The 57,671-nt window shown below is 47.2% G+C and carries 48 protein-coding genes and 2 rRNA genes (1 of these 50 only partly in view); 11 read left to right on the top strand and 39 right to left on the bottom strand.

The genetic code is table 11. The features are described from left to right. The first annotated feature begins 162 nt into the window (after nt 1–162). On the top strand, nt 163–2,226 hold the full coding sequence (locus tag ACNI29_RS14135; protein WP_419779007.1) for a ribonuclease catalytic domain-containing protein: 2,064 nt from the start codon (nt 163–165) through the stop codon (nt 2,224–2,226). 199 nt (nt 2,227–2,425) lie between these two features. Continuing rightward, on the top strand, nt 2,426–3,013 hold the full coding sequence (gene plsY, locus ACNI29_RS14130) for a glycerol-3-phosphate 1-O-acyltransferase PlsY (protein ID WP_419779006.1): 588 nt from the start codon (nt 2,426–2,428) through the stop codon (nt 3,011–3,013). A gap of 52 nt (nt 3,014–3,065) precedes the next feature. On the opposite strand, the gene ACNI29_RS14125 is transcribed toward plsY, so the two are convergent. Both ACNI29_RS14125 and ACNI29_RS14120 read right to left on the bottom strand, forming a co-directional pair. After that, entirely contained in the window at nt 3,066–4,574 is a 1,509-nt protein-coding gene (locus tag ACNI29_RS14125; protein ID WP_419779005.1) for a DUF3369 domain-containing protein, read from the bottom strand. Between the two features lie 83 nt (nt 4,575–4,657). Beyond that, nucleotides 4,658–5,812 carry an ATP-binding response regulator gene (locus tag ACNI29_RS14120; RefSeq protein WP_419779004.1) on the bottom strand — a complete coding sequence of 385 codons (1,155 nt, stop codon included), beginning with the start codon at nt 5,810–5,812 and terminating at the stop codon, nt 4,658–4,660. A gap of 221 nt (nt 5,813–6,033) precedes the next feature. Between ACNI29_RS14120 and ACNI29_RS14115 the strand changes: the two genes are divergently transcribed. From ACNI29_RS14115 to ACNI29_RS14105, 3 genes are all read left to right on the top strand, one after another. Further along, the gene (locus ACNI29_RS14115) at nt 6,034–6,285 is read left to right on the top strand and encodes a hypothetical protein (RefSeq protein ID WP_419779003.1); all 252 of its coding nucleotides are present in this window, start codon (nt 6,034–6,036) and stop codon (nt 6,283–6,285) included. Between the two features lie 65 nt (nt 6,286–6,350). After that, nucleotides 6,351–7,438 (top strand): IS3 family transposase gene (locus ACNI29_RS14110; RefSeq protein WP_419779002.1). Its coding sequence is split into 2 segments (ribosomal slippage): nt 6,351–6,603 and nt 6,603–7,438, totalling 1,089 coding nucleotides; the frame shifts between segments, so codons are not numbered across the junction. 63 nt (nt 7,439–7,501) lie between these two features. Further along, nucleotides 7,502–7,915, top strand: a complete 414-nt coding sequence (locus ACNI29_RS14105) for a hypothetical protein (protein WP_419779001.1) — start codon at nt 7,502–7,504, stop codon at nt 7,913–7,915. A 65-nt stretch (nt 7,916–7,980) separates the two neighbouring features. On the opposite strand, the gene ACNI29_RS14100 is transcribed toward ACNI29_RS14105, so the two are convergent. The 4 genes from ACNI29_RS14100 to bioF form a co-directional block, all read right to left on the bottom strand. Continuing rightward, nucleotides 7,981–8,661 (bottom strand): CBS and ACT domain-containing protein, encoded by a 681-nt coding sequence (locus ACNI29_RS14100; RefSeq protein ID WP_419779000.1) that lies wholly within the window; start codon nt 8,659–8,661, stop codon nt 7,981–7,983. 101 nt (nt 8,662–8,762) lie between these two features. After that, nucleotides 8,763–9,512, bottom strand: coding sequence for a methyltransferase domain-containing protein (locus ACNI29_RS14095; RefSeq protein WP_419778999.1), 750 nt, complete (start codon nt 9,510–9,512; stop codon nt 8,763–8,765). 7 nt (nt 9,513–9,519) lie between these two features. Further along, nucleotides 9,520–10,119 (bottom strand): alpha/beta hydrolase, encoded by a 600-nt coding sequence (locus tag ACNI29_RS14090; protein ID WP_419778998.1) that lies wholly within the window; start codon nt 10,117–10,119, stop codon nt 9,520–9,522. Beyond that, nucleotides 10,119–11,294: an 8-amino-7-oxononanoate synthase gene (gene bioF, locus ACNI29_RS14085; protein ID WP_419778997.1), complete on the bottom strand. Its 1,176-nt coding sequence runs from the start codon at nt 11,292–11,294 to the stop codon at nt 10,119–10,121. The genes ACNI29_RS14090 and bioF overlap by 1 nt, the downstream gene beginning before the upstream one ends. A gap of 196 nt (nt 11,295–11,490) precedes the next feature. Here bioF and ACNI29_RS14080 point away from each other — a divergent pair, with 196 nt between their 5' ends. Further along, nucleotides 11,491–12,471 (top strand): DUF3089 domain-containing protein, encoded by a 981-nt coding sequence (locus ACNI29_RS14080; RefSeq protein WP_419778996.1) that lies wholly within the window; start codon nt 11,491–11,493, stop codon nt 12,469–12,471. Nucleotides 12,472–12,531: 60 nt separating this feature from the next. Here ACNI29_RS14080 and ACNI29_RS14075 read toward each other — a convergent pair whose 3' ends face one another. The 8 genes from ACNI29_RS14075 to ACNI29_RS14040 all read right to left on the bottom strand — a co-directional run bounded on the left by ACNI29_RS14075 (nt 12,532) and on the right by ACNI29_RS14040 (nt 22,169). After that, on the bottom strand, nt 12,532–13,014 hold the full coding sequence (locus ACNI29_RS14075; RefSeq protein ID WP_419778995.1) for a hypothetical protein: 483 nt from the start codon (nt 13,012–13,014) through the stop codon (nt 12,532–12,534). A 3-nt stretch (nt 13,015–13,017) separates the two neighbouring features. Continuing rightward, nucleotides 13,018–14,916, bottom strand: coding sequence for a hypothetical protein (locus ACNI29_RS14070; RefSeq protein WP_419778994.1), 1,899 nt, complete (start codon nt 14,914–14,916; stop codon nt 13,018–13,020). After that, nucleotides 14,917–15,939 carry a hypothetical protein gene (locus tag ACNI29_RS14065; protein WP_419778993.1) on the bottom strand — a complete coding sequence of 341 codons (1,023 nt, stop codon included), beginning with the start codon at nt 15,937–15,939 and terminating at the stop codon, nt 14,917–14,919. It abuts the gene before it with no gap. A 211-nt stretch (nt 15,940–16,150) separates the two neighbouring features. Next, nucleotides 16,151–17,017 carry a hypothetical protein gene (locus ACNI29_RS14060; protein ID WP_419778992.1) on the bottom strand — a complete coding sequence of 289 codons (867 nt, stop codon included), beginning with the start codon at nt 17,015–17,017 and terminating at the stop codon, nt 16,151–16,153. Then, complete coding sequence (locus ACNI29_RS14055) at nt 17,018–17,512, bottom strand: hypothetical protein (protein ID WP_419778991.1); 495 nt, start codon at nt 17,510–17,512, stop codon at nt 17,018–17,020. It abuts the gene before it with no gap. Further along, the gene (locus ACNI29_RS14050; RefSeq protein ID WP_419778990.1) at nt 17,509–19,248 is read right to left on the bottom strand and encodes a phage tail protein; all 1,740 of its coding nucleotides are present in this window, start codon (nt 19,246–19,248) and stop codon (nt 17,509–17,511) included. The genes ACNI29_RS14055 and ACNI29_RS14050 overlap by 4 nt, the downstream gene beginning before the upstream one ends. Nucleotides 19,249–19,250: 2 nt before the next feature. Further along, nucleotides 19,251–19,844, bottom strand: coding sequence for a phage connector family protein (locus tag ACNI29_RS14045; protein WP_419778989.1), 594 nt, complete (start codon nt 19,842–19,844; stop codon nt 19,251–19,253). A 144-nt stretch (nt 19,845–19,988) separates the two neighbouring features. Beyond that, nucleotides 19,989–22,169, bottom strand: coding sequence for an ATP-binding protein (locus tag ACNI29_RS14040; protein ID WP_419778988.1), 2,181 nt, complete (start codon nt 22,167–22,169; stop codon nt 19,989–19,991). Nucleotides 22,170–22,521: 352 nt separating this feature from the next. Here ACNI29_RS14040 and ACNI29_RS14035 point away from each other — a divergent pair, with 352 nt between their 5' ends. Continuing rightward, on the top strand, nt 22,522–23,430 hold the full coding sequence (locus ACNI29_RS14035) for a universal stress protein (protein WP_419778987.1): 909 nt from the start codon (nt 22,522–22,524) through the stop codon (nt 23,428–23,430). A gap of 146 nt (nt 23,431–23,576) precedes the next feature. Here ACNI29_RS14035 and ACNI29_RS14030 read toward each other — a convergent pair whose 3' ends face one another. From ACNI29_RS14030 to ACNI29_RS14010, 5 genes are all read right to left on the bottom strand, one after another. Next, nucleotides 23,577–23,768 (bottom strand): hypothetical protein, encoded by a 192-nt coding sequence (locus ACNI29_RS14030; protein WP_419778986.1) that lies wholly within the window; start codon nt 23,766–23,768, stop codon nt 23,577–23,579. 13 nt (nt 23,769–23,781) lie between these two features. Then, nucleotides 23,782–24,174, bottom strand: coding sequence for a Bbp16 family capsid cement protein (locus ACNI29_RS14025; protein WP_419778985.1), 393 nt, complete (start codon nt 24,172–24,174; stop codon nt 23,782–23,784). 16 nt (nt 24,175–24,190) lie between these two features. Further along, nucleotides 24,191–25,159 carry a major capsid protein gene (locus ACNI29_RS14020; protein ID WP_419778984.1) on the bottom strand — a complete coding sequence of 323 codons (969 nt, stop codon included), beginning with the start codon at nt 25,157–25,159 and terminating at the stop codon, nt 24,191–24,193. Nucleotides 25,160–25,354: 195 nt separating this feature from the next. Beyond that, nucleotides 25,355–25,990, bottom strand: coding sequence for an endoprotease (locus tag ACNI29_RS14015; RefSeq protein ID WP_419778983.1), 636 nt, complete (start codon nt 25,988–25,990; stop codon nt 25,355–25,357). Next, nucleotides 25,987–26,322: a hypothetical protein gene (locus ACNI29_RS14010; RefSeq protein WP_419778982.1), complete on the bottom strand. Its 336-nt coding sequence runs from the start codon at nt 26,320–26,322 to the stop codon at nt 25,987–25,989. The genes ACNI29_RS14015 and ACNI29_RS14010 overlap by 4 nt, the downstream gene beginning before the upstream one ends. Nucleotides 26,323–26,683: 361 nt before the next feature. On the opposite strand from ACNI29_RS14010, the gene ACNI29_RS14005 reads away from it, so the two are divergent. Further along, nucleotides 26,684–29,092 carry an acetate--CoA ligase family protein gene (locus tag ACNI29_RS14005; protein WP_419778981.1) on the top strand — a complete coding sequence of 803 codons (2,409 nt, stop codon included), beginning with the start codon at nt 26,684–26,686 and terminating at the stop codon, nt 29,090–29,092. Between the two features lie 85 nt (nt 29,093–29,177). Here ACNI29_RS14005 and ACNI29_RS14000 read toward each other — a convergent pair whose 3' ends face one another. The 4 genes from ACNI29_RS14000 to ACNI29_RS13985 all read right to left on the bottom strand — a co-directional run bounded on the left by ACNI29_RS14000 (nt 29,178) and on the right by ACNI29_RS13985 (nt 32,095). Continuing rightward, nucleotides 29,178–29,315, bottom strand: a complete 138-nt coding sequence (locus ACNI29_RS14000) for a hypothetical protein (RefSeq protein WP_419778980.1) — start codon at nt 29,313–29,315, stop codon at nt 29,178–29,180. Nucleotides 29,316–29,554: 239 nt separating this feature from the next. Next, nucleotides 29,555–30,724: an MFS transporter gene (locus ACNI29_RS13995; RefSeq protein ID WP_419778979.1), complete on the bottom strand. Its 1,170-nt coding sequence runs from the start codon at nt 30,722–30,724 to the stop codon at nt 29,555–29,557. A 159-nt stretch (nt 30,725–30,883) separates the two neighbouring features. Beyond that, nucleotides 30,884–31,099 (bottom strand): hypothetical protein, encoded by a 216-nt coding sequence (locus tag ACNI29_RS13990; protein ID WP_419778978.1) that lies wholly within the window; start codon nt 31,097–31,099, stop codon nt 30,884–30,886. Between the two features lie 393 nt (nt 31,100–31,492). Further along, the gene (locus ACNI29_RS13985) at nt 31,493–32,095 is read right to left on the bottom strand and encodes a flavodoxin family protein (RefSeq protein WP_419778977.1); all 603 of its coding nucleotides are present in this window, start codon (nt 32,093–32,095) and stop codon (nt 31,493–31,495) included. A gap of 201 nt (nt 32,096–32,296) precedes the next feature. On the opposite strand from ACNI29_RS13985, the gene ACNI29_RS13980 reads away from it, so the two are divergent. Next, on the top strand, nt 32,297–33,844 hold the full coding sequence (locus ACNI29_RS13980; protein ID WP_419778976.1) for an NAD(P)/FAD-dependent oxidoreductase: 1,548 nt from the start codon (nt 32,297–32,299) through the stop codon (nt 33,842–33,844). Between the two features lie 18 nt (nt 33,845–33,862). Here ACNI29_RS13980 and ACNI29_RS13975 read toward each other — a convergent pair whose 3' ends face one another. The 13 genes from ACNI29_RS13975 to ACNI29_RS13915 form a co-directional block, all read right to left on the bottom strand. Then, the gene (locus tag ACNI29_RS13975) at nt 33,863–34,939 is read right to left on the bottom strand and encodes an ABC transporter substrate-binding protein (protein ID WP_419778975.1); all 1,077 of its coding nucleotides are present in this window, start codon (nt 34,937–34,939) and stop codon (nt 33,863–33,865) included. Nucleotides 34,940–35,077: 138 nt separating this feature from the next. Further along, nucleotides 35,078–35,923 carry a D-amino-acid transaminase gene (locus ACNI29_RS13970; RefSeq protein ID WP_419778974.1) on the bottom strand — a complete coding sequence of 282 codons (846 nt, stop codon included), beginning with the start codon at nt 35,921–35,923 and terminating at the stop codon, nt 35,078–35,080. A gap of 35 nt (nt 35,924–35,958) precedes the next feature. Next, nucleotides 35,959–36,927, bottom strand: coding sequence for an N-acetyl-D-Glu racemase DgcA (dgcA, locus tag ACNI29_RS13965; RefSeq protein WP_419778973.1), 969 nt, complete (start codon nt 36,925–36,927; stop codon nt 35,959–35,961). Further along, entirely contained in the window at nt 36,927–37,922 is a 996-nt protein-coding gene (dgcN, locus tag ACNI29_RS13960; protein WP_419778972.1) for an N-acetyltransferase DgcN, read from the bottom strand. The genes dgcA and dgcN overlap by 1 nt, the downstream gene beginning before the upstream one ends. A 575-nt stretch (nt 37,923–38,497) precedes the next feature. Then, nucleotides 38,498–39,967, bottom strand: a complete 1,470-nt coding sequence (locus ACNI29_RS13955) for an adenylate/guanylate cyclase domain-containing protein (RefSeq protein WP_419778971.1) — start codon at nt 39,965–39,967, stop codon at nt 38,498–38,500. 221 nt (nt 39,968–40,188) lie between these two features. Next, a complete protein-coding gene (locus ACNI29_RS13950) occupies nt 40,189–40,710 on the bottom strand; it encodes an adenylyl-sulfate kinase (protein WP_419778970.1) in 522 nt (173 codons plus the stop codon). A 2-nt stretch (nt 40,711–40,712) separates the two neighbouring features. Then, the gene (locus ACNI29_RS13945; protein WP_419778969.1) at nt 40,713–41,462 is read right to left on the bottom strand and encodes a class I SAM-dependent methyltransferase; all 750 of its coding nucleotides are present in this window, start codon (nt 41,460–41,462) and stop codon (nt 40,713–40,715) included. A 56-nt stretch (nt 41,463–41,518) separates the two neighbouring features. Next, nucleotides 41,519–42,265, bottom strand: coding sequence for a phosphocholine cytidylyltransferase family protein (locus ACNI29_RS13940; protein WP_419778968.1), 747 nt, complete (start codon nt 42,263–42,265; stop codon nt 41,519–41,521). A 19-nt stretch (nt 42,266–42,284) separates the two neighbouring features. Beyond that, the gene (locus ACNI29_RS13935; protein WP_419778967.1) at nt 42,285–42,914 is read right to left on the bottom strand and encodes a gamma-glutamyl-gamma-aminobutyrate hydrolase family protein; all 630 of its coding nucleotides are present in this window, start codon (nt 42,912–42,914) and stop codon (nt 42,285–42,287) included. 4 nt (nt 42,915–42,918) lie between these two features. Beyond that, nucleotides 42,919–45,315, bottom strand: a complete 2,397-nt coding sequence (locus tag ACNI29_RS13930; protein WP_419778966.1) for a PEP/pyruvate-binding domain-containing protein — start codon at nt 45,313–45,315, stop codon at nt 42,919–42,921. 471 nt (nt 45,316–45,786) lie between these two features. Further along, nucleotides 45,787–47,652, bottom strand: a complete 1,866-nt coding sequence (locus ACNI29_RS13925; protein ID WP_419778965.1) for a PAS domain S-box protein — start codon at nt 47,650–47,652, stop codon at nt 45,787–45,789. Nucleotides 47,653–47,929: 277 nt separating this feature from the next. Further along, nucleotides 47,930–48,295: a cupin domain-containing protein gene (locus ACNI29_RS13920; RefSeq protein WP_419778964.1), complete on the bottom strand. Its 366-nt coding sequence runs from the start codon at nt 48,293–48,295 to the stop codon at nt 47,930–47,932. A 34-nt stretch (nt 48,296–48,329) separates the two neighbouring features. Continuing rightward, on the bottom strand, nt 48,330–48,956 hold the full coding sequence (locus ACNI29_RS13915) for a LysE family translocator (RefSeq protein WP_419778963.1): 627 nt from the start codon (nt 48,954–48,956) through the stop codon (nt 48,330–48,332). A gap of 106 nt (nt 48,957–49,062) precedes the next feature. Here ACNI29_RS13915 and ACNI29_RS13910 point away from each other — a divergent pair, with 106 nt between their 5' ends. Further along, entirely contained in the window at nt 49,063–49,932 is an 870-nt protein-coding gene (locus ACNI29_RS13910) for a LysR substrate-binding domain-containing protein (protein ID WP_419778962.1), read from the top strand. Nucleotides 49,933–50,086: 154 nt separating this feature from the next. Then, nucleotides 50,087–50,866 carry a YkgJ family cysteine cluster protein gene (locus tag ACNI29_RS13905; RefSeq protein ID WP_419778961.1) on the top strand — a complete coding sequence of 260 codons (780 nt, stop codon included), beginning with the start codon at nt 50,087–50,089 and terminating at the stop codon, nt 50,864–50,866. A gap of 6 nt (nt 50,867–50,872) precedes the next feature. On the opposite strand, the gene ACNI29_RS13900 is transcribed toward ACNI29_RS13905, so the two are convergent. The 3 genes from ACNI29_RS13900 to ACNI29_RS13890 form a co-directional block, all read right to left on the bottom strand. After that, the gene (locus ACNI29_RS13900; RefSeq protein ID WP_419778960.1) at nt 50,873–54,091 is read right to left on the bottom strand and encodes a S8 family serine peptidase; all 3,219 of its coding nucleotides are present in this window, start codon (nt 54,089–54,091) and stop codon (nt 50,873–50,875) included. Nucleotides 54,092–54,820: 729 nt separating this feature from the next. Continuing rightward, nucleotides 54,821–54,935 (bottom strand): 5S ribosomal RNA (gene rrf / locus ACNI29_RS13895). A 99-nt stretch (nt 54,936–55,034) separates the two neighbouring features. After that, nucleotides 55,035–57,671, bottom strand: a 23S ribosomal RNA gene (locus ACNI29_RS13890); it runs 297 nt beyond the window's last position.

The following is a 57,671-nucleotide window of genomic DNA, read 5'->3' as shown; positions in this document are numbered from 1 at the left end:
AAACATTTATGTTAAGAATGCCCGGATGTCTTATCAGACATTCGGGATTTATTTTTTTTACGACTAATAAGTTTGAACAACACTTACATCTGATTGCGCACAGGTGGGAAACGGGAAACGTTTACTGTATCGGCAAACACAGGAGTTCCCGGAAGGATTTACATGTCCCTATTCAAGGATGGACGCTACGTAGCACCCGGAAATATTGTAGAATTCATGCACGGCAACCAGCCTCAACTGGCATTTGTCATGGAAGAACAGTCCGGTAAGCTTAAGCTTTACACCATAAACAAACGCGAAACAAAAATGCCTGCGGCAAGGGTCCTGCCATGGATCGGTCCGCAATATTCCGCGTCCGCCACCCGTCAGGATATGCTTGATTACATGGTCAAGCACCAGGAGAAACGGGGCGAACTGCAGGCAGGCCTCGACACCATGGAGATTTGGGATCTGGCGCAGGGCGAATTAGAAAAAGCCCCCCTCAGCTGGTTTGCCGGACTTCTTTGGGAAAAACCGGATGAGGATAAGGTTTCCGCTCTTGGGCGGGCCATGATCGCGGCCAAGACCCATTTCAAATTTCAGCCCCCTGAATTCATCATCTACACTCAGGAAAAAGTTGAACTCCGTCTGCAGCAGCAGGCAGAGGAAAAAGCGCATGAAGAAATAATGAGTGCCGGGCAGGAACTTTTCAAGAACATCTGGACCGCCCGTGAATCCGGTGGGAAAATCAGACCGGACCGCATTCCTGAAATGTCCGATGAGATCGCCGATGGCCTGAAAAAATTCCTCATGGAACGTATTTCCGGTCTCAACGAAGAAAAATCCAATAAAATGTGGTCCGCCCTGCGTAAAGGGTTGCCTGACCACCCTCACTTGCCACTGCTGCTGGCTCAGGGATGGGGTATAGTTCACCCGCACCACAACTATCTGCTGGATGAAGCTGAATATATTTTTGACGACAGCTGGTCTGATGAGCACAGTGCAGACATCAAAAGACTGATTGAAGCAGTTGAGACAAAAGCAGGGAACATCTGCCCGTTGCCCATGCGAAGCATTGATTCTGCAACGACCAAAGATATTGACGACGCCTTCAATCTCCAAAAAAGGGAAGACGGGGGGTACACCCTGACTATCGCACTGGCCAGACCTTGCTTGGACTGGAATTTCGGCTCCCCGTTGGATCTGGCGGTAATGAATCGCGGAACCAGCCTGTACCTTCCTGAAGGAACAAGCCATATGATGCCCGAGGCTCTCGGTATCGGTGCGTTCAGCCTTTTTTCCGGGGAAATTCGTCCGGCCCTGATCACGACTTTTGAGCTGGACAACCTAGGAATTCTGCAATCAGCAACACCGCATACAGGCTGGGTTAAGATCACCGACAACTCGACTTACCTCGCGGTTGAGCAAATGCTTAAAGACGGAAGCGATGATGAAATGGCTCTCGCTTTCGAACTGTCTGAAAAACTTTTGCAGGAGCGTATCAAGCACGGAGCCATTGTAATCCGCAGGCCGGAACCGGAACTTTCTCTTGAGAGCTGGCCGCAGCAGACCAAAGTGCTGATGTCTACCAAAGAAAAAACCACCCGCGCAGACCAGATTATCAGCGAGTTCATGATCCTTGCCAACTCCGGACTGGGCAAGTTTGCGGAAGAACACGACTTTCCACTCCTTTACAGGACGCAAGACATAGCCCTGCCCTCCGACCTAAGCGGCATAATAACTGAACCTCATGAAATCTACATGCGTGTTCGCCAGATGGTTCCACCGCAGATGGATACTACACCCAAAAAGCATGCAACACTGGCGGTAACCGGATACAGCCCCATAACATCTCCGCTTAGACGCTATGCTGATTTCCTGAACATGGCTCAGCTCTGCCACTATCTTGTAGAAGGCCATGCTAAATGGGATGCTGAAGATCTTAAGAATCTTGCGGACAGCTTACAGCTGCGTTTGCAGTCTGTGATCAAGATTCAACGCTTCAGGCCGCGTTATTGGAAACTGCTCTATCTGGCACAGAACAAAAAAAGCTGGCATCATAGTGTAGTAGTTGATGATAATGGTCCTCTTGCCACATTGGCCATGCCTGAAATACAAATTAACGTAAGGGTTCCCCGCCCAATGCTTGGCGACAAGCTCTACCCCGGGCAGGGATTTCAGATACGCTTCAACAAAATAGATCCGCTGACCAATGAATTGCGGGTTGTAGAAGCTATGGAAGAATAATACAAGACAAGCAAACGCATATTTCCAGCTGTTATTTTAACTGGAATTAGCATATATGTATTCTGGTTTTTAAGGTCCCAAGGGACTTTGACTACCACGACAAACGGAAACTTACAGGCTGTGCGGGTATCCCTGCAAAGGGGAAAGCAGGACAAAACCGACAGACCTGAAACGGAAAAAGACTTTAAGGAGTTAGCGCATGCTCTGGATATTCTGGCTGGTTTTCGCCTATTTTCTGGGATCTATTCCCTTCGGACTTTTCATCGGTAAAATCTGTTATAACCTCGACATCCGTACCGAGGGCAGCAAAAGCACCGGCGCCACAAATGTGGCCCGTCTGTGTGGATTCAAATACGGTGTTGCAGCCTTGATACTCGACGTAGCCAAAGGATTTGTTCCCGTGCTCATGGCTTATCAGTACAGCCACAACTGGATCTTCATCTCCCTCGTAGCCGCAGCAGCGGTACTCGGACATGTATTCTCAATCTTTCTTGATATGAAAGGCGGCAAGGCTGTTGCCACAACAATCGGCGTATTTCTGGCTCTTGCTCCTGTGGCAACTATCTACTCCATCATCTTCCTGCTGGCAGTAATCGGACTCTCTGGATTTGTTTCCATGGGTTCACTCACCTTTGCGGTGGCCCTGCCTTTCTTCACTCTGGTGACAGGCGCTATCGGCATGGTTCCGTTGGCATGCGGTATGACCATGCTCCTGTTCTGGACTCACCGGGACAACATCAAACGTCTTGCTAAAGGCGAAGAAAACTCTTGGAAAAAAAAGAAATAATTACGCGATAAAAACAAAAAGGGGGAGTCGAAAAACTCCCCCTTTTTTTGTTCTAAAAAACATCCTTATATTTTTTTCTGACTTCCATAATCTTCTCCAGATTGTCGAAAAAAGCATCAACCAGAGCCGGATCAAACATCGTTTCCCGGTTAGCCTTGAGAAACTCAAGTGCCCGGTCCACTTCCCAAGCCTCTTTGTACACTCTCTCGCTGCAAAGGGCATCGAAAACATCTGTAATACAGAGAATGCGTCCGGCAATACTGATTTCATCGCCCTTTAAACCCTGCGGATAGCCGGAGCCGTCCCAGTACTCATGATGCTCATGAGCGATTTTGGCCGCAGTCTTAAGCAACTTACGGTTACTGGCCCTAAGGATATTGTATCCTATTTCGGTATGGGTTCGCATGACCTTCATTTCTTCAGCAGTCAACTTACCCGGCTTGAGCAGGATTGAGTCCGGTATACCGATCTTGCCCACGTCATGCATGGGTGAAGCATAGTAAAGTTCATCAACTTTAACCGGATCAAGACCCAAAGCCATTCCCAGAATTCTGGCTATCTCCGAAACCCGGATAACATGAAAAGCAGTCTCCTTGGAGCGGAACTCCACCACCTCGCCGAGCATACGGACAATTTCTTTCTGTGTGTCCAGAATTTCCTGATTAAGATAGATATTATCGAAAGCTACGCCGACATTATCCGAAAAAATCCGCAACAGGTCTTCGTCCTGCTCACTGAATTCATTGCCGCAGTTTTCCACATAAAGTAGATGTGAACCATGTTGGTGAGTCGGCAAATAGCCGATATAATCACACTCCATAAAGCAGCCGAATCCCCTCTCACGGACTTTGTCCAATTGGCTCTTGGTCTGCTCGGAAAGAACCGGGCACTCATCTACTGAGGAAGTACATTGTGAATATTTACCGGTCGATGCGATTATCCGCATATTGCCATGCTCCGGGCTGGTCACAGCCACTCCATCACCTTCTATGTATACAGAATCACGCAGACCGATCAGGGAAATAACTTGAGTAAGCACCCCTTGAGCTAACCGTCCCACGGACTGCTGTTTAAAAAGGCTACCCGAAGCCTCAATAATATGCTTAAGTCCTCTACGGTTCTGTTCAATAACCTGTAAGTCCCTGAAAGAACGGAGTGATGAAAGCACAGAAGTAAATAGGCGCTGTGCGGTAAGCTCGGCTTTATGCTTGTAGTCATTGATATCATACTCAATGATGACCTGCCGTTCAGGAGCCTGACCCGGCTGCCCTGTACGTAAGATTATGCGAACCATGCGATTCTTCATTTCTTCGCGAATAATCCGCACAAGTTGAAGGCCTGCATGGTTGGTTTCCATAACCACATCAAGCAGGATAACAGCAACATCTGGATGTTCTTTCAAAATGGAGACAGCCTGTTCGGCTGAATATGCGCTCAGGAATTCCAACCCTGCGCCTTCAAACCTAAAATCCCCCAGCACAAGCCGTGTAGTGCTGTGAACATCTTCCTCATCATCGACTATGAGAATTTTCCAACTTTTGGTCTTCCTTACCTTACTCACCTCAGGCGTTTCATCCGCAAAAAGGAGCTCATCATTGTCAATTGAATTTGGACTAGCAACCATAGACAGACCTCACTTGAATATCACAAAGGAATTGTCACCCTGAAAACGGCCCCCCCTTCATCTGAGCAGGAAACAGTTATATTCCAATTATAGCCATTTGTAATTCTGCTTACAATGCTCAATCCCATTCCCACTGCTTCGGGACGGGTCGTAAAAAATGGATCAAAAATGTACGGCATATCCGCTTCTGATATACAAATTCCATTGTCTGAAACCTGCAACACATTATACGAACCTTCCACCTTAAAACTTATCTGCACCAAAGGATTCTGCTCATCTGAAAAATATATCGCATTGGAAACAAGTTCAATTAAGACCTTTGCCAATAAATCAGGACGGGCATCAATAGTCATACTTGCAACATCAATATTGAATGTTACCTCACGGCCAAGACCTCTTGCGTATTCACGGCAGACATCCAGAGCCTTATCCATCACATCTGAAACTTCCGCGCTGCAATGTTCGCAATGGTCTATGGATGCAAATGCAGATACACTTTTTACAATGTCTTCCAAACGGGCAGTTTCGTGCGCTATTGTTTTCAGGTACTCCTGAACCTCTGAATCGGGCTCCAGCTTACGGGCGGCAAGCCCTGCGAAGCCATTGATAGTCATGGTCCGGTTACGTATCTGATGCGCCACAGATTTGGCCATCTGGGCCAGACTTCCGCGGTTCAATTCAATTTTGAGCAAGTCTCTGTAAGAACGAAGAGCCGTGGTCATGGAGGTCCTCAGCCTCTTTGAAGTCAGCTCTGCCTTCTGCCAGTAATCATTTATATCCAGTTCGGTTATAACCGTATGCTCCGGTGCAAAGCCGGGCTGGCCGGTACGCAGGATGATCCTGATAAATTGATTATTAAGTTCATTCCTGATGCGACGCGCAACATCCAATCCCGCAGTATTGGTCTCCATCACCACATCTAGGAGCACCACTGCAAAACCGGATATATTTTCCAAGACCTCAATTGCTTCCGCTCCAGAATAGGCACTTGTGAACTCAAGGGGACGGCCCTCAAATTCAAAATCGCCAAGCACCATTCTGGTCATGGAATGCACATCCGGCTCGTCATCCACAATAAGCACCTGCCACGGCTCACGATATGGCGACAGTGCTTCTTCCGCTTCATCCCCGGAAAAAACTAATTCATCATCTGCGAATAAATTATCAGTATGCATGCATACCCTCAATTGATAAGCTGGTGCGTAATAAAAAAATCATACTGACAGACTAACCCACTTAGCTAAAAATTCAAACAGTATTATCATTTGGAACCATAATTTATGTAGATTTATCACACTCATTACACATAGTTTTTACCTGACAGCTATTTCCTCTTGAACAAGTAAACTATATAAACTAATGTCTTGCCACTTAATCCTTACAGGACGCATTAATCATGACGGAAATTCTTATAGCCTCAATCGCGCTAATCATTTTTGCCTTTATCATTTACTCTACCTATGCTGCGCAAAACGCAAAGTTTGGGCAAAAGAAAAAGGCTTTCGAGCTAAAGCAGGCGCACATGGAAAAATCCATGGAAAAAGTTCGTTCAGAGATGAGTATGATTGAAAAAGAAATTGCAAAAACCGAAGAAAGACTCAACGCCCTGGACACCCCCGGGGAAGACGCTTCTTCGGGGGAATGGTAATCCCCCCGAAAATTAATTGTTCTGAAAAGTAGAATTTTCTCGTAAAGAAGACCGAGGAGATTCAGATGAAAAAGTCACGCTACAGCGACAGTCAAATTTTGAGTATTTTGAAGCAGGCCGAGAATGGAGTTCCCGTTGCCGAGCTTTGCCGTGAACACGGAATGAGCAGTGCCACGTTTTACAAATGGCGTTCCAAATACGGCGGCATGGATGCATCCTTGATGGCTCGAATGAAAGAGTTGGAACGTGAGAACCGCCAGCTTAAGAAAATGTATGCCGAAGAGCGATTGAAAGCGGAAATCGTCAAGGAAGCTCTCGAAAAAAAGTGGTAAAGCCGTCTTGTCGGCGCAAGATGGCAAAGGCAGCCGTGAAGGAAGAAAAGGTCAATATCCGTCAGGCGTGCGAGGCTTTCAGCATCAGCCAAACTTGCTACAGGTACGAACCGAAGCTCTCCGCTGAAAATGAACTTGTTACCGACTGGCTAGTCCGGTTAACGCACAACCAACGCAACTGGGGTTTTGGATTGTGCTTCCTGTATCTGCGCAACGTGCAAGGCTTTTCTTGGAATCATAAGCGCGTTTACCGGATTTACCGAGAACTTGAGCTGAACATGCGCATTAAGCCTAAGAAACGGCTTGTGCGTGAAAAACCGGAACCTTTATCCCAGCCCGAATCTGCCAATCAAGTTTGGTCCATGGATTTTATGCATGACCAACTTGAAGATGGGCGCAGTTTTCGTTTGTTGAACGTAATCGACGACTTTAATCGTGAAGGATTGAGCATCGAAGTAGATCTGTCATTGCCTGCGGATCGTGTTGTTCGAACACTGAACCAGATTATCGAGTGGCGTGGCAAACCCGAAGCAATAAGATGCGACAACGGCCCTGAATACATAAGCAACAGGCTACTGCTATGGGCAGAAAAAGAAAAGATACGGCTGGAATATATCCAGCCAGGAAATCCGCAACAAAACGCTTACGTTGAACGCTTCAATCGGACCGTGCGGTACGACTGGTTGAGCCATTACATGTTTGAAAGCATCCAAGAGGTGCAGGATTACGCTACCAAATGGCTCTGGACATATAACAATGAACGCCCCAATATGGGCATTGGCGGCATCACTCCGATGCAGAAACTGAGAATGGCTGCATAGCCTCTACTTTTCAGGCCCCCTAAGAATGGGGGGATTACCGAATAAACTCTAAACGACAACGCTATGATTTTTTCAATACTATTTATTTCAATCGGCATGATGGCCACTATATTTGTATGCAAAAGCATCAATGGTAATTTTGAACTCAAATCATACGATATAAGCAATAAAGAAAAAATACTAAACGAAGAACTTCAGGATTTACGCGACAAACGGAAAGAACTTTCCCGTCGACTGGACGATCTGAAGACTCTTTTAAAGGCAGGCGTGAAATCTCAGAAGTCGGCCGCACCTGAAGCCTCCCCTACAGACCTGAAAGGATGGCTATTGCAAAAGGGTGTCTTAACTGAAACACAATTTTTATCCGCTGAAATCTATGCAATAGAAAAAAACATAGATTTAACTGGTGCCTTGCTTACGCTGAACATGATTTCAATCGAAGTATACGAAGAAGCTAAAAAAAGAAAATTGCTCTAAAAATATTTCAAAAAAAGAGCCGCAGCGGTGATCCGCTGCGGCTCTTTTTTCTCTATTAATTCAGCCTAGAATTCATTTTTATAAGTCTCGCCTCTATGCACATGGTACTTAAGGTCGTAAGCTTTTTTCAGATGCATGACCAAAGTATCAACCGCATTATCATCAAGTTTCTGAACCCAGATAAAAACACGGCGCGCACCCTGCTCAACTCCTTCATAAGAAGTAAAGACGGTTGAAAGACGAACTCCCCTTGTCCAAAAGTCATTCAGCAATTCCTCAAGGGCGGAAGCTGTATCTTCCAATACAAAAGCAAACTGGGAACTACCCTTGCTGACCCCGGTTACAGTAGTCAGAAAACGATAAACATCAACCTCGGTAACAATACCGACAAGCCCGAATTCGTCAACAACAGGCAGGCCGCCGATCTTTCGTTCAAGCAGAATTTCTGCTGCGACCTCCATACATGTGTCTGGAGATACAATATAAGGATCGTGGGTCATAATATCTTTAATTTTCAGCCCCATCAGGCCTTCCCCATTACCTTTGGCATTGTCACCGGACAAAAATTTGGAAGGCATGGCATCACGAATATCCCTATCGGAAACAATACCCGCAACCAACCCGGAAGCCTCAGTTACCGGAATCTGCCTGATGCCGGCATCGCGCATCATTTCCATGGCATCAAATACAGGTGCTCCCGGCTGAATGGTCAGCACCTCTTCTGTCATCCAATCCCCTACTAACATATCTCAACTCCTGAATATCATCATATTAAGTCATTAAAACAAAATTCGTATTGATCAGTAAAAAAGTCAAAGGGAAACTGCCTTCACTCCAAAATCGGCAATTATAACTTTTCTCCGTAAGCAAAGAAAACCCTGTAGCTGGCTTTTATTCCTGATTCTCCCCTGTATAATCTTTCATATTCTTCAACAAACCGACGGTATTTATCCTTGCCCCAGGATATATTTTCACTGGATGCAACGGCCCCGGTCTGCTTATGTTTTTTCAAAAAATACTTCACGGACGGAAAAAACTGTTCATAATTTTCGCTGGAAAAAGTAACTCTCAAATTATCGATACCTGAGAAAATATCTTCATAAAAATCACAGGACCTCAACTGCTTGACTGAACCGAATCCAGTTCTTGCGCTGACATCCGCCAGTTCACTCAGAGTCCCATCGACAAAAATGGCTATCCCGAACTTTCCGCCGGATTTTAGAACTCTGAAACTTTGTGGAATAGATTTTTCAGGGTCACCGTACCACTGCATAGCCGAAGAGCTTGCGAGCAGATCAAAACTCTCATCCGCGAAAGGTAACTCCTCACCATCCGCTGCAACAAGCAGCGCCCCGCTACCTTTCTGCTCCAGAAGCATGGGCCTGACCAGATCTAATGAAACATATTGCCCACAACAGATGCGTTTCTTCAACTCATCATGCAAAAAACCGACTCCCGAGCCTATATCCAGAACACAGCCATAGGAGCCTTGCGGGCAAAGAGCCGCACAATTTGCAGCAACAATACGCTGCACGGAAGCGGCGTCGCTATAGCTTGACGCAGCCTTTCCGAAACACTGACGAATTCTCTTTTTCACTTAAACACTATCCCTTAATAATACTCAACAATTCCGGTTCTGGAATTTTGTGTCCGCCTTCGATCTCCACGACCTGTACATTTTCTAAGGCTGTCATGACCTTATCAAAAGCCTTACGACGAACAATGCGGTCACTATTACCATGCACAATGGTCAAATCAGGCAATAAAACTTTCCCGCTAATCTCGATCTTCGAAGAAATAAGATATTCAAGGCCGGCAACAAGAGCTGCTGATTCTTTCGAATTATATGCAGGAGGCTCAGGCTCTGCACAATTTTCATGAAATGACCGGACGACTTCCGCAGGGTCTTTATCCATACCCTGAATCATCCCACGGACCAACCGAACGGGGAATGAATCCGTAAACGATAAGAACGGCGCAATCAAGACCACTTTTTTAAAACGGACAAACAAGTGGCGGCATTCCTTCAACAAAATATGCGCACCAGTGGACCAGCCAACAAGCACATCACCGCCTTCTTCGAGCAAAGCCGGAAGTTCTTCAGGATCGAATCCGCTAAAAGGAACCAGAAAGCGTGCTGTTTCGGCCAGTTGCGGGTATTGGGACGGAGAAGAAGCCCAGCCACCGACAAAAACAATATTCATCAACCAAACTCCGCTTTCAATACGCCAAACGCGCTCTTGATTTTCTGTAAATCATCTCCAGTTAAATCTGCCCGTAACGAAAGCCTCAAACGCGCTGTACCTTCAGGCACCGTCGGTGGACGGATAGCTGCAGCATATATGCCTTCTTCAATCAGCCTGTCGCGGGCAGCTAATGCGGTTTTATTGTCACCTAGAATGACAGGAATTATTTGACTTTCAGAATTGCCGCAATCAAAGCCTAATGACTCGAGGTATTCTTTCAAATCCAAACTCATCGCCAGCAAGCGCTGTCCACGGGAAGAATCTTCTGCAACCAACCGCAAAGCCGCAAGGTTGGCTCCGATTACAGCTGGTGGCAGGGCTGTAGTAAACACAAAGGAACGCCCTTTGTTACGCAGGTAGGAAATCAATTCCTTACGTCCGGAAACAGCACCTCCGAGAGAACCGAACCCTTTTGAAAAAGCACCCATATGCAGATCTACGCGGTCCGCGACTCCACGCTCAAAGGCAATGCCTTTTCCAGACCCGAAAACCCCTTCGGCATGGGCTTCATCAATGACCAGCATGGTATCATAAAAATCGCAGAGGTCCGCAACCTCTTCCAGATAAGCGAGGTCCCCGTCCATGCTGAAAATGGTATCAGTAATAAGAAGCCGTTCATGGGCGTCTTTAGCTGCTTCCATCCGCTTCTTGAGATGGGCAAGGTCGTTGTGACGGTAACGCACCTGACGCGCCCCGGACATCCTGATACCGTCCAGTATACTGGCATGGTTCAACTTATCGGAGAAGACGACTGTGCGCCGTCCGGCAAAGCTGTCCATAATAGCAAGATTGGCGGTATAGCCGGAGGTAAAGAGCATGCAATCTTCCTGCTCTTTGAATGCTGCCAGCTCCCGCTCCAGATCATCATAAATCTGAAAATTTCCGGTAACCAGCCGGGAAGCGGCCGCTCCGCAGCCATATTTGCGCACTGCTTCTGCTGCGGCACGGGCAAGGCTTTCGTCCATAGCAAGGCCGAGGTAATCGTTGGAGGCAAGGTTGAGCAATTTCTGCCCATTGAAAAGGAGTTCCTTGGCGGCTCCGTTGTCCAAATCAGGAACGACCCTGAGCATGGAAGCCTTTTTAAGCTCGGCCAATTCGCCCTCTATACGGCGATAAAAACTTTTTGGAGTCATAAAAACAAAATCCGGCAGTCAAAAATATAATCGGAGTATTTTAAATGGTGAATGGAAAAAGTAAAGCTCATGGCTAAGAATAGCAACCATGTTTTTGATATGTAGAAAAATTTATGGCTAATTACAGGTCTTTTCTGTTACCCATCCTAGGAGACCAAGCGAATGACTCTCATTATAACTGAAAACTGGAGCACACATGAAAAACTTCAAATTCACCATATTATTTATTTTACTGGGAATGACATTCCTATTCTGCGCCTGTACCGGCAAAAATATCACGCCGCTGCCGGAAGCCCCGGACTATACTCTGGACAAACACTGGTCCATTCGGGACAACAATCCAACCAAGAAAATTGACGTATTTTTCGTACACCCCACCACCTACGGTCCTCCATCGAACGGTCACTTAATCGCTGATTTGGACAACGAAAAGCTTAACCGGATTACTGACCGGGATACAGTCCAATGGATCACATCAGCCTTTGCCGACTCCTGCAATATTTTTGCTCCGCGGTATCGGCAGATGAATATTGAAGTACTTAAAAAGGGAGGCGAAAAAGACTATATTCAAACTCCTGTCTCAGACATAAAATCCGCATTTAAATTTTACCTCAACAATCTTAACAATGGTCGTCCTTTCATTCTTGCAGCCCATAGCCAAGGTTCCTATGTGACCAGAAACCTGCTGCTCGAAAATCCCCAACTGATAGACAAAAACAAACTGGTCGCCGCTTATCTTCCGGGCTGGACATTCACAGCTAAAGACATTGCGGACCTCGGCCTGGAGCTGAGCGAAAGCCCCGAACAGACAGGATGTCTCATAACATGGAACACCATCGGTCCCGGTGGAATCTCCCCCACAGTCAAAAAAGGTGCACTCTGCGTTAATCCGCTTTCATGGAATACCGAGACAAAAGAATTCCCTGCCTCGGATAATATTGAAGCTAAAATTTTCATTACCGAGAATAAAACCTTACGCGTCAAAAACTTCACCGCCGCACGCATCAACGCGGCGGGGGCACTTGAAGTACCGACTCCTCCCAAAGAAGTCCTGCAACAGCTGAACATGTCACTTGGGCAGGAAGTTTATCACCGCTACGATTACGATTTTTTCTTTTTCAACGTGAAAGAAAACGTAAAAGAGCGTTGTGAAGCTTACCTAAAAAAGCAGCACTAAAAGCAAAAAGGGTTGGTGAACAAATTCACCAACCCTTTTTATTATTGAGTTTATATATTTTTATTGAATAGTTTTCGAAACCTCCGGCCACCCGCTCCAAACCTCAACCGCCAGCACGGCCAGCCCGTCTCGGTCCATAGCCTGAATCTCGTCTTCCAAGGCGTTGCTGGCATCACGCACAGCCTTGACCTTTGCGGTAATCTCCAGGTCAGGATCGGCAATGGCGTTAATCTGCTTCCAGATAGGCGCAATGGCGAGAATACGTTTTTCTGCTTCCTGCTTGGATTCGGCAACAATGTTCTGCCGCACGGCTTCCGTTGGAATCTCTACCACCGAATAATTATAATCCACCCGGTCAGCACGGACGATGGTGCTGTACTGCCCGTACATCTGCATGCGGGGATTGATAAACGGCTTGTTGATTCTAGCCGCTACAATTTTACCGCCGATACGTTTAGCTTCACGTTTCATTTCCTCAGTGGGCAGTCCATCAATCTCGGACGCTCCACAAGCCGCTACGCCGTCTTTAACAATTGTATACATGGTCTACCCCGCTATTATCTTTTTAAAGTTACCCGCCGCCGGAGAGAGGTTCTTTGTAAAAAAGAGTGCTAAGCTATTCTGATTATCTACCCGCATAGCCTTCTGCCCGGTATTGGAATCAAAAACTGTCACAGGATCACCGGTCCACCAATCTGTGCCGTCATAAACCATAACCTCTGCCTGAGCATTGGAAGTTCCGTAAACGACAACAACGGTTTCCTCATTGGGCGAAGCCAGAACAGGACGCACGGCATCGTTGCCCGCTTTGGTCAGGAACTCATTTCCAGCAGTCCAAGTCCCACCCACGCGGTTAAAAACCTTTCCGCGTACCCGGTCGTCAGATAAATCCCCTTCATAATAGGAGAGCACAAAACGGTCAGCGGACATTTTAACCAGTTCCAGATACTGTGCTGACTGTGCAAGGGATTCATAGCTTGTGATAAGCTGCGCATCGCCCCATGCCGAAGAGCTGTCCGCCCTTGAAAGAGAGTAAAGCTTCACGTTGAACGGAGGACCGCCGTAGGAGTACGCGAAAATAATTTCATTCTCGGACATGCCCACGATTGCAGTGTTCATGGGATTATTCTCAGTGCCGACAAAAAGCTCATTCTTGGTCAGCACATTTGAAGTGTTGGACGGTCTGGTGATATCCGACACAACGGCAGCATAAGTATTTAAAGCGCGTTCTTCTTTATAGATGCAGGGGACACCAAGTTCATTACCTTCGGCTGCTTTAACGTCCCCGATGTATCCATAACTGGAAAGCGGAATCCCTGAACCGGACACGGCCCAATCAGCCTCGGTTGCGCCCTTGGCAAGAAGTCGGCAGGCTACCGCTGCGTCAAGGTTAGGCTCAGGATCGAAAAAAGCCAAAACAGAATTAAGCCCCATTGGCGCAAGGGCTGAGAGTCCGTTGTTGTTCACATCAACCGGGCTGACATCAAAAGGAGTTGCGGCGGTGAAGTCGGCAGCTTCCGCACTGCCACGGGTCAGAGCCGCGCACTTGAGGGTAAGCCCGGAACCCAAGCGAAAAGCGGTCAAAAAGCAGGTATCCGAAACCTTGCACAGGGACAGGTTGTAAGGAAGATCCGCAAGAAATGAGTTTATCTGACTGTCCAGTGTAGCGGTGTAATCTTTCCAGACGTTGAAGGCTTCCGCGCTGGTGAATGAAATCTTGTCGCTGACCAGCGTAAAGACTGTCTCGCCGTTGCTCATCTTGATTTCACGCCAGAGCTTATAAACGGTTCCCTCGACCATGCCCTTGGCAATCTTCCAGCTGTTGAGATTGATAGCATCGTCAACGCTCTTGGCTACCGCGTTGGCCTTGGTTCCATCCGGGGAAACATACCAGCTGGTGCTGATATGGTTGTAAGCCGGATCGCTGGAAACAGGAGTATCAGCGGCAACGGCTGCGGTTTCTTTGACTCCAACGGCATCGTTAGCGGGCGAGGTGATACCGAGCCCGGCCACGTTAAACGGGATCAGCGCAACGTCCACGGTGGCGGTGCTGGTGCTGGTGGCCTTGCCGAATTCCCGCGCGGTCACATCAAGCGTAACCTGACCGGCTACATCGAGCTGCGGCAGGGTCCAGATAATCGCGCCCTTGTTGACCGCGATAGTTCCGCCCTGCGGCTTAAAACCGAACTCAACACCGGACATGTAATCGTCGTAGTTGGCAATAAGCACAGTGATATCGGTTCCCTCGTAGCCGTTTGCCACATAGGTCAAGACGGGTTTTTCCGAGGTGGTGAAAGCATCACCGTCAATCAGGACTTTGGAGCTGGTCCCGTCCGCATGCTTAACTGCCGGATTCCCGGATTCATCCACAAAAAAAGTAACCTTGTTGTCGGCATCGGGAACAGCGACAGCCGCCCCGGCCTCTTTGTGAAAAGTGATGGGCATTTATGCCTCCTTAAGTTTTTGAATTTCTTTGTAGAGATAGACGAGCATATCCTGCACGTTGGTAGCAGGTGCGCCCGTTGTTCTGAAATCAAAGCTGATTTCTGCGGCCTTATCCGAACCGCGATCTTCAACGCTCACCCCGTCACCGACAGTCAAATTCACGCCCTCGGCAATCTTGAGCGGTCCGGCGGTGAAGTACTTCCCCGGTGCGGCAAGGGCCGAATCCGGGTCGGTTATGGCTTGTTTCTGTATGTTCTGGGGAATGTTGAAATTTCCCACGTTGACCGCTTCAAGCAAAGCCTTACCGTTGGTTGCGGCGTTCTCAATGGCGGCGGATTGCGCGTTACCTGCTACCTGCACGGCGAGTTTTTCGGTGCTGCCTACGCCGTCAACGCGTAGGACCTGCGCTTCGCCGTTGAGCTTGATATCTGAAACGGCCTGATTGCCCTTCACATTGATATCGTCGATGGCCTTGTCCGCTGTTTGAACAGTCTCATCTCTTGCGGACTCTGCGGTAATCTGCGCAGCCTGTGCATTGAACTGCGCGGAAACGGCCCGGTCACTGGCCTCTGTGACTTCACCCATAAATTCCTGCGGTGTCTGCATATCTTCAGGCGGAGTCGAAATGTCATACTTAAGAGCCCTGTCCAACTGCTCTTGAAGCTGCTGGTCACGCATAACGCCACGGTCAAAAGTTTCATTGAGAAGCTGAACAGAAAAAGGGTCATTCTCTACCAATTCCAGCTCCTGTGTATAAGGAACATCGCGGTAAAGAATAATCTTATCCCCATACGGAAGGGGGTCACCGGAAACAGGATACTGCACCCTGCCGCCGGACTCCGCACCCAGACCGGAGACGATTTTGAAATCTGTTCCCGGCACAAGGGATTGTTCATTTCCTCCACTATCGCGCACCGCAGCACTGAGTTCTTCCGTCTTGAAAACACGGAAATTAAAATCAAAGAATGTCTGAACACCGTCCCCGACAAAGGTTATGGTGCTGCCACTTGAAACAATGGTCATTAATTCCTCCTGTTAGTGTTATTAATACGATTCATTAGCTGCCTTACATCTAAAGACTACGCAGCAAGGCGGACCCGAGTCAGAGGACTCAGGTCCGCCCTTGAACGGAAGAGCAACTTCATTTTCCTGAGAACAATAAAGCGGGCCTGAGTTGCTTAACTCAAGCCCGCCAAAACAAATGACCTAAGGCGCATCCTTCTGCGCTGTTTACCTAAGAACCCAGCAGCGATCCGGCCAAACTGGTCCCCTGTGAAAGCAGGGAAGAGCTGACGGCAGAATCGTTATCATTGGTTTGTTCCTGTGTTCTGTTATAATTAAGCACTGCCTGACTGTGCGTGGACCAGACCGACATATCGCCTCGCTCAATCAGTCTATTCGAACTCACCTCCGCTTGATATTTAACAATCTCGGCATCAAAAGCAGCCTGTCTGATGGTGTCTTCATGCACATCGACAATGGAACCGGAATCAAGACGCACTCCCTTGTATCCAGACAGGGAATGCTCACGGCGGTAAAGCTCACGCCGCAAGGTCGCCAGCTTCATCTCCGCATCCTGTTTGATCAACCGGGCCTCTTTGTAATTTACCCGGCGGTTGTATACCCCCTGCTGCATCAAATGATAGTTGTTTACCTCGGTAAGCTGGGAATTGTACTCCACTTCACTGCGCGCCTGACTCCCGCTAAGCGCAGACTGCCCGAACTGGCTCAGCAGGCCCAGAGAGTTCAAACCGCCCCCACTCCCGCCTAGAAAACTCCCTCCCGTAGATGCCGAAGAGCCGGACGTTGCTCCGCTGCTCGCCCCGGAAGCTGCTCCGGTCAAATTGGAAAGCAGGCTGCCCCCTTGTCCAAGCAGGCCGGTGAATCCTCCGCCTGAACCACCAAGCAAACTGGTAATTCCACCCCCGGAACCGGATGTTGAACCAAAGCCACCACCCAGCATCCCGCCCAAAGTATCCATGCCAAGATTTCCAACTGAAAAACCCTGCCCGGAAATTCCCCGTGTAGCCGTACCGAGGACAGCGTTGGAGGCGGCACCATAAAACATGCTCGATCCGTAACTTAAAAGTCCTGTTGCCATCTATTTTCCTCCTCTAAATTCTTTAACTGTCCGCCGGGCATAAAAATAATCAGCCCTGCCCATGCGGACCTTTTCCTTTTCAAATTCAAAACCGCACCACTGATGCCAGCGCACACTCTTGCTATTCCGGGAGCAGATCCATGTATCCAGCACCGGAAAACTTCTTTGTAGCATGGACAGCAAACGGTGCGATGCCCTTGCGAAAGACAATGGGGTTTCATCGACCTCACCGGTCCCGACCAACCAAGGAGTTCCGACTCCCGGAGCAAGGGGAATGACCCCGAAAAGAGCCAGGATTCTGCCATCACTGTATAACCCGTAAACGAATGCGGAATATTCAACGTCACCAACAATTATCTCACGTGCAGGCTTTCCCGGATGCAGACCTTCCATGTCCTTACGATCACTCTCACGCAAATTGGAAGCAACGAATTCCACATCACAAAGAGTAGGCACTCCAAGGGCAATGGAAGAATTGTTTTTCAAACGGGTCATGAATACACCGAGACTTCTGGAATAAGAGCCAGAACTGAAAGCGGCAACGGTTGGTCCTGCCGAATATAAATCTGCCCGTCACGGTCATAACCCCGGTTGAATTTGACTTCATAATCCCCGCTATAAAGTGCCGGAGCACCGCCAACCTTGTCCGCTGACGAACGGAACGGGGCACGTTCCAGATGATCACCGTCATAACCGACCTGCAAACCAAGAGACTGGAACAGTCGCACGGTCACATGGGAAATACGTTTCATGCGGCCCTGAGCTGTTCCGCCGGACATCGCACCGCCCTCAATGCGCAGGGTTTTCAGATTGGAAATATATGGAAGTCCGGCATGAACCACCTTTGCCGGGGCGCTCAAAGTAATAGCACCGTTTTCGACAACCATCTCCGGGTGCACCGCGCCGTCCGCCAGCACGGAAACGGTCTTGCCTTCCAGATGATCAAGACCAGTGAAGACCGTATCGCTGACTCCCTGATCGTAAGAAAGGCCGGAATCGACGAAAAAGGCTTGCTCCGATCCTTCACCATCAAACTGTTTTTCCATCCTTTCAACATATGAACGGACCTTGCCATCCACTTCGCGATCAACCACTACCCAGACTTCATCCTGCGTTGGACCGGGAACAGTGCACACTGAGCGGAATTTTCCATCCGTAAGGTGACGGTGAAAACCCACAACTTCGTGCTCACGCTGATAAGTCAGACCAACCAGCACACCGTCATCGCGAACCATCCAGACGACGGAATCCGGGGACTGCTGATAAGCCCATTCTGTTATGGAATTGGAACGGGTCAGGTGCTCGGACAGAATGGTTAAATCCGGGGCCACATACCCGTCAGCTTCAAAGGAATACCCCAGTTCTCGAATGGTCCGCCCTTCCCTTTGCAAAAAAAGCATGACTCCACCGACCACAACCGGGGGAATTGCAGCAGAGCCATGTGTTGTTTCACGCCGGACCATCACCGAATTGGGAGTGACTGAATCCGCACTGCTGCCCCCGGACAGCCACCACTCCCCACCGGATGTTCCGAGAATGAGTTTCTTGGAACTCACCATCCAGCGAATGGCGTTCACCTGATCGGCGGAAAGAGTGTAGGTGCAGGCATCATCGTCTACCAGCGGATCGGAAACACCGAAATCCTCATAAGCCCCGGCTTTACTCATCCATAAAGTCTGCGGGTTAGCCGGGCTGGCCGCAAAACATAGACGCTCCTCGAAAAATGTCACGCAGGACGGAAAACCTTTACTGCTGTTCCAATCTTCGGGTGGGGAACTGAAAGGAACCAATTCCATAGTCCAGTCCACATGTGATGTGCGGGAAAGTTTATAAGGTTGGATTTCGGGGTGCACCAGATACATGACGTCGGCGGACTGGGTAAAACGGATGTCTGCTAAATCCGCTGCGGTGTATGGACTTGCAATCTCCACCGGAGTGCCGGAATTCAGAACAAGCCCCCCGTCTTTGTATACGCGGATCTTGCGGTCGGTGAACTCGAGCACATAGGCCTGCTCAGTAGAAAATTCAAAAGGGATCAACCGAACTTCATTAGTCGGGGCTTCGCCTATAAAACGGAAACCGGTCCTGCGGGATGCCCCACCGTGGGGGTGGGTAAACATGTTTTCCAGCTTAGCCAGTCCATTGGCATACTTGGCAAGATCCACTCGACCGCCAAGCCTCGGTGAAAGCTCCCCGGCACTGAAGTTGGTCATAATTAGGCAAACAGACATGCCTACACCCTCCAAAGCGGAGAATCCATGCCATGAATTCCCCTTGCTTCCAGCCACGGATCATTGAGGATATTATCCTCACGTCCTTCCGCTGAATCTGCCAGACGGGCGGACTGCATGGCGTTGAGATACAACGTCCACATCTCGCGGGCTTTGGATGTCGATCCGGTGATGTCATCAGCCATTTCTGCTGCCAGACGGGCCGCAAAAGCCATCACAAAAGCAGGATCGAACAAAACCGGATTGCTGACTTTCATGGTGTACACCGCTGAAGCACTGTCCCGGTCAGTAAGGATTTTGTCTCCCTCAACCACAAAATCGTCGTCAGGGGTGTTTAACTGGCGCAGGTGTAAACAATCAGCGGGTATCTGGTATTGATACGCATAGCCGAAGGCCGGTTTTTCTGCCAACTTAGCCAGCCTTATTCGTGATGCTGCGAAATTCCACGGATGCTCACGCAATACAGCATCCCGGACCTGCTCATAAAAAAGGTTGCAGGTCACTGCCTCCTGCGAGGTATCACTTAATGATTCAATGAGTCTCGCCCCCAGTTTTCGCAAGGCGAGGTTGCAGATTTTAACTTCTGAAACAGCCATTATTTCTCCTGATTTATTTGGAAGATACGATTAATTCCGTCCTCCTTTACATAGTCAGGATAAATACAAGGGCGGACCTGAGTCAGTTGACTCGGGTCCGCCCTTACGGAAAAAGCATAAATCTAAACCGGATTTTGTATAAAACTATGATTCGTATAGAGGAAGTTTTACTGAAAAACGTGTCCCCTTCCCCGGCTCGGAAAAGACTTCCATGACACCATGATGCCGGTCGGTTACTATAAAATATGAAATGGAAAGTCCCAGCCCGGTCCCTCTGTTTGCAGATTTAGTGGTAAAAAAAGGCTCCATTATACGATTGCGAACCTCTTCATCCATACCGGGACCATTATCTTCGATCTCCATAACAGCAAGGTCACCAAGCCTATATCCACGAAGGACAAAACAGGGGACCTCACCTTCATGGTATTTCTTTTCACCCATAGCTTCTGCGCCATTCTTCAACAGATTCAAAAAAACCTGCTGAATTTCAGTTCCGTCACAGGCAACAGTCAAATCCTCAGCGTCAAAATCGTCAACTATCTTGATCTTTCTGAAATCATAATTACGTCTGAAATCATAATCATTCACGACCAAACTCAATGCACTTCTCATTAAATCACCTAGATCATGCGGAACAAATTCCGAATCACTTTTGCGGCTGAAACTAAGCATCCCACGAACGATAGTCGCGGCCCGCATGCCCGCTTCATACATCCCGGTCATAAGCTTTGAGCAACTACTGCGCTCAATGTATTCCATTATTGCGGAATAAGGCACACCACATTCTTCAGCAATCTTTACATTACGGGAAGTTTCACGGGTTAACCTCCGCTGCAGGTTCTGCACAGAACTGATAATAACCGCGAGAGGATTATTGATCTCATGGGCCATTCCCGCAGCAAGACCGCCGACGGACATCATTTTTTCTGACTGAATGATACGTAGCTCATTATGTTTGCGGCTGGTAATATCAACAACTGAACCTTCAAAAATTACGTTTCCATCCTGATCCTGAGTCTTGCGGGCATTCATGGTGATCCAGACGACTTCACCGTTCTTCCGCTTCATCTTCACTTCAAACCCAGAAAGCCTGCCTTCGGTCCGCAAGGCTTCAAGAAAAATTTCACGGTCAGATTCATTATGGTAAAGCTTTGTGGCGACATTATCCAAAGTATCAACGACTTCTTCCCTTGAAGCATAGCCAAAAATAGCAGCAAAAGCGTCATTGACAGCAAGCACCCTCCCTTCAATACTGGTCTGGTATATACCTTCCTGAGCGTTATCAAATATAGACCGATACTTCAGTTCTGAATGCTGGAGTTCACTCCGCACCTTACGCAGGGTCACAATATTTTTCCCCAGCACGAGAACCAGGGACACCATCGCGACAAAGACTACAATAGTGCTCCAGACCAGATATAAGTATTCGTTATAAAAAGAAAAGGGCTCATTTAAAACAACACTTTCTTCAGGAAGACGGTCTACAGGAATACCGTATTTATCAAGAGCCTGCCAATCATACATAAAGACATTTGAACCGACTTTTGCCACCGGGATCTCACCAGCATTCTCCCCGGCAAGAATCCTACGGGCGACTTCACTCATCATTACACCCTGATGATATCCACTAATAACCTTACCACCGACGACCCCATCACGGAGGTTAAAACGAAGCAGGCAATAAACAGGAACCGGGCTGTTCTGGGTCAACAAACTGCCTAGTTTTTCATACGTAATATACACTCCATCCCGGTCAGAGAAGTAAACACCCAGCAAGACAACACTACCCTTTTTCATGGACTGAATTTTATCACGCAACTGCTCAATGCTGAGATTTTCATTATACTCAAGGTCAATACTTCCGCCAAAAGGCGCAAGGTTTCTGCGTAAAGTCGCTTCCCAGGCTCGTCCGGTTTTCAGGTAATCATTTATGACGTAGATATGTTTTGTATCAGGCAGCTGGTGTAGAATTTCCGCCACGGTATCACGAGAGGACATTATTTCAGCCACCCCTGTAAAATCACTCACACCATCCAGTTGACTATTGGAAAAATTGTTAACTCCGCAAAAGACAACAGGAACCTCTGGAAATAATTCATCACGATTGCGCACTAAAAAATCAAAAGCGTTATTGTCAGAGGACAGAATAAGCGACAGATCTATTGTATCAAATTTTGATTTCAATAAATCCTTTATCCGTGCGTAATGCTCCGCAGAATGGTTACGTTTGCTATCCATGTACTCAATATGAAGCACAAGATCTTTATAGGGGGGGACAAGGAGGGTATCGCGGATTCCTTTTTCAATATTTGATACCCAAGACATACCGGAATGGTATGAATGAAGAACAAGCACATGCCGAACATCATCTGCTTTAGCCGGAAAAGACAAAAATAGAAGCAGCAGGAAAAACACAACACCGTGTACAAACTTAGTACTCTTATTTTTATATAATTCTTTCGACATAATGCTTGAATAACATAGTTCCAATCCCAAATCCACTTTCAATGATATCTCCCGGCCACTTAGGAACGGCTTAACTAACAACATGAAGATCCGCCACGTCTGTTTCTTCAAATTTATAATTCAGCCCCCTGTTATTTATTAATGTTAACTGTTAAGATACTGCATAGATTACATACCAATTGAAAAAGAAGACTCAAAAACAGAGGACTAAATGACTAAAAAAATACTCCTTCACCTCGGGTCCACCATAGATACTTCACTTGTCAAACACTCTCTTGATTTTGCAAGTAAATGCGGAGCAACCCTTGACGTTCTTAATGTTTTTGATGAGCCCAAAAAATCTGTATTGGACTACTTCAAGAATCACGGCAAGGACCTGCAAAAATATATCATTGACGGTCACAACGCCAAATTAAAAGAAGAACTGGAAAAAGCACAACTCAATGCTGATGACATCAAATTTTCCATAAGATGGGGCAAGGATTTTATCGAATGCATCAAATCTGTTAATGAAGAAAAATATGATCTGGTCATCTGCCCTCCAGCCGAACAGAACCAATCCCCAAACAGCACTGTTATGCACCTGCTACGCAAATGTCCCTGCCCGGTCTGGGTACATCACGGACATCTTTGGCGGGGTGCTGTAAGAATACTCGCAGCCATCGGACCTTTTGACAGTTCTCCGGAAAACATAGCCCTAAACCAGAATATACTTAAACACGCGTCAATGCTGAATCGCATTCTCGGAGGCAAACTGCACATCATGCACTGCTGGAAAGGCTACCTTGAAGGCGTAACCTCCAATCCCTATTTTTCAGATTCAGAAGTGGACAACTATCTGGCCTATGAAAAAGACAGCAGTGAGACTGCATTCAGCGATATCATTGAATCAGTATCATATGAAAAAGAGCCACGCCGAATTATCAAGCACGGTGATCCGGGCATTCTGATTCCCAAATACGCTTTAGAGAAAAAAATGGATATTGTCGTAATGGGAAGCGTTGCCCGCTCCGGCATTGCAGGACTGCTGATCGGGAACACCGCGGAGAAAATAGCCGGAACACTCACGGAATCACTTCTGGCAATCAAACCAGCCGGGTTCGTCTCTCCGGTAAAATAGCCCTCCTGCCATCAACAGATCCAAGTCATATACAAAACTCCCCCAGCACAAAAGAGAAGACCCCGATCCTCAAGGACCGGGGTCTTTAAATACCGGAGTACCAGTTCTTTTAACCGACTATCAAAAATAAAGATTGATTATCTACCCTAACTCACCTGTTTTCTGCCGCGCGCAGCTGTTTTCTTTTCAACATTCTTAGTTTTTGTTCCATTCACAGCCTCGAAATGTTCCGACACTTCAACAGATGCGGCGTAATCAACGACCGTTCCTTCCTTGAAATGCTGGAACCTGCCCTGAGGATTTCTCACATAGCAATCTTTTTTGCAGATATATTTCATTTCACTACCTGCCTTAGATGTTGGTCTGATCGTCCATGATCAGGTAGCCGCTGACTTTACCCGCGCTGGCATTACTGCCGGTCACAGTGAAGGAAAGCCTGAGGTAACCTTTATGTTTCACGGGCAGTGAAGGCAGCGGGAAGCTGTAGCCCTGTTTCAATTCGGCAACAGGAATGGAGCCGGATTCGAAAAGGGTATCGAAGAGGATGAAATCTTCAGTCCCGGAAGCCTGAACACCCACACGCATGCTGGTCAGGGAAGCAAAGTCCGCGCCGTCCACCAGCACCTTCAGCTTAACATTACCACCGGAACCGCAGTCTTCCCCGGCATAGATCACATTCTGGGAAACCGCGCTGGCAGTAACAGCCTGTTCTTCACAAAAACAAAGTTCTTTATCGAGATACATTTTTTTCTCCTTTTAATTAAACAGTAACAGCTGTTTCAGTATTGAGGATGGAATCCACACGGCGAACAGGACAGCCCCAGAATGTTGTTACCGGCTTACCTTCCCAGTTCTCGGTCTTGAGCATGACGTTATTCTTGTCGGAGGCTTCGATATCGAGCAGGGTTTTCACGGTCTGGTTGCAGTAGATAGCAGTTCTGCCCATGTTCGTATTGGGGATCATGTTCAGACCTTCGATCAGAGCATGACGCAGGGAATTTGCGCCAAGGTTCTCGGGATCAATTGATGCGATACGCACCACGTAACGCCAGTCGCGGACAACCAGCCCCGGAGTCCATTTATAGTGGGTGCGCAGTCCCTGATATTTACCGCCGCTGCCGTCTTCGAGGGTAACTTCACCAAGATCCTTGTGACTCAGGCCGTTGGAACTGCCACGGGGAAAGGTAAAATGTACGGTCTGATCAGACCAGCAGACAACCCAGATGGAAGTGCAGTTGTCGCCTGCGCCGCCGAAGTTGATGACGTTCTTGTGCTCAAGGGAATTGAAACGAGGGGCAAGACCAAGGAATTTCTCCGGCTCCAGTGCGGTATCGCCGTAGACGAAAGTATCGGCGAACTCCTTGTTCATAGCTTCAAGGAAAGCACGTTCCTCAGAGGTTCGGAAATTGGAAGAGAAACCGTTGAGATCGGAAAGAGCCTTATCCATTTCAGCATAGGATTCCAGCATGCCGCAGGTATCGTCAATCTGCTTGGTGCGGGACTTACTGGGCTTGATGCCGTAGTTAAGCTTACGCCAGCTCACAGCGGGCAGGTCGGCACGAACAGTAGTGCGGTGTCCGGTAGGCAGGTTGCCTTCAACCCATGCTGCGTCATCAAGAATTTCATTTGTGCTGGCCAGCACTTCTGTTATCTCAGCTACTTTACCGGTAGGATCAAGGCGACCGCCCCAGTCAGAAAGGGTAAGTGCGTTCATTCCAAGAGTTGCCATAATTAACTCTCCTTGTAGAGATTCGGCCCTCTTGGGAGCTCTGAATTTAATGACGCTTCAAGCGTTCTGGTATTTTGTCGCCGGAGGCCCTTCGGGGCCCCAGCCGGAGCCTTAAAATCTTTTAATAGGTCTTCGCCGTCTATTCTTTAAAAACCGTCTTTGAAAGAGATAGATCAAGCGCATGGCCCATTAACGTTAAATAGGTTGGTTGGGATATAAAATCTCGCCGATTGTTTTCTTGCGGCCAGTGTTCCTGCTGCTGTCAACGTATGAATCTTCTGTGAGCCGCCTGCCTACGTTGTAAAAAGTTTTAACGACTTCGGGATGACAGGCATAGCCGGATTCCCTGATCATCTTCGCCAGTGCAGGGGAAGCAAAAGCCTGCAAAGCCTTATTAGCTACCCCCATGTTCTTGCGGTAGTTGTTGCCGTGCCAACCGGGCATGGCGCGTGTCTGACGCTCCCATTCCCCGGTCTGGGTCTGGTGGTCCTGATAGCGAGCCGCCTCAAGATTGTTATGAAAATCAACCAGCTTCTGCGCCATTTCACCGCTGACACCATTCTCATGGGCAAACTGCCTGAATTGACGGTCCACATGAGGATCAACACCTTCCGGCAAGCCGTAATCAAGTTCATACGCTTCGGGTGCTTGGGGAACCGGAATGTCAGTCAACTGCTCTGCTTCCGCGAGCACAGGCCCTCCGTGCCCTTCGGTGCCACTCTCCTGAGACCAATTGTCCCCGCCAAGCACAGCTTCGGGTAATTCATCCCCCATCCCGGCCTGTGCGGCGCAATGATCCGACTGCCTGTCACCGATTGGAAAATCCATCATTTACCTTCCTCCTCTTCCAGCCTCATTTTTTCCGCCCGCTCACGGATGATGGAAAGGTAAATCTCCTCATCTGCGCTGATCACCGGGGCGAGAACATTTTCAATCACAAAATCATGCACAGCCACATTGCGGCACATCTCATGCTCCCTTGAAAACAAAGGAGCGTTCACTCCTCCCTGCTCCAATAAAAAGGTAAAAAACCTTTTGCCGTGCGGGGTGTTGAATGTGGCCCGTACATCGGAGAGAAACTGCTCATTTATCCTGCGCTGTTCTTCACGGACCTTTTCAGCCTCCCGCTTTTCATCCTCAAGAAGAACGGAGTCCATTGCCATATAAATAACCTCCTTACATTTGGCGGTACGACCGAAGAGAGTTCAAAAGTCATGGCTAAAACATTGCGTGGTTACGATTCAACGTCTTTTGCACCTGTTTCAGTAAGCTCTTCCGCCCCCTTCGAAATACATAATATGCAGCAGGGCGGACCTGAGTCATAAGACTCAGGTCCGCCCTGCACTCTTTTATATAATTACCGCTTAATGCGTACTAAGAGACTCGATAATTATAGTCTGCCAACGTAAATTACGGTTAATATATCGCAGATACCAATATCCGCAGAAGAACTCCGCCTTGTGCATTTTGACTAAGATGTGGCATATAACGCCCAGACACCAAATTCATCAAAAGCGAGTATGCATGTTTATTGAAAATGAAATCAGCTTTGAGGCTATCAGCACCCTGTTCAGCAATGCTGACAATGAAGGGCGCGACTATTTATATGAATATGAAGTATACAACCTGCTGGCAAACTCCGGCGCGGAAACTCCCCCGGCTTCCATCCTGCTGCCGCGCGGCGCACGTTTTTCAGACGAAGAACTGACCTCGCTTCCCGGAGACAAAGCAGTGCTGAAGATTGTTTCGCCGACTATTATCCATAAAACAGAAGTTGGCGGTGTCCGCATTGTAAAAAAGGAACCGGCAAAAATCCGCTCTGCTGTACGTGCCATGATGTATGAAGTGCCGGAAAATTACGCCGCTTATATTGAGCGTAACCCGGAACACGGTCCAGAGGAATACAAAGGACTGCACGGGGAAGCACTGGTTAAAGCAATCAGCCGCGACCTCAAAGGTGTGTTGCAGGTCCAGTTCATGCCCCCGGATTCGGATTCCTTCGGCAATGAGCTTATCGTAGGATTAAGGCGAACCCGTGAATTCGGAACCGTCATAAGTGCCGGACTGGGCGGAACCGATACCGAACTTTACGCTGAACGGTTTCGCAAAGGGCAAGCCATCGTTGCCGCATCTGTGGACATGGTCGACGGACATTCCTTTTTCCAGCTGTTCAAGAACACCATTTCTTACAAGAAACTGGCCGGACTGACCCGTGGACAACGCCGCATAGTCACAGATGAGCAGCTCATCGAATGCTTCGATTCATTCATTGAGATGGGCAAATATTTTTCACCGTCAAACAAAGATAGCGGATTCGTCATTGATGAACTGGAAATCAACCCCTTTGCGTTCACTGAATATCTGATGGTTCCGCTGGACGGCATGTGCCGGTTTTCCAGAACCGGACAGAAACCGCAGGGACGCCCGGTCAAAAAAATCCACAATCTGCTCCACCCGAAGAAGATTGGTATTATCGGAGTATCCTCCACCCGCCGCAACTTCGGACGCATCATCCTCGATAATGTTATTGCCGCCGGATATGCCAAGGAAGACGTCGTCATTATCCGCGACGGATGCGAAGAAGTGGAAGGAGTACGCTGCATTCCGGATCTTGATGCGCTTCAGGAACAACTGGATCTCTTTGTAGTCGCCATCGCGGCGCAGCACGTTCCTGATCTGGTTGACCAGATCATCGAGCTTGACGCAGCCAAAAGCGTCATGCTCATCCCCGGCGGCATGGGTGAAACAGAGGAAAGCAAAGAACGCGCAGAGCAGATCATCGCCCGCATCAATAAAAAACATGCTGAAGACGGCGGTGGTCCCGTATTCATTGGTGCCAACTGCATGGGCGTAATCTCCCGGCCCGGCGGATACGACACATGGTTCATACCTGACGAAAAACTGCCCAAGGACCGCAACAGCAAATATCAGCGTTCTGCCCTGATAAGCCAGAGCGGAGCGTTCATGGTTTTCAGGACCAGCCAGTGCCCGGAACTCGACCCGGCCTACATGATTTCCATGGGCAACCAGACTGACCTGACACTTGGGGACATGGTCCATTATTTTAAGGACTCTCCTGAAGTGGATGTAATCGCTGTCTATGCTGAAGGATTCAATGACCTTGACGGGCTGGAGTTTTGCCGAGCTGTGCGCCAGGCAATCATGAACGGCAAAGAAGTTGTTTTCTACAAAGCCGGACGGACCCCTGAAGGCAAGACAGCCACCAGCGGGCACACAGCCTCCCTTGCCGGAGACTACATGGTTTGCGAAAGCTGCGTGCAGCAGGCCGGAGCAATTGTCGCCCGTACTTTTCAGGAATTTCAGGACCTGTTCATGCTGGCTGAAAAACTGAACGGCAAAAGGATTTGCGGCGATAGGCTGGCCGCTGTGAGCGGAGCCGGATTTGAAGCAGTAGGTATGGCTGACTCCATCCAGTCGGATGACTACGACATTGAGCTGGCAAAATTCAGTGCAGAATCTGTAGAAAAAATTGATAACATACTTGAGAAAAACAGGCTGAAGTCACTGGTAACTATTCAGAACCCCTTGGATCTCACCCCCGGTTCGAATGACCGCACCCACACCGCAATGGCCGAGATACTGGTAAATGACCCGGCTGTTGATTCCATTGTAATCGGATTAGACCCGCTATCGCCTTCCATGCATACCTTGGCAGAGCCGACAATTCCTGCCTTTTCCATGGATGATGAAAATGCTATCGGCAATCTGCTGATAGACATTGTCCAAAACAGCGACAAACCGATTCTGGCCGTTGTGGACGGGGGAAGACTCTACGATCCCCTACGAGACAAACTGCTGGCTAACGGGGTTCCGGTCTTCCCGGTATGCGACCGCGCAGTTGCCGCCATAGCCCTTTATTCCAAAGCCCGCATGCGCGCTGAAGGAATTCAGCTAACCAGCGGGTGTGACTAGTTGGAACTACGCAAAATAAAGAAAGGGCCGCGGTTTACATAAACCACGGCCCGCACTTTCTAGGAGGACTGACTACTTAAATATTTTAATATTTGTCGTTGTAGCGATTGTTTAGTTTATCTTCACGGCTGGGTCTTTCCACAACAACGCATGCTTTTTCAGCATTAGCAAAAAAAACATCTTCTACAATCCTTGCAATTCCACACAACCAGCACATAAACATAAAAATCACTCCTGCAACTTAAAATACAATAAGAAAGTCATTTTTCGTATTCTTTTTTCAAGAACTTAAGTTTAGTGTACGCAGAAAAAGTACCTCGTCAATGAGATTCGATTAATTCTTTTTTTCACATTTATACCGCTATCCACTTATTGCGAAGAAAACCTTAAATTAAGCCATTAACAAAACTGATCACAAATTCAGTTTTTCTTAAAATAACATCGATACAAAACCATAAGACATTACTTGTTGCGCAGTTCAACCCTATGCTCGAAGACTCCCGCACTAAGTGGCACAACTAAAAAGGTGGCCAAAAATACGATCACGCCTCTCCAGTCAGCATACTCATAAGCGAACCCGGCCCCGGTCAGCCCCAGCCAGCCTCCGGTGTAATAAAACAAAACGTAAAGGGCATTCGCTTTACCATGACTACAAGTCAATTTTCGATTCAGGAGGACCACTGCAACCGTGTGCAAAGTAAAAAAACCGGCACAAACCCCAAGCAATCCGATAATGACTGCCAGCATCGAAGGAAGCAAAAGCAACAACAAGGACAACCCTAAAAGAATAGAACTAAAGAGCAGCATAACTCCGCCCCCGACTCTACTGCTGAGCTTTCCAGCCAAGGGTCCCAAAAAAATACCGAGAACATATACAAGATAAACAAGGGTGATTGTCTCGGTAGCTAGATTGAACGGCGTACTTGAAAGCCTGTATGGCAGGTAATTAAAAACCGGTGAAAAAATGAGCAGACTCCCGGCTCCGCAAGCATAAATCAACAGCAACTCCTTTTTACGCAACAACGAAGCGTAAGTCTCCTTGCCGTTGCTGGTGCGTGCTGCGGCTATTTCATCCTTGCCACTTGCAGGCAAAACAACCATGGCCATGACAACCGTCACCAGAACAAATACTGCCGCGGTTACAAAAGCATATCGCCAATGCAGCGGCGGATGAATCCACCCACCGAGCAACCGTCCCCCCAGCCCACCGAAAATAGTAGCAGAGACATAGGCCCCCATGACACTGCTCAACCGCTCGGCAGGCAATGAGCGCGACAGCCAAGCGGCAATACTGGTCGTTAAGGCCGGAATGAAAAGACCTTGCAGCAGCCTGCAAGCAACCAGCACACTGTAACTGTGGGTCACGGAGCAGATAAAACCGCCCGCGGCTACAAACACTCCCCCCGCCAGAATTATCGGCTTAACCGGATAACGGTCAGAGAGATATCCAAAAAAGAGATTGGACAAAACGATGCCCAGAATTACGAAAGAAACTGAAAAGGAAGCCTGTACCGGACTGATCTGAAATTCCGACTGCAGAATTGGCAGAACAGGTTGAGGGAGGTAAATATTAGTGAAAGAGGCTGCAACCAGCGCAAAAACGACCACTTGAATTTTAATAATATTAGCCATCTGCTTTCCATCCTTGCCAAGACTTGGCTGCTAAACAAGCAACACAATTACAATATTTATCATTGTGTCGCAAACCAAGAATTATGCAGCACAAACAAAAACCCCGCTCCGAAATGGAGCGGGGTTTTTGAGTTTGATATGAAGCAGATTCAAACCAAACTAGCCAATATCGAATGCATCTTTTTTAAAGAAACAGTAAAACTCATCATCATTACGATAAATTTTAGAAAACTTCTTCTTTAAAAAAACTAATACACCATCAATCACTTTAGATTTTGAAAGAAAACTATCTTCTACATACTGTTCTGCTTCAGCTACAGCACTTACAGAAACAAAAAACAATAGACTAAGTGTGAAGTATAATTCTAAAGCCACCTCTTTACTCCTTTTTGAAAGACTTTAAAAGAAGCATACGCCTAAAAAGCACCTCGTCAACAGTTTTTGAATAATTCTTTTTTTCACATTTAAACAAACTTTAAGCATATTTTCACAATACCCAAATTTCACCATTCAAAAATACGTTTTGCACAGTCAAAAACCATAAGAAAAGCCGCCACAGATATGGTGGCGGCTCGTAAATCCATAAGGCATCAGCTCTATTGTTATTTTTTTAACACAGGCGGGATGCGAACCCGCCCGCCTTGTTCATAAGGAGTACGAACATGTTTAGGCATAATATCTAACAAGCTCCATGCCCATCAGCAGGCCTGCGCCTGAAACGAATCCATAAAATTCGGAATTGTTGGATTTTTACAAAAAACTACCTAACTATTTGCTCAACATTCCACCCAGTTCACGAGCCTGTTGCAAAGCTTCTTCCATCCGGTTGGCTTCGGGAAAAGCAACAGGATCGCCAAGTCCACGGATGGAATGAACCTCTGAAAAACCGAGAAACTTAAAAAACGTGGAATAACGCTGCGCAATATCGGCATACATGTCTTCCTGAACGGCCCCCTGAGAAATTACGAAAACGAGCTTAACCCCTTCCTTGAGACGGGAGTAGCGTTTGTTTTCTCCTTCGGCTTCGTCATGATCAAATGCTTCATGAAAATCTGGAGTGAAAAGGTGGTAGAGACGGTCAATGAACAGCTTTACCTGTCCATTTACGTCACCAAAATATACAGGACTGGACAGAACAACAACATCACTTTCGTGTATTTCTTCATAAACAGGAGTGAGGTCATCCATGATTACACAACGCTCGGCTTTTCCTTTACATGACATGCAACCTATGCAGCCCGAATATTTCATTCCCGGCAATTCATGTATTTTTACTTCTGCATCCTGCGACAAATTATCGCACAAAGCTTTGACAATAGTATGAGAATTGCCCTTTTTCCTGCCGCTTCCGTTGATGACTATTACTTTCATTTAGCCCTCCTTAAATGTGTATGTACAAACATAAAGATCTTCAATTATGTTCAAGCAGGCTAACTCCTAGCTAAGAATCACTAACTTGCAATCATATAAAAGCATGAAAGAACATACCGCCACTGGGCAGCATTTTTACATTGACTTTAGCGGGCCAGTCAGTAGAGGTAGGCGGACTTTTAAATTAATGAGGGCGTCGTCATGAAGCAGATCAAAGTACAGATTAAAATCAATCCCGGACAAATCAACACTCCTTCCGCAATCCGACTCGAGGCATTGAAAGCCGCCGGACTGCCGGATGACAATAATATTTCCACCCGCGTACTGCGCCGCTCCATCGACGCCCGTTCCCGCAAGCCGCACTTTGTATTGCAGGTTGCCATCGGTGACCCGGAAACAGTCGAACCCAGTGAATCAATCTTCACCCCGCAGCCGCTGAATGGTAAGCAGGTTGTTATTGCCGGAGCGGGACCTGCCGGATATTTTGCGGCCCTGACCCTGCTCGAACAAGGGATCAAGCCGATCATTATTGAGCGGGGCCGAACTGTAAACGACCGCCGCAAGGACCTGAAAAAGATCTACACCGAAGGGCTGATCAATCCCGACTCGAACTACTGCTTCGGCGAAGGCGGAGCAGGAACCTACTCCGACGGCAAGCTCTATACCCGTGCCACCAAACGCGGCAACGTGGGCCGAATTCTCGACCTGCTGATTGCAAACGGTGCTCCCGGCGATATCCGCATCGACGCCCATCCCCACCTTGGTTCCAATATCCTGCCGCGCATAGTCAGCAAAATGCGCGATGATATCATTTCCTGTGGCGGGGAAATCCATTTCAACACCCGCGTGGACTCTTTCATTCTTGATGGAGGCCGCATGACCGGAGTGGTCGCAGGAGGCTCTAAAATAAAAGCTGATGCAGTTATTCTCGCCACCGGTCATTCCGCAAGAGATATCTTTCATGCTCTAAATGATCAGGACATTAGAATCGAAGCCAAGCCTTTCGCGCTGGGTGTACGCATAGAACACCCTCAGCCACTGATAGATAAAATTTTCTATCACCAGTCACCGCGCCATGAAAACCTGCCTGCGGCAAGCTACCGTATATCTACTCAGGCCATGGGACGCGGTGTTTTCTCATTTTGCATGTGCCCCGGCGGCTATATTGTTCCAGCCTCCACAGCTCCGGGCGAACTGGTCTTAAACGGAATGAGCCTTGCCGCGCGCAACGCCCCCTTTGCCAATGCCGGGCTGGTCGCAGAAGTTAAACTTGAAGATCTTGAAAACCAATCCACCCCGCTCTGCGCATTGGAATATCAGGCTGCAGCAGAAAAAAGGATGTTCGCCGCCGGAGATGGCAAAACACAACAGGCTCCAGCACAGCTGGTTAGCGACTTCATCAACGGAAAGGTTTCGAAATCCATCCCAAAAACTTCATACATCCCCGGCACATACAGTGCCCCGGTACACGAACTGCTGCCCTTTCTCCAGTCCGAAGCACTACGCAGCGGACTGAAGACACTGGGTAAAAAATTTAAAGGATTTGACTCAAATGAAGCCAAGGTGCTGGCAGTGGAATCGCGCACCAGTTCCCCGGTCCGCATCCCACGAGACCGCGAAACATTGGAACATGTTCAGATCAAAGGACTATTCCCATGTGGAGAAGGAGCAGGCTATGCAGGCGGGATCATATCCGCAGCCATGGATGGAGAGAAGTGCGCACTAGCTGCCGCAAAGACAATAGGATAAAATAAATAAACTCAAGACCTAACGGATCACCTTAACCAAAAAACCCTTGTGCCTTAATGCTGGGGGGATCTCAATCCCCCAACGCTTCATTTCAGGACCGCTGAATAGAAGCTGGCCTTTCTTCCCGATAACAGGTTGAATGTTTTCGATCTTTTCGCCGGATAGAATTCGCTTTACTATTTTCAGGGCCTCGCGCCCCTGCTCAACACCGGAAAGCACATAGCCGCCCACAGCCTTGCCTTCGCCGACGGAAAAATCCCACAAGCCAAAGACAGGCACGAGAGAATTACTTGATGTCCACTTCAGAATGTCTGTCCAAGGAAGATGCTGTCCCTGATCATCCTTGAATATATGATATGTACCGACAACGATGCATGAATAGCCCTTTACCTTGGCAGTCCTTACATTATCCTTCCATTCATCAAAAGTCTTAGCCAGCACGATATCAGCATGTGCTCCGGCTACATTCAAATGCATTTCACCTTGCAACGACTCACGAACAAAAACTCCGGTAGTTAAACTGTCATCAAACAGTACAAGAAGCTTCCCGGCACCGATTATCTCTTTCAAGTAGGCCACCGATCTTTTTACTAAAGGACGCTCAAATACACCGGTAATTTTACGTCTGTTATCCACATACTTACGGGCATTACCGTTTATTCCCAGAAAGACAACCGGAATATCACGATCAACTAGAAACTGCCCCAAGGATTTTAAAGCAAAATCATCACTAACAACCACAACATCGGGCCTTTCCCGTTCAATTGCCACTTTGGCAGCTAAAACCCTGCGCTCGGACTCTTTCGCATCAAGCCGTTTAAAATCGAGATAATGGAAAGCCAAATCCGCCTTACCTTTCAGGCCTCTTTTAATAATGCCATTATGCGTTTCCACCCAACTGAAGTCTTTATTATAACTATTAATTACAACCACTTTATTATCTAGGGCATATGCAACAGACCCCAAACAAAGAACAACAAAAAGCATTACCGGCAACACTACAAACGCAGCGCCCTTCTGAAACATTGATAAAATATCCATCATAATACGCATAGTGCATACTAATAACATAGTTACAGCATATATTACAACCAACAATAATCCAGCCCAATAGTACTCAATCAGCTATAAAAACAGACGGCCCGTTTCATATGAAACGGGCCGTCATAGATACAAAGCACACAGGATAAACCTGTTCAGGAGCGCGCCGGCTACCCCGAGCCGCGCAAATATTTAACAGGAAGCCTTACGACTTTCTTCAATGTAAACTTCGCTGAGGCGTCTGCTTACCGGGCCGGGAGTACCCTCGCCAAGCTTTACACCGTCAATCTCAATAACAGGAGTAACAAAGGAAGTCGCAGCAGTCATAAAAGCTTCAACAGCTTCTTTTGCTTCTTCCACGGTAAAAGGACGCTCTTCGATTTCCAATTTGAGTTCATCGGCGAGACGAAGAACAGACTTACGTGTGATACCCGGAAGAATGGAATTGGAAAGGTTGCGGGTGATAATCTTTCCTTCCTTGGTCACGATGTAGGTGTTATTGGAAGAACCTTCGGTAACAAAGCCTTCTTCAACCATCCACGCATCATCTTTACCCTGTTTTTTGGCTTCGGTCTTAACCATGGATGCAGCGAGCAGCTGTACGGTTTTGATATCACGGCGGCCCCAGCGGATGTCAGGTACGGAAATCACCCGCAGCCCAGACTTTTCACCGGTGAGCTTCTTCGCCTGAGTAAAGAGAACTACAGTCTGCTCCAGACCTTCGGGCATTACGAAGTCACGGTCAATGGCTCCACGGCTGACCTGAAGGTAGATTGCACCTTCTTCAAGATCATTGTGCTTAACCAGTTCACGGTGAACTTCAAGAAGTTCTTCAGCACTCATGGGCATACCCATGCCGATCTCTCTGAGGGAACGCTCGAGGCGGGCAATATGGCCTTCCCATTCACAAATTTTACCGTCAACAACAGCGGTTACTTCGTAGATAGCATCCGCGAAAAGGAAACCGCGATCAAAAACAGAAACTCTAGCCTCTTCTTCAGGTACGAAAGCACCATTTACATATACAGTACGACTCATTTTATTCACTTATTCCAATATGATAGATTAAAAAACTATCCCCACAGAGCATTTTTCGGGGGAAAAACAAATTTGTCATCGTATTCCAGCGGATGAGTTCTGTCTTCGGCTAAAAGCAGAGGACCGTCAAGGTCTACCACAGCAGCCCCACTGGCAACAAGTACTGCCGGGGCCATAGCCAGCGAAGATCCGACCATGCAACCGACCATGACTTTGTAACCTTCAGCAATGGCTGCCTCACGCAGCTTAAGAGCTTCAGTCAGCCCGCCGGTCTTATCCAACTTAATATTGATCATGTCATACTTGCCCTTGAGAGCAGCCAACGATTTACGGTCATGACAGGACTCATCAGCACAGACAGGCAAAACCCTTTCAATTTCAAGTAAAGCATCATCATCGGATGCAGGAAGCGGCTGCTCAACCATTTCAACACCGAGACGAACCAGCACCGGAGCCATCTCGCGATAAATTTCAGCAGTCCAACCCTCGTTAGCATCAACGATTATGCGGGAATCAGGAGCACCACGACGCACGGCCTCAATGCGGGCAATGTCTTCAATGCCGCCACCGAGCTTGGTTTTGAGCAAAGGCCGTGAAGCATTCTTAGCGGCCTGCTGTTCCATTTTTTCAGGAGTGCCCAGAGAAAGTGTATAAGCAGTAATTTCCGGAGTGGGCTCACTGAGTCCAGCCAGCTTCCATACCGGAATTCCGTTTTTTTTGGCCTCCAGATCCCAGAGAGCGCAATCCACAGCATTTCGGGCAGCACCTGGTTCCAGCACGGACTGAAGTTCAGCACGGTTCAAAGGAGTTCTCAGCCCCTCAATCTGAGCGGTTACCGACTCTACAGTCTCATTGTAGCGGGCGTAGGGAACGCATTCCCCACGCCCGGTAAAACCGTCTTCTTCGATCTCGACCCGCAACACAACAGCTTCGGTCCGGGATCCCCGCGCGATAGTGAAAACCTGCGCCAGGGCAAAAACGTCTTTTGTAACCGAAATCTTCATTATACCAACGCCTCAACCAGACGTGCAGCACCCTGACGGAAAGGATCAACAGCGGGAATACCCATCTGCTCTTCAACTTCGGCAAGGTAAGCCAGTGCCTCTTCTTCAGAAAGGTGCTGGGTATTAATGGATGCAGCAACAGCCTTACACTCAGGATTTACAACTTTGGCAAGGGTGAGTGCAGTGTCACGCAGCTCTTCGAGAGTCGGCTGCTGGTAATCAGGCAGGCCGCGCATGTGTTCACGTGTAGGCTCGTGGCAGATGATCAATGCATCTGGCTGTCCGCCATGAATAAGTGCCATGGTAACACCGGAGTAGGATGCATGGTAAAGGCTGCCCTGACCTTCGATGATATCCCAGTGGTCGGCATCGTTATCAGGAGTAAGGTATTCAATGGAGCCGGCCATGAAGTCGGCAATAACCGCATCAAGAGGCACGCCGTGACCTTCAATCAGAATACCGGTCTGGCCGGTGGGACAGAAAGTGGACTTGAGGCCCTGCTTTTTCATTTCGCGGTCAATTGCCAAGGCGGTGTACATTTTACCAACAGAGCAGTCAGTACCAACAGCAAGACAGCGTTTACCGATACGTTTTTTACCATTTGCAATGGGGTACTTAACGGTAGGGATACGCACATCGTGCAGGGTACAGCCGTTCTTCTCAGCTGCCTCAACGAGCTCTGGCTGATCACACAGCAGAGTATGCAGACCGGAGGCAATATCCATACCGGACTCCAGAGCTTCAACCAATATGGACTTCCAGCTGTCAGAAATCACTCCGCCTCGGTTAACAACTCCGATAACCAGGGTCTTTGCTCCGGCCGCAACGGCCTCTTTAATGGTAAGGTCTTTGATTCCGAGGTCAGCTTTACACTCTTCCATACGGAACTGTCCGGCCACAGCTTCAGGTCGCCAGTCATAAATACCCTGCGCCATTTTCGCAGCAAGGCCATCAGGAGCATCTCCAAGAAAAAGTAAATATGGTGCATCAAACATGGTTACTATCCCCTTTTTTTAATCTTTTCGTAAGGTTCTGCTGGCTTATCAATTTACATGCCAGATCATGGCAAGCAACGGAAAAACTCAAAATAACGGCAAGTTATACATATACAGAACCGAAGCCCTCAAAAGAAACAGACTAAAAGCACGCACACAAATGCATAAAATTGTCTGATAGAGAGTTTTACCAGAGTTTACATTCGACAAAAACGTTATTCATTAAATTTAATTCTAATTTTTAACTACTTTTTTAAATTTTATACGTTTTAACACCAAAAAAAACGAAGCTGGTCCATATTTATTTTACATTATTGTTTACTGATTCATAAAAAACGTTGTGGCACAGGGCTTTTTAACGAAAAAAGGACATTTCCAATCAGAAATGTCCTTTGCTCACCGTCATATAGATATCAAATCAGCTGATTTAATTTTTAGAAAGATCCATCCCAACAGACATCTCTAACAACCCCAAGAATCAGCAAAACAATAAACAACCTAAGATGGGAAAATGCACATGACAACTAAAAATACTACCCGATTCGGACAACCGAATAAGCGCACCCGGCCAAGAATTAAGGACTGACAATCCTCTGCATAAGGCAGCGTACAGAAACCAATCCTGAGAACTCTCCGTTTCGGGTCACTGCAATGGGATCAAAAGTATAGCTGCCTTCACGGGACAAAGCGCTCTTCGCCACCTCATCCAGTTCAGATTCGGAAGGAAGCACAAGCAGCTCCCCATCCATAACCGATGCAACAGGACGATCTAAAAAAAGGGCCTTATCTGTTTCCCGGCGCACTATTTCATCCATGCGCCCTTTGGTAACCATGCCCACGGGTGAAAGTCCGTCCAGCACAATAAGGCAAGCCCACTCTCCACTATCCCTTAGCTTCATCAAAGCATCAGAAACCTTACTGGCAATAGATATAGTCTGCGCAGGCCAGACCATTTCCCCCAAAGAACCGGGTAAATCCAGAGTAACAGCATCAGCCCTGCCAATGACCTGATAAGTACGGATAGAATGCTGTATGCCTTTAACGGAAATAGGCGCGCGGCCAAGACAACGAAAATCATCTTTTACCAATGCCCATGTTTCGTGGGAAATGAGAATCTGGTCCGGCGGCGCATTCTGCTCAAGACGTGCGGCAACGTTAACCTGCCCACCGATAATAGTGTAGTCCATCAACTGCTTGGAACCAAAATTACCAACCGTGCAGAACCCCGTATTAATCCCCATACGAACTTTAAAAGGCGAGGAAATACCAAGATCAAACCATTCCTGTTGCATTTCCTTCAAGGCTTCGCGCATCTCAATAGCCATATTCACACAGGCAACAGCATCAGCCTTATGTCCCCTTGATACAGGATCTCCAAAAAAGATAAGCACCGCATCACCAATGAATTTATCAATGGTCCCGCCATGCTTGATGGCAATGGAAGACATACGGTCAAGATAGTTGTTCAGCAGAATCGTCATATCTTCAGGTTCCATGCGTTCGGTGGTGGAAGTGAACCCCACTATATCGGAAAAGAAAATGGTAAGCTTTTTGCGCTTGGTCCCCATGAGGGAGTCGTGCTTACCGTAAAATATAGATTCGTAAACCTGAGGAGAGAGATAGCGCCCAAGCTTATCGGAAAGCCCTTCCAATCTTTCAGACTGTTCCTTCTGGATCAAGGCAGTTGCAACGCGGCGCAAAACCATAGGCGGACTTAAGGGGCGGCGGATAAAATCAACTGCACCGGACTCAAACCAATGCAGTTCATCTTCGGACTTTCTGCTGCCAGTAATAAGAATAACCGGAATATGGGCAGTGCCGTCAGTAGACTTTAGCTTCTTGCATATATCACAACTTTTCACATCTTTCAGATCAGCATCAAGCAAAATGAGATCAGGCTGTTCCCGAACAGCAACCTCAAGCACATGATGAACACTCATCGCCATCAACAAAGTATAATCCTCGCGAAGAATCTGGGCGAAGATATCCATTTCAGGCTTTACAGCATTAACTACGAAGACAACCGGACGGCTACGTTCCTGCACACCACAACTCCTATTTTAACAACTATAAATTCATTCTTACCTAACTGCGTGAAAGATTAAAACAAAAATATTAGCATAAATGGATTAACACAAGAGATCTGCTTCGAAACATACTTCCTTTTATCAGGCATCCAACTACCATAGACAAAACCTAAAAATCCCCGGCAACAAATCATTGCCGGGGATTCTTGATAAACATCTTAGCAAACATAATAAAACGATCAAAGCACCTGCGCTTTTTTGGCAATGCTTACGGCTATCTCGTCAACATTACCCCGTTGTTCGTTGTTCTCCACGATCAACTCCGGGTTGAGCGGAAATTCCGGTTCAAGGTCCATGCCCGGCAGATTCTGCGCATTTCCGGTTTCGAGATGCTTGTATAACCCTTTAGGGTCCCTTTCCTTCAAGACAGCCAGATCAGCCTTGATAAACACCTCAAAATAGTCCGGAAAATTACTGCGGTTCCAGCGGTGAATCTCATGGTAAAGCGACATGGTCGCAACGATAACAACTAATCCCTGTCTTGCGGCCATATTCGCAAAACGGCTGATCCGATAAGCATTCAAAATCCTGCTCTCAGGATCATGCCCGCAATTATGATCCCCAACCGCCTCCCGAAACTGGTCGCCATCAAGCAGCAGGGGCGTAATTCCACCTTCCTTGAGAAGCTTCTGCATTGCCCGTGCAATAGTCGATTTACCTGATGCGGACAATCCCGTCAGCCAGATTACTTTTCCAGACATAACTACTTTTTCTGTGCAATCCAGGCACGGGTAGTATAAGGGATTTTAATCTCATCGACACCAAGGGATTCGAGATACGATTCTATCTGCTCAATAATTTTTGGGAATTTATCTCCGGCCTGTCTATGAAGAGTTCCATGTGATCTCCACGCCTCGACAGTCTTCACAATCTTCTGGGTATGTAGAATCGTTCCTTCTTTCTCAATTACATTATGAAAATACGGAGACGAACTAATTATTTCTGTCTGGCTTTCACGCCGGGTTCCATATCCGTAACCTTCAATGTTTTCTTTAATGATGGATTCAATCCTGCTCTGGATAGGATCATCAAGCTGACGATGGTTCCACATACAGGTAAACCATTTGCCGCTCTTCAACAAACGGTTGACTTCTTTCATTGCTAATTCCCGATCACAAACATTGAAAGAAGATCCGAAACTGACAAAATCATACTCTCCGGCAGGACGCCCGGTATCTTCACCGGTTCCTTCATACCATGTCACATTTTTCATCGCGGAGGTTCTTTTGATTCCATTAGCCCGCATTGCATCGTTAGGCTCTACTGCATCAACCAGAAAACCCTGTTCTGCGAGCGGAATTGTCAAATGAGCAACGCCAGCCCCAACGTCACAGACACGATCTCCTTCCTGTAAACCTCCAATCTCGAAGAGTTCAGTCAAAAGCTCGGGAGCATAAGCAGGCCTCTCAAGATATGCATCGGCAAGATCAGTGTAATCCCATTCAGTTTTCATTACTCCTCCTAACATCCAAAATTTATTTCATTAGCAAAATGATTACATCCTGCTTGTTATCGCCAATCATGACTCCAATCTTTATCCCGTGCCAGAACTTCTTCATAAGCCCTGACATCCTGCATGGAATCAGCCTCAACCCAACCACCTTCGACCGGGACAACTCCAATCTGCACTCCCTTTTCAAGAAGCAAACGCAGTAGCGCGGTCATATCAAGCTGATCAACCTGCTGTTGCCCCAGCTCACTAAGCAAACCGTCCACAATACTCCAACCGTGCGGAGTCATGTAAAGCAGTCCCATGTATTGCCCTTTAATTTCATCAACACTTTCAGCACGCCCACCAATCTCAAGAAGACGACCGTCAGCTTCCCTGAAAGTTTCCGCATCGCTTAACGGATCTTGAAAACGCAACTCCCACAACCTTTCCCAGCGGACATCGTAAGTTATGGCTATATCACAATCACATTCGCTGATAGCGCGCACATGCTCAGGGCGATAAACAATGTCGGAATAAGAAATAACAGAAGGTCCGTCCTCAAGCCATGATGAAGCCCTGCGTAGGGTCTCAACCATATTTGATTCCGCCCAGCGCGGATTATCGACGGTTTCGAAATCACCGTTCAACTTATCCGCATGGTAACCACGAACAACCAGAATTCGGTCGACACCGCCTTTTTGCAAAGCTTCAAGCTGCCAGTGCAAAAGCGGCTTACCCATGAGTTCGATCAGGCACTTGGGCTTATCGCTGGTTTCAGCTTTCATGCGCGATCCACGGCCGGCGGCTAGAATTACTGCCTTCATTTGCTAATCCTTAAACAAATTACGTAAAAAATTTTCTGAAGATAGCCATGTCCGACTCAACAAACTCAGTTTCCCTTTCCGGATGCCACATCAGTCCAGCAACTTTGTGCTGTGTCGAATAAACTCCTTCAATCAAACCAGAAGAATCCGAAGCAAAAGGCACCAGAGCTTCTGAAAGATCGTCCGAAGAAATTCCGTTGCTATGAAAAGAATTAACTTCCAACCTACCTATGCCGCAAAATGGATTCTCCGCCAAAGACACATCATGACGCACACCAACATGCTCACCATTGGAGCAGGCAACTAACTTCCCGCCGAAATAAGCATTCAGCATCTGCAAGCCGCGACAGATCCCCATAAGCGGAATATCTTTTTGCATGGCATGGGCAATCAGAGCCATTTCGCTCGCATCCCTTTGCGGATATACGCCCGTATCCTCGCCCCCGGTCAGAATTAATCCATTCAAACCAAGCTCATCCACAGTGCGTACAATTGATTCTCCCGTGTTCGGAAGGGCAACCCAGACGCAACCGGGCAACGCTTCACGCAGAAAATCTCCCCAGGAAAGTGCAAGTCCTTCCCTAGGCTCATGATAATCACAGGCATCACTGCGACGCATGGTTAAGCCGATACGTAATTGATCAAACATGTGCTTAACTAAATTCCGTGCCTGAGGAATCAGGACTCAAAGTCTGCTGTCCGGCATCAAGTGTACATCTTTTTGCTGCCGAGACTTTTTCAAACAGCAACTCACCACAACCGATAGCTGCCGGCAGCCCATATTCCGCGCAGCGTATAGCCATATGGGAATTGGTCCCGCCATACTTGGTCACCAATCCGGCAATAGAACGGGTAAAAACCCAATCATAACCGGGGTCTGCACTTTCAATACAGACTACACATCCATCGAGATTCTGACTCTTAACAGAATCCGTATTGACCCGGGCCACAGGGGCCTCAACCTTTTTCGTGGTAATAAAATTGGGCGCGCACCTGTGCTGGGGGACAATATACACATCTTTTGAGGACCTAATCAAATAGCTGAGCTTAAACGAGTTTGCCAACTCGTATTGACGCTTGCCATTCTCGATTAAAGCCACAAAATGCTCCCGGATATTATCATCCAATTGCGAAAATAGACTATCGAGGATTTCCGGCAGGCTCAGAAAAGAAAGTTCCTGCTTATCAAGCCCAACAATCAGCCCCCAGCGCGAAATGCCTTCCAGGGCATTGGAAAGGTTGCGGGTAAATACAAACTTTGCATACTCACGGCCCGCGATGGCTTTAGCTGCATAATCCATAAACAGATCAGCATCCACCGCTGTGATACCGAACTCCGCAAATATAGCATTTATGGCGTCACATTCACCGCGGGTCAGGGAAAAATCATGACAATCCGGAGATTCTTCATGCATTTCCACTGACTCATTAAAGAGGTCACCGCGATCAAGGTACCGTGGAGAAAGAATATCGTAAGTCCCCGGACGCAAATGACCGTATCTTTGAAAGAAGTAATCACGCCCGAGGCTGCCGGAACAAACCAGCCTGAAATCCCGGCTCAACTCACCGGAAACAGTCTCTACCGATCTTTTGAATTCATTGACTCGATCAGCAGTAAGACCCTGTTTACGGATGATAGCCCGCAAAAAAGACTCAGCAATAAAACCATGTCTTGCTATTATGGAAAAAGGAAGAGTCCCGAACTCTGAACAATCCTCAAGCAACTGCTTGACCATTGCCAGCATTTCAAAAACAGAATCACAATTTTCCCATGAACCATATTCTTGCTGAAGATCGGCAAGATGATCGATGCGCTCATACGCTTTATCAAGGGAACCACCGGGCATGAGGTTTCTATTGGTCAGTTCAAGAAGCCTATCCTTGTAGTCTGCGAATTCATCATCAGTAAGCAATCCGGAATAACGGGACTTGAAATCTTCTTCAAAGCAGGGATCATGAATAGTAGAAGCAACTTCGAATTCAATTTTGTCATGATACTGCGGATTGCGGTCCAGATAATCCAGCCATGCATTGATAATCTTCTCAGAAGATTCGGCAGATACACTGGATGGCAAAAAGGAATTGAAGCTGTTGCGGATATCAATATAAGGCCTTCCTGCCACGAGCACCATTAACTCTTCAGGAGGCATGCGCCTATAGCCCATTTCCTCGCGCGCCCTGCTCCAATTCCTGCGGGTAATGATTTCCCGATAAAGCGAAGCTGCAAGAGGACGCGGAGTAACTCCGATAATCTCAGCCGGATTCCAGTCGGGCATTACGCCAAGCATGGACCTTTCGCCGAATACCCCGGCCCGCCTTTTCAGGTATTGGGAGACGTACTGCTCCACAAATGAAATTTTATCAGAAACGATGTTTTCAACATCCGGTTTCCAATTCTGACAGGTACAGATTCTGCGCACCTGAAACAGGTGCATCACCTGATCTTTATCCAATGCGAATTCAATATCCAGCGGAACACCGGGAAACACTACTTCAAGCTCCCGAACAAGGCTCATCATCATGCGTACCCGGGACGAATCAAAGTCTCCTTCCGAGACACCTTTATAGATATAGATAGTCTTGCTGACGCCAGTCCCGCCGGTAATGGAATCGGTTTTACCGGATTCATCATCATAATTGACTACGTAATACGGTGAACCGTCCTGTAGGCACCGGGTCATGATAACACCGCTGACCTCAATGTTCCGGACCATCGGCTGAATCAGGACCTGATTTTCGGCAGAACCGTCATAGGAAGCGAAAACAGCTTCAACGGCCTCGCGTACTTCAGACCGGAATCCGGGATCGATATCCAGAATGGATTCGAAAGCCCCGGCATGTGAGGCTTCACTACTGTCTTCAGCCAGAGAACTGCTGCGAACAATAATATTGCCGTCTTTACCGTAAAAAGAGTCTTGAACAGCCTTCAGAATCGAAGCTGAATCATGCTCCCACTCCGCCAGACTGAAATAATACAACGGCGGGATATTAAATCCCGCTTTATTCAGTGCTTCTAAAGTTTCAGCTTTTGTTCCGAATTCATACTTCATCTTCGGCACCATTCAATAACCTACAACCTTGTTTCGCCCTGAACTTTTGACTACTTAGAGAGCTTAATCCGCTTTCCTAAACAGAGCCTCACAATCAAGAGTAGAACCATTTCTCAAAGCATTAAGAATGCCTACTGATGCGGTCACTGGGCTGCTGGTTCCAGATACAATCAGCGGTGCTTTTTCGCTACATCGTAATGCAGAAACATAGCGAACCATTCTCTACCAATACGAGCAAAAATAACATTCCCGCAAAATTAGTTTTATTATTTTGGTGATGGACTTCAAAGCCAAGTCTCCAACACCATCACCCATTTATCATTGTTTTTTTTAAATAGTCAATGTCCTTCACTTTCAGTGAGTCTCCACCATACACTCAAGAGACCTATTCAACCCACTATTGACAATTCCAGTCTGAGGTCGAAAGTTGCCGTGCGAAGTAACTTCTCTGCCGTCTCTTCACACTCTTGATTATCGATAAACAACACTAACTTCGATAACAGTCATATCCTCTTCATCAGAAGTAGACATTTCCAATCCATACCCCATTGTCTCGGCAATAAGCATACTTGAATATGTTCCGATTCCCGTGCCGCCCATTTTGCCATGGGTTTTATACTTTTCGAAAAAGTCATAACGAACCTGCTCCGGAACTGCACCTTTGTTGATAACCTTAACACACCGATCCGGACTGTAAGGCAACTGAACTACGATTCTTTCCCCCATAGGAGAGGCTTCAACAGCGTTAACAATAATATTGGAGAACATAATATAAAGCAGATCGTGCTCAGCCAAAACATTCAAAGGTTTTGCAGTATTTCCTTCCAGAACAATTTCAAGTCCTTTGGAAGAACACTTTGATTCAATATCCTTGAGCAGAGTCTCCAGCACAGCACGAAGATCTACAAGCTGCGGGAAGTAACTATATGTATTATTTTCCATTTTAAAAATATTCAGTGAAGAATCAATCATCCGCAACATGCGGTAACCGGAGGTTTTAATCATCTCAAGAATATTTTGATGCTCTTCACTTAAACGGTCGTCCATAAGTAAAATTTCAGGAAGACCGATGATACCGTTCAATGGATTTTTCAGGTCATGGTGCATTATGCGTTCAACATCTTCCTTCAATCTTTCAAGCTCCTTACGCTCAGTAATGTCATCCTTAACTGCTACGTAATTAGTAAGACACCCCTCATTATCTATCACAGGAGAAATCGTCGCCTGCTCCCAGAAAAGAGTTCCGTCCTTTTTACGGTTACAAATTTCACCCCGCCACGTGGTGCCGCGAACGATTGTGCGCCACATTTCCTTATAAAACTCATCCGTATGAACTCCAGACTTGAGCACCCTGGTATTTTTGCCGATTGCTTCATCACGCGAATACCCTGTCACTTGCAAAAATGCAGGGTTCACATAAACGATGTTCCCGCCTTTATCCGTAATAACAACTGAAGCAAAGCTATTCTCAACTGATCGCCGCAACCGCATTAATTCCAGCTCGTTCTTCTTGCGTTCAGTAACATCGATGATACTTGAGTGAATTATTTTACGCCCATCAACCATTATGGGGCCGCTATGAATTTCTACATCGTGAATTTCACCGTAGGCATCACGGTGCTGGAAATGAAATGTGTTTTTATCGAGACGCAGGTTCCGTGTTATTTCCATCGCAAGGTCTTCTCTAGGCATGGTATTAATGTCATATACCGACATTTCCTGCATCTCAGCCCGCGACCACCCATATAAACGCTCAGCAGCCTTATTAACATCAATCAATTTCCCGTCCGCAGGATTAACCAGAAACATCGCCACTGAATTATCATTAAAAAGAGACCGATACCTGTACTCACTCTGCTTCAAATGCAATTCCGTCTTCTTCTGTTGTGAAATATCAGTAACACTCTCCAACACCCTGACAACCTTACCGCTCTCATCATGGATGGGGACCGTGTACACGGAAAACCATTTTTTATGGGTCGGGTGGTAATGCTCAGTCGTAGACGAAGACCCATCATCAAAACTGCGCCGGGTAGCACAATCCTTACAAAAACCATCGTCAGCCCCAAAAACCTTATAGCACTTCTGTCCTACAATATCAGAACGAGGAAACATTTCTCTGATCTTGGCATTAACCCATCCAATTGTCATATCAGGTTCAATGATCCTTAGACCGGTATCAAGGGCTGAGAGGATTTCATAAAACCGGTCGCGCTCTTCAGCTTCAATCAACCGCGAAATATTATGTCCCTCACCACTCCCTGACAATTCAACCAAAGCTTCAAGACTTTCGATCCGTGCAATCAACTCTTCTTTGCTGAAATCTGTGTACTTCATTACTAATGAATCCTTAAAACATTGTTGCAAGGAAGCCCTAAGCATAAATAGCAAAGTAAAGGGCAAACTTTCCAATTACAGCTAGTGCCATCTACTATTTAGCTTGGTACGTTAAAATACATACCACCTCACTAAAGCAATTCATAATCATTACTTTTTGCAACATAGATATAAATAGCATGAAGATCAAGCCAAGACACATTCGTGTCTATAATTAATAAACAATTATAAAATCTTAAAAAAGAGACACCACGGCATTAGGTAAATGGGTAATCAGCTAAATCCAATTATCATTCTCGGCCTTCAATCCACTATCCACTTCTCCGGTATTAACTACACCCCGAGGCTCAACAAGCAACACTTGGCACTCTTCCTCCGCAAACGGTTTGTGCTCAACTCCCTTCTCAACCACAAACATTTCACCGCCCCCTAAAACGACCTCACCGTCACGAAATTGAATTTTCATCTCACCAGTAAGGACTATAAAAACTTCATCAGTGTCCGCATGGTCATGCCAGACAAATTCCCCTCTAAATTTGACAAGCTTAAACTGATAGTCGTTCATCTCCGCGATGACTCTGGGAGACCAATGTTCGGAAAATAGTGCCAGCTTCTCAGCAAAATTAATCGATTTAAATTCCATAATATTATCTCCAATGAATTAAGGCTGGATCTTTCTAAGCATCCAAGGCCAGCTTCGCGCCCAGCCCGAACAGACAGACACCCACAACTTTTTCTACACCTTCCCGCCACTGCGCAACCAGCTTTTGCGTACGTTGACCGGTCAGCACAAAAACGATGAAAGCAAACCACACCAGATGGGTCAAGGAAATGAATGCTCCGATACCCAGCTTTAGAGCCAGTGAAGTTTCCGGCGACACCACCTGTGTGAACAGGGCAATAAAAAAAAGCATGGTCTTAGGATTAAGCGCGTTGCACAAAAAACCATTCCGAAATGCTCCCCAAAAAGAGACAGAGACGACATCATCACAAGACTCCGCCTGCGTGTCTGACTTTTGCGGAAAAAAGGCCGATGCTCCCAACCACAAGAGATACCCTGCTCCGGCATAGCGGACCGCCTCCAGCACCCATGCATATTCCGCAACCACATAACTTAAACCCAGCAGAACATAAGTTGTATGAACAACTACGCCCCCGGCGATACCCAAGGCTGTTGCCAAACCCATTTTGCGACCAAAACGCAGACCATTCCTGACAATGATCGCGAAATCAGGGCCGGGACTGATAACTGCTAAAATCGTTACAGCTGCAATCAATGCTAAATTAATATCAACTAAATTCATAAGTTTCACCTCGTAGACTTTCGATAGATGACGTTATACAAGAGGAAATAACTACTTAAAAGCGAAAACAAATCACAAATTGCATGAAAAAAAATCACAAATACTCATGAACAATATCCCTCCTCTCAAACCGCTTGTCAGCTTCCGGGCAGCAGCAAAACATCAGAGCCTCACTAAAGCTGCGCAAGAGCTACATCTTACCCATGGTGCAGTCAGCAGGGCCGTTAAACAGCTGGAAGAATTCTTTGGGTTTGAACTTTTCACCAGACGCAACAGAGGACTATTTATTACAGAGAAAGGAGCAGACCTTGCAAAAGAAGTGGACAACATCCTGAATAGGCTGGAAAAAGTCTGTGAAAAACTTAAAACACCGGAATCAAAGCGAAGGCTGTCTGTGTCCTGCGAGCCCTCGCTGGCGATGCGTTGGCTCATGCCGAAGCTGGATGATTTCCGTCGGAAAGCTCCGCAGATCGACATCCATCTCGCAACTGCGGGCGGCCCGATTGACATATCAGCGGAAGGAGTCCATCTAGCAATACGCAGATCGGACTTCGCCTGGCCTCCCCACTATCATTGCACGCTACTGGGCAAGGAAAGGATCGGCCCGGTTTGCAGTCCGGCATACTGGGAAAAGCACAAAAAAACACCCAAGCAACTCCTGCATACCCGCACACGCCCTGAAGCTTGGGATGACTGGAATAAAATCTCAAACACCCAGATTGAATCTGATTCTGAAAAGAATTTCGACCACTTTTATTTCAGCCTGCAAGCGGCTTCCACTGACTTCGGTCTCGCCATTGGACCGGAGCCGATGGTTCAGGAACACATCAAGCAAGGATTGCTGGTGGCTCCTTACGGCTTCAAAAAAACTGCAATTGACTATGTAATCCTGTCCTTGGATCGCCCGGAAAAAGACTGCAACATGAACACCTTCATCGACTGGCTGAAATCAGAACTTGGTTTACCCCCAGCCTGACCATTCTGTAAAAATACGTAGGGCATATTACGCACAATCATAATTGCGGGCTTGCATACTTTATATTGAACAGGATATTGCATGCATGGGCTATTCATTGTCAGCACAATAAATTTTAGCCGAGCGATACAAATATAAGTTTCCGGAGATACAAATGAAGGTAAAAACAACTGCGAAAGACTCACAGCTAGAAGTCGAAATTGAACTGGACGAGAAGCAATCCATCTCCTGCATTTTGACACCGCCGGATGGCGATGTTTCCTTCGTAGACATTCTGCCGGAAATATACACTATTTATAACAAAGTCCTTCAATCAACCCTTGAAGAACACAGCAGGAACGGACTTCACACCAAGTGCGACAAGGGCTGCGAAACCTGCTGCCATCAATTGATCACAGTCTCAATTCATGAAGCGATACTCTTGGTACACCTTGTGAACAGTTTAAACGAACCGGAAAGAAGCAGAATAAAAAATGCCTTCGACACAATTCTGGAAAAGCTGGAAGAAAAAGGACTGCTGAAAGACCTTCTTGATTTTCACGTAAACAAATTTGACGACAAAGCTAATATCATCAACATTCAAAAAGAATACTGGCAGCTTAACCAGAGTTGTCCGTTTCTGGTCGACGATTCCTGCAGCATATATCCATTCCGCCCGTTTATCTGCCGCCAGTACCTTGTCAGCTCTGATCCAGCCTACTGCAAAGGCAGTTTCAAAAACGATCATCTTGTCAAAAAAATCCCCTTAACACACGACTTCGCCAGTGCAGCTGCTTCATTCGATGGAGAAGAAGCAATCTTTACCCGTGGAATTCCCTTACCGACAATCTTTTTAATCAACGGACTTCTTACCTACTTTCCGCGCCCCAAAGCACCCGCTGTGGAAATGGTAACCCGCTTCTTGAACCATGTTGATGAATTTTTTAGTAAATAGTTTTGCTTAATTCCTTCCAAATGTGGATTCTTTTCGGGCGAAATATCTCGGCAGCATTGTCAAAACAGCGAACAGCAGTAAGGCAACCAATCCAAAATCACCATCGGAACCGATGGTACACCCGGTTGTCTCTCCAGAAGGCTGCTCGGTCTCAATAACATGTGGGTCATCCTTCTTCTCGTCGACATGCTCAGTAACAGCTGGAGAATGCTTCACCACCCCTAAAATCTGTGGATCATCAATTACTCCTTTTTCAGAATTCTCATCATAAGGTCCACCATCCTTGATCACCGAAACTACATAATATGATTGAGATGAATCCAAAGTAGTATTTGAATCAACATAATTACCGGACACATCTGACAGCCACCAATTGCCGTCTGTATAATTTTCATAAGTTGCGTATCTAAAAGCCAGACTTGTCCCGCTGCTTAACAATTTGGCCAGAACCAGCTCCTGTGCCTTGAGTGCAGGTAACCCGCTCACCGCATATTTAACACTGATAATGCTGTCCTCGGTAGTCTGTATACGAAAAGAGGACTTAGCACTGTATACTTTCTCCAGAGAAGTTCCATAGCCGGCATTTGTAATTTCAGCTGAACTGGCTGTAGTTGATTTATCCAGCAAAACAGCAACAGGGGCATCAGGCTGTTCCGAGTTTACCTCAATTTGTCCATCAACTGGCTTTTCGCCAATCATCCCGCTCAAAACCAGGGCATAAGGCTGTGGCCCTACAGGTATACTGTAGGCGGAAATTTCAGCTTTATAAATTCCAGGCACAGGATTGTTGATCGTGACAGATTCCGTATTATTAATCCGGTCTGACTTGGTGCTAGCTGATATTGTCCTGAAGTTAGCGATGATAGCAGGAGTCAATGCTGCTTCCTGCCAAACCCCGCCGGTTTTAACCAGTCCCCGGGCAGTCGGATTTTCATTTTTGTAGTATACACCCAGTGAACTGCTATTCTTTTCGACTGCAACCACGATATTTCCAGACGAAACAGTCAACCCTACCGGCAAGGCATATTCTCCGGAAGGAATGTATGCAAAAGATTTTCTAAAAAGTTCTTCTCCCACCCCTCCGTCGTAACGATAGACAACAATATCAACGTCTGAAGACAGACTGCCACTGTTACTGAAAGCCAACGCTACGGATTCCAATAGACATGGATAAGACGGGGGAGTAAGAAGCAGTCCGATTACGCTTTCTTTATAAAAACCCGAAACCGAAGTGATATACACATATCTGGTTAATGAACTTAAACCGACTGCGTTGTCCGGGTAAATCCAAGAACCATCGGGCCGTTGAACCCGCAGATCGAGATCGTTAACAAGCCCTCCGTGAGCTGCTGCCGATCCAGGATAGTCTGTCCAGCCGAGAGTGGCTTTAAACGGTTTGGCGCTATTAGCTACATCAAATGAAAACGTCCTCACATATGAAGCATCGGCAGGAGTAGAGGTTTTAATGTCATGATATTCTATTTCACAGCTGTCATCGGAATCAAGAGAAGCTTCCAGATCAACCCTGCCCCAGCCCTGTGAAAAATCGGGGCGGCCTGATATTTCCTGATATGAATCAGTGCCGTACTGCCCGGGAGAAAGAGATACTGCTCCGTGGATTATACTGGTCTTTACAAGTGCCGCGCTGGGATCGTCGTGCTCCTTCTCTTCGATCAGGTATTCCCGCATTAACGCTGCCATGCCTGCAACAAGAGGAGTTGCCATGCTCGTTCCACCGGACCAATAATAATCTTCGTTAAAAGCCCCCCAGCCGTTTCCGAGCTGAACGGATGAACGGGTAGACAGGATATTGGTACCGGGCGCGACAACTTCAGGTTTATATCTTCCATCCATTGTCGGGCCACGGCTGGAGAACGCAGCAAGACCATATGGTTTATCTGCAAACAAGTCAGAAGCAACAGGTTCTGCATAAGTTCGAAATCGCCCGTACCCTACAGTGGAAAAACCCTCAGAAGCCCCTATACGGTAGGACTCTGAAGCTCCCACGGAAAGACAGTTTTTAGCTGTCGCCGGAGAATCAATGCAATAGGGATCAATAACACCGTTCATATCCTTATCGTATCCGGCATTACCTGCAGCATAGAGCACTAAAAAATTTTTATTATCCCACATAAACTGGTCAACGGAAACACTTTCGCTGTCATAACTTCCAGCCCCGGAAGTTCCCCAACTATTTGTATGGATACGCGCCCCGGCATCATAAGCCGGCTGGAAAAGTAGTGACAGATCCGATGGAATTCCCGGTAAGTTAGAACTACCGTCATCAGAACCAGCAGATTGGAAATATAATTCTGCCTCAGGGGCAATTCCGGCATAGCAGGTAGTTGGAAAGGAATCGGATTGCGGGGAAGAACCGGATTCGAGGCCATTACCCGCGACAATGCCGGCAACATGTGTTCCATGTCCGCTGTAATCCTTGGTGCTGGCTTTGTCGAAAACAGTATTGGTGACCCGGCTTGATCCTTGTCCGTCACTAAAATCCCTGTGCATGTTATCAGGGTCGCCCGTGTCTATGCCGCTGTCACAGACGGCCACAACCTGTCCCTTGCCGTACAAGGTACTTCCCGAAACATTCCAAACCCTTCCCTGCTCGTGACGTGCTTCGATTATGCCTGATGATATATTATTGTCCGTCCGGTGTTCAGGAGCTTTCTCAATCCACTTAACGCCTTTAATATCCTTTAACTTTTCTATATTTTGAACAGGAATACTGACTCCGAACCGCATACCCCATTCCGAAGGATTAACATGCACAACAGTTCCTCCTTTGGATTGTATACTGCTAAGCAGGGAAGAACGGTCCTCACCCGGAAATGCCAAGACCCGAAGTTCAACCATCCCGCCCTGTTCCTTAAGGTCATCGGGAGCTATATCAAAAATTCGGCCTGATAATTTCAAATTAGGATCATACTCGCCTATCCAGCGGACAAAACTGTACCGCTCAACAGAATCAACCTTTGAAGTGACTAATTTGATGATAAAAGCGTACTGGGGAATATAATCATAAAAGACCGCTCCGAGACTTCTCAGAGATTCTTTCCACTCTCCTTGAACCGGCCCGCTAAACTGGACAACATAATAATCGTATTCTTCCACTTCAACAGCAGCAGTAAAAGAAAAAAGCCGGGGCAGCTTTCTGGCGAAGGATAATACGGATAGAGGCTCTTTAGAAATTTCAGGGTCGGATACCTTCTCTGAAGGCAATAGTCTTGGAACCAACTCCCCCTTCAAAGGATCGACATGTCTGTCTTGAAAAAAAAGTTGCATAGATTGAGCTGAAGCATGGGCAGAAACTGGAACCGTAGCGATTAACGAAATAAAAATTAAAAATACAACAACAAAAATAAACACCGGATAAAGCAACAACCTCATAACAGACATATCTCCAAGTAAAGACTATCGTGATGAGATATTGAATAAATGCTTTTAGTGTCAAGAAGAAACCATCTGTAATCATAGTACGCTTTATGATAAGTAACGACAGATGCTTTAAAGAGTTTTGGACATCTTTTCAACTTAATCTGACTGGGAGATCTAAGATGTATGAAATTACATCTCTGTAATTTTCGCGTAATCAACAGGCAATGAACTTCATTCAATATATCCACCAAGAATGATTTGAAGTGAAGTGAAGAAATGCCAAGCATCGACTCGAAAGATTACGCTTCAAACACACCCTGGCTATATCAACTTTATAGCCTTCCATAGATACTGATTTGCACTTCCGTAATCAGATACAAGCATTTCCCCCTAAATATGACCATGATCGCTTAAATTACAGATCATTGTAAAACCACGGTATTTGACAGTAGTTCCAATGGTTTTCTTAAGCCGCCGGAGGCCCTCCGCCCCACTTAACAATCCGGCCCCCATCCTGAGTATGTGCGGAACAAAAAAAAGCCCCTGAACCTAAGTTCAGGGGCTTGAAATAAAAGCTTGCGACGACCTACTTTCCCACTGGCTACCCAGCAGTATCATCGGCGATGGAGAGCTTAACTTCCGAGTTCGGAATGGGGTCGGGTGTGACCTCTCCTCAATGGTCGCAAGCAAATATGGCTTGCTTCGATGAGCAAAAATATATGGTTTAATAGAGAAGAATTTTACCCTTTGCTTCAACCTTTTGGGGTTAAAGTTAAGGGAAGAGAAGAAAAATAAGTCGCACGATTTATTAGTACCGGTCAGCTGAATGTGTCGCCACACTTACACCTCCGGCCTATCAACCAGGTGGTCTCCCTGGAATCTTTAGATGCAAAAGCATAGGGATAACTAATCTTGAGGCAGGCTTCCCGCTTAGATGCTTTCAGCGGTTATCCCTTCCGAACTTAGCTACCCTGCAATGCCGCTGGCGCGACAACAGGAACACCATAGGTTCGTCCACCCCGGTCCTCTCGTACTAGGGGCAGACCCTCTTCAATTATCCTACGCCCACGGTAGATAGGGACCAAACTGTCTCACGACGTTTTAAACCCAGCTCGCGTACCACTTTAATCGGCGAACAGCCGAACCCTTGGGACCTGCTTCAGCCCCAGGATGTGATGAGCCGACATCGAGGTGCCAAACCGCGCCGTCGATGTGAACTCTTGGGCGCGATCAGCCTGTTATCCCCGGCGTACCTTTTATCCTATGAGCGATGGCCCTTCCATGCGGAACCACCGGATCACTAAGACCAACTTTCGTTCCTGCTCGACATGTCTGTCTTACAGTCAAGCTCCCTTATGCCTTTGCACTCAACGGCTGGTTTCCAATCAGCCTGAGGGAACCTTTGCAAGCCTCCGTTACTTTTTGGGAGGCGACCGCCCCAGTCAAACTACCCACCAGACACTGTCTCCAAGCCGGATGACGGCGTTGGATTAGAATTCAAGACTATCAAGGGTGGTATTTCAAGGTTGGCTCCACCGACACTAGCGTGCCGACTTCAAAGCCTCCCACCTATCCTACACATGATAGCCCTAAACCCAATGTCAAGCTATAGTAAAGGTGCACAGGGTCTTTCCGTCTTACCGCGGGTAACCGGCATTTTCACCGGTAATTCAATTTCACTGAGTCTCTGGTTGAGACAGTGGGGAGATCGTTACGCCATTCGTGCAGGTCGGAACTTACCCGACAAGGAATTTCGCTACCTTAGGACCGTTATAGTTACGGCCGCCGTTTACTGGGGCTTCAATTCGGAGCTTCGCCGAAGCTAACACCTCCTTTTAACCTTCCAGCACCGGGCAGGCGTCAGTCCCTATACATCGTCTTACGACTTAGCAGAGACCTATGTTTTTAGTAAACAGTCGCCCCCCCCGATTCTCTGCGGCTCCAAACAGCTCGGAGAGTATATAACTTCACCGTCTGGAGCATCCCTTATCGCTAACTTACGGGATCATTTTGCCGAGTTCCTTAACCAGAGTTCTCTCAAGCGCCTTGGTCTACTCGACCCGACTACCTGTGTTGGTTTGCGGTACGGTCAACAAATGCTAAACTTAGAAGATTTTCTAGGCAGTCTGGAATTACTCACTTCAAACGTAAAGTTACGGCATCGTGTCTCGGCCTTAAAGAGGAACGGATTTGCCTATTCCTCAAGCCTACGCACTTACACCGGCATATCCAACAGCCGGCTGAGCTATCCTACTGCGTCCCTCCATCGCACACATTTGCTGGTACGGGAATATTAACCCGTTTTCCATCGACTACGCCTTTCGGCCTCGCCTTAGGGACCGACTAACCCTGGGAAGATTAGCTTTACCCAGGAAACCTTAGTCTTACGGCGAACAAGTTTCTCACTTGTTTTATCGTTACTCATGCCAGCATAATCACTTCTCATTAGTCCAGCAAACCTTCCGATTCACCTTCATCCCATCTGAGAACGCTCTCCTACCGATGCGTCAAAGACGCATCCCGTAGCTTCGGTACCATACTTAGCCCCGTTACATTTTCGGCGCAGAATCGTTAGACCAGTGAGCTATTACGCTTTCTTTAAAGGATGGCTGCTTCTAAGCCAACCTCCTGGCTGTCTATACAACTCCACCACCTTTTCCACTGAGTATGGATTTGGGGACCTTAGCTGACGGTCTGGGCTGTTTCCCTTTCGACTACGGACCTTCGCACCCGCAGTCTGACTCCCAGGATATATCTTACGGCATTCGGAGTTTGATAAGGTTTGGTAATCTGGTGGGACCCCTAGCCTTGTCAGTGCTCTACCTCCGCAAGAAAACTCCTGAGGCTATACCTCAATATATTTCGGAGAGAACCAGCTATCACCAAGTTTGATTGGCCTTTCACCCCTATCCACAGGTCATCCGAGTAATTTTCAACTTACAACGGTTCGGCCCTCCACTTGATTTTACTCAAGCTTCAGCCTGCCCATGGATAGATCACCTGGTTTCGGGTCTAATCCGCAATACTTGTCGCCCTATTCAGACTCGCTTTCGCTGCGGCTACACATCACTGCTTAACCTTGCATTACAGATTAACTCACTGGCCCATTATGCAAAAGGCAAGTGGTCACAGATCAAGTCTGCTCCCACAGCTTGTAGGCAACTGGTTTCAGGTTCTATTTCACTCCCCTAACAGGGGTTCTTTTCACCTTTCCCTCACGGTACTGGTTCACTATCGGTCTCTAAGTAGTATTTAGCCTTGGAAGATGGTCCTCCCAGATTCCCACGGGGTTTCACGTGTCCCGTGGTACTCAGGTGCCACTAGTGCTGTCGCCGACTTCGGGTACGAGGCTTTCACTCTCTACGACGCGCCTTCCCAGACGCTTCCCCTATCTAGACAGATCACATATTGTGGTCCTACAACC

The organism is Maridesulfovibrio spiralis (SeqCode) (assembly GCF_048571135.1).
Taxonomy (GTDB): Bacteria; Desulfobacterota; Desulfovibrionia; order Desulfovibrionales; family Desulfovibrionaceae; genus Maridesulfovibrio; species Maridesulfovibrio spiralis.
The sequence above is the reverse complement of the archived record's forward strand: the minus strand, read 5'-3'. Positions and strand labels throughout refer to the sequence as shown.

Excerpts from the sequence above, each read along its gene's own strand:
- ACNI29_RS14135 (WP_419779007.1), top strand. The coding sequence starts at position 163 with ATGTCCCTATTCAAGGATGGACGCTACGTAGCACCCGGAAATATTGTA.
- plsY (WP_419779006.1), top strand. The coding sequence starts at position 2,426 with ATGCTCTGGATATTCTGGCTGGTTTTCGCCTATTTTCTGGGATCTATT.
- ACNI29_RS14120 (WP_419779004.1), bottom strand. The coding sequence starts at position 5,812 with ATGCATACTGATAATTTATTCGCAGATGATGAATTAGTTTTTTCCGGG.
- ACNI29_RS14115 (WP_419779003.1), top strand. The coding sequence starts at position 6,034 with ATGACGGAAATTCTTATAGCCTCAATCGCGCTAATCATTTTTGCCTTT.
- ACNI29_RS14105 (WP_419779001.1), top strand. The coding sequence starts at position 7,502 with ATGATTTTTTCAATACTATTTATTTCAATCGGCATGATGGCCACTATA.
- ACNI29_RS14100 (WP_419779000.1), bottom strand. The coding sequence starts at position 8,661 with ATGTTAGTAGGGGATTGGATGACAGAAGAGGTGCTGACCATTCAGCCG.
- ACNI29_RS14090 (WP_419778998.1), bottom strand. The coding sequence starts at position 10,119 with ATGAATATTGTTTTTGTCGGTGGCTGGGCTTCTTCTCCGTCCCAATAC.
- bioF (WP_419778997.1), bottom strand. The coding sequence starts at position 11,294 with ATGACTCCAAAAAGTTTTTATCGCCGTATAGAGGGCGAATTGGCCGAG.
- ACNI29_RS14080 (WP_419778996.1), top strand. The coding sequence starts at position 11,491 with ATGAAAAACTTCAAATTCACCATATTATTTATTTTACTGGGAATGACA.
- ACNI29_RS14075 (WP_419778995.1), bottom strand. The coding sequence starts at position 13,014 with ATGTATACAATTGTTAAAGACGGCGTAGCGGCTTGTGGAGCGTCCGAG.
- ACNI29_RS14070 (WP_419778994.1), bottom strand. The coding sequence starts at position 14,916 with ATGCCCATCACTTTTCACAAAGAGGCCGGGGCGGCTGTCGCTGTTCCC.
- ACNI29_RS14065 (WP_419778993.1), bottom strand. The coding sequence starts at position 15,939 with ATGACCATTGTTTCAAGTGGCAGCACCATAACCTTTGTCGGGGACGGT.
- ACNI29_RS14060 (WP_419778992.1), bottom strand. The coding sequence starts at position 17,017 with ATGGCAACAGGACTTTTAAGTTACGGATCGAGCATGTTTTATGGTGCC.
- ACNI29_RS14055 (WP_419778991.1), bottom strand. The coding sequence starts at position 17,512 with ATGACCCGTTTGAAAAACAATTCTTCCATTGCCCTTGGAGTGCCTACT.
- ACNI29_RS14050 (WP_419778990.1), bottom strand. The coding sequence starts at position 19,248 with ATGTCTGTTTGCCTAATTATGACCAACTTCAGTGCCGGGGAGCTTTCA.
- ACNI29_RS14045 (WP_419778989.1), bottom strand. The coding sequence starts at position 19,844 with ATGGCTGTTTCAGAAGTTAAAATCTGCAACCTCGCCTTGCGAAAACTG.
- ACNI29_RS14040 (WP_419778988.1), bottom strand. The coding sequence starts at position 22,169 with ATGTCTTGGGTATCAAATATTGAAAAAGGAATCCGCGATACCCTCCTT.
- ACNI29_RS14035 (WP_419778987.1), top strand. The coding sequence starts at position 22,522 with ATGACTAAAAAAATACTCCTTCACCTCGGGTCCACCATAGATACTTCA.
- ACNI29_RS14030 (WP_419778986.1), bottom strand. The coding sequence starts at position 23,768 with ATGAAATATATCTGCAAAAAAGATTGCTATGTGAGAAATCCTCAGGGC.
- ACNI29_RS14025 (WP_419778985.1), bottom strand. The coding sequence starts at position 24,174 with ATGTATCTCGATAAAGAACTTTGTTTTTGTGAAGAACAGGCTGTTACT.
- ACNI29_RS14020 (WP_419778984.1), bottom strand. The coding sequence starts at position 25,159 with ATGGCAACTCTTGGAATGAACGCACTTACCCTTTCTGACTGGGGCGGT.
- ACNI29_RS14015 (WP_419778983.1), bottom strand. The coding sequence starts at position 25,990 with ATGATGGATTTTCCAATCGGTGACAGGCAGTCGGATCATTGCGCCGCA.
- ACNI29_RS14010 (WP_419778982.1), bottom strand. The coding sequence starts at position 26,322 with ATGGCAATGGACTCCGTTCTTCTTGAGGATGAAAAGCGGGAGGCTGAA.
- ACNI29_RS14005 (WP_419778981.1), top strand. The coding sequence starts at position 26,684 with ATGTTTATTGAAAATGAAATCAGCTTTGAGGCTATCAGCACCCTGTTC.
- ACNI29_RS14000 (WP_419778980.1), bottom strand. The coding sequence starts at position 29,315 with ATGTTTATGTGCTGGTTGTGTGGAATTGCAAGGATTGTAGAAGATGTT.
- ACNI29_RS13995 (WP_419778979.1), bottom strand. The coding sequence starts at position 30,724 with ATGGCTAATATTATTAAAATTCAAGTGGTCGTTTTTGCGCTGGTTGCA.
- ACNI29_RS13985 (WP_419778977.1), bottom strand. The coding sequence starts at position 32,095 with ATGAAAGTAATAGTCATCAACGGAAGCGGCAGGAAAAAGGGCAATTCT.
- ACNI29_RS13980 (WP_419778976.1), top strand. The coding sequence starts at position 32,297 with ATGAAGCAGATCAAAGTACAGATTAAAATCAATCCCGGACAAATCAAC.
- ACNI29_RS13970 (WP_419778974.1), bottom strand. The coding sequence starts at position 35,923 with ATGAGTCGTACTGTATATGTAAATGGTGCTTTCGTACCTGAAGAAGAG.
- dgcA (WP_419778973.1), bottom strand. The coding sequence starts at position 36,927 with ATGAAGATTTCGGTTACAAAAGACGTTTTTGCCCTGGCGCAGGTTTTC.
- dgcN (WP_419778972.1), bottom strand. The coding sequence starts at position 37,922 with ATGTTTGATGCACCATATTTACTTTTTCTTGGAGATGCTCCTGATGGC.
- ACNI29_RS13950 (WP_419778970.1), bottom strand. The coding sequence starts at position 40,710 with ATGTCTGGAAAAGTAATCTGGCTGACGGGATTGTCCGCATCAGGTAAA.
- ACNI29_RS13945 (WP_419778969.1), bottom strand. The coding sequence starts at position 41,462 with ATGAAAACTGAATGGGATTACACTGATCTTGCCGATGCATATCTTGAG.
- ACNI29_RS13940 (WP_419778968.1), bottom strand. The coding sequence starts at position 42,265 with ATGAAGGCAGTAATTCTAGCCGCCGGCCGTGGATCGCGCATGAAAGCT.
- ACNI29_RS13935 (WP_419778967.1), bottom strand. The coding sequence starts at position 42,914 with ATGTTTGATCAATTACGTATCGGCTTAACCATGCGTCGCAGTGATGCC.
- ACNI29_RS13930 (WP_419778966.1), bottom strand. The coding sequence starts at position 45,315 with ATGAAGTATGAATTCGGAACAAAAGCTGAAACTTTAGAAGCACTGAAT.
- ACNI29_RS13925 (WP_419778965.1), bottom strand. The coding sequence starts at position 47,652 with ATGAAGTACACAGATTTCAGCAAAGAAGAGTTGATTGCACGGATCGAA.
- ACNI29_RS13920 (WP_419778964.1), bottom strand. The coding sequence starts at position 48,295 with ATGGAATTTAAATCGATTAATTTTGCTGAGAAGCTGGCACTATTTTCC.
- ACNI29_RS13915 (WP_419778963.1), bottom strand. The coding sequence starts at position 48,956 with ATGAATTTAGTTGATATTAATTTAGCATTGATTGCAGCTGTAACGATT.
- ACNI29_RS13910 (WP_419778962.1), top strand. The coding sequence starts at position 49,063 with ATGAACAATATCCCTCCTCTCAAACCGCTTGTCAGCTTCCGGGCAGCA.
- ACNI29_RS13905 (WP_419778961.1), top strand. The coding sequence starts at position 50,087 with ATGAAGGTAAAAACAACTGCGAAAGACTCACAGCTAGAAGTCGAAATT.